Origin of the sequence: Limnohabitans sp. Bal53, assembly GCF_003063355.1 — a bacterium.
Taxonomy (GTDB): Bacteria; Pseudomonadota; Gammaproteobacteria; order Burkholderiales; family Burkholderiaceae_C; genus Limnohabitans_A.
Map to the genome: position 1 here is coordinate 573,883 of NZ_NESH01000001.1, position 56,276 is coordinate 630,158.

General features: G+C 60.8%; 55 protein-coding genes and 3 pseudogenes (2 of these 58 only partly in view). 12 read left to right on the forward strand and 46 right to left on the reverse strand.

Features of this window, described 5'->3' with window-relative positions; translation table 11 throughout:
* Together pntB and B9Z50_RS02675 are read right to left on the reverse strand one after the other, a co-directional pair.
* A protein-coding gene (pntB, locus tag B9Z50_RS02670) for a Re/Si-specific NAD(P)(+) transhydrogenase subunit beta (RefSeq protein ID WP_108362111.1) crosses the window boundary here: on the reverse strand, positions 1-200 show its 5' portion. 1,219 nt of this gene lie to the left of the window's left edge; 200 of the gene's 1,419 nt are visible here — the first part of the coding sequence; the start codon lies at positions 198-200; the stop codon falls past the left edge of the window.
* A 54-nt stretch (positions 201-254) separates the two neighbouring features.
* The gene (locus tag B9Z50_RS02675) at positions 255-1,856 is read right to left on the reverse strand and encodes a Re/Si-specific NAD(P)(+) transhydrogenase subunit alpha (protein ID WP_108362112.1); all 1,602 of its coding nucleotides are present in this window, start codon (positions 1,854-1,856) and stop codon (positions 255-257) included.
* A gap of 233 nt (positions 1,857-2,089) precedes the next feature.
* On the opposite strand from B9Z50_RS02675, the gene B9Z50_RS02680 reads away from it, so the two are divergent.
* Both B9Z50_RS02680 and B9Z50_RS02685 read left to right on the forward strand, forming a co-directional pair.
* Positions 2,090-2,587 (forward strand): NUDIX hydrolase, encoded by a 498-nt coding sequence (locus tag B9Z50_RS02680; RefSeq protein WP_108362113.1) that lies wholly within the window; start codon positions 2,090-2,092, stop codon positions 2,585-2,587.
* A complete protein-coding gene (locus B9Z50_RS02685; protein ID WP_108362114.1) occupies positions 2,584-3,354 on the forward strand; it encodes a sulfite exporter TauE/SafE family protein in 771 nt (256 codons plus the stop codon). The genes B9Z50_RS02680 and B9Z50_RS02685 overlap by 4 nt, the downstream gene beginning before the upstream one ends.
* Positions 3,355-3,405: 51 nt before the next feature.
* On the opposite strand, the gene B9Z50_RS02690 is transcribed toward B9Z50_RS02685, so the two are convergent.
* On the reverse strand, positions 3,406-4,134 hold the full coding sequence (locus tag B9Z50_RS02690) for a transglycosylase SLT domain-containing protein (protein ID WP_108362527.1): 729 nt from the start codon (positions 4,132-4,134) through the stop codon (positions 3,406-3,408).
* A gap of 74 nt (positions 4,135-4,208) precedes the next feature.
* Here B9Z50_RS02690 and mnmA point away from each other — a divergent pair, with 74 nt between their 5' ends.
* Positions 4,209-5,345, forward strand: a complete 1,137-nt coding sequence (mnmA, locus tag B9Z50_RS02695; RefSeq protein WP_108362115.1) for a tRNA 2-thiouridine(34) synthase MnmA — start codon at positions 4,209-4,211, stop codon at positions 5,343-5,345.
* A 42-nt stretch (positions 5,346-5,387) separates the two neighbouring features.
* Here mnmA and B9Z50_RS02700 read toward each other — a convergent pair whose 3' ends face one another.
* Together B9Z50_RS02700 and B9Z50_RS02705 are read right to left on the reverse strand one after the other, a co-directional pair.
* On the reverse strand, positions 5,388-6,014 hold the full coding sequence (locus B9Z50_RS02700) for an aromatic-ring-hydroxylating dioxygenase subunit beta (RefSeq protein WP_108362116.1): 627 nt from the start codon (positions 6,012-6,014) through the stop codon (positions 5,388-5,390).
* A gap of 16 nt (positions 6,015-6,030) precedes the next feature.
* Positions 6,031-7,353, reverse strand: a complete 1,323-nt coding sequence (locus tag B9Z50_RS02705) for a Rieske 2Fe-2S domain-containing protein (protein WP_146183146.1) — start codon at positions 7,351-7,353, stop codon at positions 6,031-6,033.
* A gap of 102 nt (positions 7,354-7,455) precedes the next feature.
* Between B9Z50_RS02705 and B9Z50_RS17385 the strand changes: the two genes are divergently transcribed.
* Positions 7,456-8,355 (forward strand): LysR family transcriptional regulator, encoded by a 900-nt coding sequence (locus tag B9Z50_RS17385; protein ID WP_158270617.1) that lies wholly within the window; start codon positions 7,456-7,458, stop codon positions 8,353-8,355.
* 29 nt (positions 8,356-8,384) lie between these two features.
* Here the strand turns inward: B9Z50_RS17385 and B9Z50_RS02720 are convergent, their stop codons facing one another.
* From B9Z50_RS02720 to B9Z50_RS02775, 12 genes and pseudogenes are all read right to left on the reverse strand, one after another.
* Positions 8,385-9,086: an ABC transporter ATP-binding protein gene (locus B9Z50_RS02720; protein ID WP_108362529.1), complete on the reverse strand. Its 702-nt coding sequence runs from the start codon at positions 9,084-9,086 to the stop codon at positions 8,385-8,387.
* Positions 9,087-9,088: 2 nt separating this feature from the next.
* Complete coding sequence (locus B9Z50_RS02725) at positions 9,089-9,844, reverse strand: ABC transporter ATP-binding protein (protein ID WP_108362118.1); 756 nt, start codon at positions 9,842-9,844, stop codon at positions 9,089-9,091.
* A complete protein-coding gene (locus B9Z50_RS02730) occupies positions 9,841-10,797 on the reverse strand; it encodes a branched-chain amino acid ABC transporter permease (protein ID WP_108362119.1) in 957 nt (318 codons plus the stop codon). Before B9Z50_RS02730 ends, B9Z50_RS02725 begins: the two co-directional genes overlap by 4 nt.
* 12 nt (positions 10,798-10,809) lie before the next feature.
* Positions 10,810-11,724: a branched-chain amino acid ABC transporter permease gene (locus B9Z50_RS02735; RefSeq protein ID WP_108362120.1), complete on the reverse strand. Its 915-nt coding sequence runs from the start codon at positions 11,722-11,724 to the stop codon at positions 10,810-10,812.
* Between the two features lie 19 nt (positions 11,725-11,743).
* A complete protein-coding gene (locus B9Z50_RS02740) occupies positions 11,744-12,928 on the reverse strand; it encodes an ABC transporter substrate-binding protein (protein ID WP_108362121.1) in 1,185 nt (394 codons plus the stop codon).
* A 110-nt stretch (positions 12,929-13,038) separates the two neighbouring features.
* Positions 13,039-13,254: a hypothetical protein gene (locus B9Z50_RS18130; RefSeq protein WP_108362122.1), complete on the reverse strand. Its 216-nt coding sequence runs from the start codon at positions 13,252-13,254 to the stop codon at positions 13,039-13,041.
* A 2-nt stretch (positions 13,255-13,256) separates the two neighbouring features.
* Positions 13,257-13,521 (reverse strand): annotated as a pseudogene (gene tcuB, locus B9Z50_RS18135) (tricarballylate utilization protein TcuB); the annotation flags it as partial.
* Positions 13,508-14,254, reverse strand: a pseudogene (gene tcuA, locus B9Z50_RS02755) (FAD-dependent tricarballylate dehydrogenase TcuA); the annotation flags it as partial. The pseudogenes tcuB and tcuA, both read right to left, overlap by 14 nt.
* A gap of 88 nt (positions 14,255-14,342) precedes the next feature.
* Positions 14,343-14,934 (reverse strand): annotated as a pseudogene (locus B9Z50_RS02760) (LysR family transcriptional regulator); the annotation flags it as partial.
* A 4-nt stretch (positions 14,935-14,938) separates the two neighbouring features.
* Positions 14,939-15,967 carry a C4-dicarboxylate ABC transporter gene (locus B9Z50_RS02765; RefSeq protein WP_108362123.1) on the reverse strand — a complete coding sequence of 343 codons (1,029 nt, stop codon included), beginning with the start codon at positions 15,965-15,967 and terminating at the stop codon, positions 14,939-14,941.
* A gap of 68 nt (positions 15,968-16,035) precedes the next feature.
* Positions 16,036-16,539 (reverse strand): single-stranded DNA-binding protein, encoded by a 504-nt coding sequence (gene ssb, locus B9Z50_RS02770; protein ID WP_108362124.1) that lies wholly within the window; start codon positions 16,537-16,539, stop codon positions 16,036-16,038.
* A gap of 78 nt (positions 16,540-16,617) precedes the next feature.
* On the reverse strand, positions 16,618-17,805 hold the full coding sequence (locus tag B9Z50_RS02775) for an MFS transporter (protein WP_108362530.1): 1,188 nt from the start codon (positions 17,803-17,805) through the stop codon (positions 16,618-16,620).
* A 168-nt stretch (positions 17,806-17,973) separates the two neighbouring features.
* On the opposite strand from B9Z50_RS02775, the gene uvrA reads away from it, so the two are divergent.
* The 3 genes from uvrA (at position 17,974) to B9Z50_RS02790 (ending at position 22,070) form a co-directional block, all read left to right on the forward strand.
* Positions 17,974-20,913, forward strand: a complete 2,940-nt coding sequence (gene uvrA, locus B9Z50_RS02780; protein ID WP_370463050.1) for an excinuclease ABC subunit UvrA — start codon at positions 17,974-17,976, stop codon at positions 20,911-20,913.
* 53 nt (positions 20,914-20,966) lie between these two features.
* Positions 20,967-21,356 carry a glutaredoxin domain-containing protein gene (locus B9Z50_RS02785; protein ID WP_108362125.1) on the forward strand — a complete coding sequence of 130 codons (390 nt, stop codon included), beginning with the start codon at positions 20,967-20,969 and terminating at the stop codon, positions 21,354-21,356.
* Between the two features lie 90 nt (positions 21,357-21,446).
* A complete protein-coding gene (locus B9Z50_RS02790; protein WP_108362126.1) occupies positions 21,447-22,070 on the forward strand; it encodes a CYTH domain-containing protein in 624 nt (207 codons plus the stop codon).
* A 7-nt stretch (positions 22,071-22,077) separates the two neighbouring features.
* Here the strand turns inward: B9Z50_RS02790 and B9Z50_RS02795 are convergent, their stop codons facing one another.
* From B9Z50_RS02795 to B9Z50_RS02810, 4 genes are all read right to left on the reverse strand, one after another.
* Positions 22,078-22,341, reverse strand: a complete 264-nt coding sequence (locus B9Z50_RS02795) for a Txe/YoeB family addiction module toxin (RefSeq protein WP_108362127.1) — start codon at positions 22,339-22,341, stop codon at positions 22,078-22,080.
* Positions 22,338-22,592 carry a type II toxin-antitoxin system Phd/YefM family antitoxin gene (locus B9Z50_RS02800; RefSeq protein ID WP_108362128.1) on the reverse strand — a complete coding sequence of 85 codons (255 nt, stop codon included), beginning with the start codon at positions 22,590-22,592 and terminating at the stop codon, positions 22,338-22,340. Before B9Z50_RS02800 ends, B9Z50_RS02795 begins: the two co-directional genes overlap by 4 nt.
* Before the next feature lie 93 nt (positions 22,593-22,685).
* A complete protein-coding gene (locus B9Z50_RS02805; protein WP_108362129.1) occupies positions 22,686-23,093 on the reverse strand; it encodes a PaaI family thioesterase in 408 nt (135 codons plus the stop codon).
* Positions 23,090-23,449 (reverse strand): MerR family transcriptional regulator, encoded by a 360-nt coding sequence (locus B9Z50_RS02810; protein ID WP_108362130.1) that lies wholly within the window; start codon positions 23,447-23,449, stop codon positions 23,090-23,092. Before B9Z50_RS02810 ends, B9Z50_RS02805 begins: the two co-directional genes overlap by 4 nt.
* A gap of 141 nt (positions 23,450-23,590) precedes the next feature.
* On the opposite strand from B9Z50_RS02810, the gene B9Z50_RS02815 reads away from it, so the two are divergent.
* Both B9Z50_RS02815 and B9Z50_RS02820 read left to right on the forward strand, forming a co-directional pair.
* The gene (locus tag B9Z50_RS02815) at positions 23,591-24,766 is read left to right on the forward strand and encodes a serine hydrolase (protein ID WP_108362131.1); all 1,176 of its coding nucleotides are present in this window, start codon (positions 23,591-23,593) and stop codon (positions 24,764-24,766) included.
* Positions 24,767-24,793: 27 nt separating this feature from the next.
* On the forward strand, positions 24,794-26,413 hold the full coding sequence (locus B9Z50_RS02820; protein WP_108362132.1) for a long-chain-fatty-acid--CoA ligase: 1,620 nt from the start codon (positions 24,794-24,796) through the stop codon (positions 26,411-26,413).
* Positions 26,414-26,461: 48 nt separating this feature from the next.
* Here the strand turns inward: B9Z50_RS02820 and B9Z50_RS02825 are convergent, their stop codons facing one another.
* Together B9Z50_RS02825 and B9Z50_RS02830 are read right to left on the reverse strand one after the other, a co-directional pair.
* Complete coding sequence (locus B9Z50_RS02825; protein ID WP_108362133.1) at positions 26,462-26,776, reverse strand: hypothetical protein; 315 nt, start codon at positions 26,774-26,776, stop codon at positions 26,462-26,464.
* Between the two features lie 221 nt (positions 26,777-26,997).
* The gene (locus tag B9Z50_RS02830; RefSeq protein WP_108362134.1) at positions 26,998-27,615 is read right to left on the reverse strand and encodes a glutathione S-transferase family protein; all 618 of its coding nucleotides are present in this window, start codon (positions 27,613-27,615) and stop codon (positions 26,998-27,000) included.
* Positions 27,616-27,835: 220 nt separating this feature from the next.
* Here B9Z50_RS02830 and B9Z50_RS02835 point away from each other — a divergent pair, with 220 nt between their 5' ends.
* Both B9Z50_RS02835 and B9Z50_RS02840 read left to right on the forward strand, forming a co-directional pair.
* The gene (locus tag B9Z50_RS02835) at positions 27,836-29,023 is read left to right on the forward strand and encodes an acyl-CoA dehydrogenase family protein (RefSeq protein WP_108362135.1); all 1,188 of its coding nucleotides are present in this window, start codon (positions 27,836-27,838) and stop codon (positions 29,021-29,023) included.
* Between the two features lie 42 nt (positions 29,024-29,065).
* Positions 29,066-30,115 carry a serine hydrolase gene (locus B9Z50_RS02840; RefSeq protein ID WP_108362532.1) on the forward strand — a complete coding sequence of 350 codons (1,050 nt, stop codon included), beginning with the start codon at positions 29,066-29,068 and terminating at the stop codon, positions 30,113-30,115.
* A 15-nt stretch (positions 30,116-30,130) separates the two neighbouring features.
* On the opposite strand, the gene B9Z50_RS02845 is transcribed toward B9Z50_RS02840, so the two are convergent.
* Together B9Z50_RS02845 and pyrF are read right to left on the reverse strand one after the other, a co-directional pair.
* Complete coding sequence (locus B9Z50_RS02845; protein ID WP_108362136.1) at positions 30,131-30,544, reverse strand: VOC family protein; 414 nt, start codon at positions 30,542-30,544, stop codon at positions 30,131-30,133.
* Positions 30,545-30,738: 194 nt separating this feature from the next.
* The gene (gene pyrF / locus B9Z50_RS02850) at positions 30,739-31,581 is read right to left on the reverse strand and encodes an orotidine-5'-phosphate decarboxylase (protein ID WP_199221651.1); all 843 of its coding nucleotides are present in this window, start codon (positions 31,579-31,581) and stop codon (positions 30,739-30,741) included.
* Positions 31,582-31,615: 34 nt separating this feature from the next.
* Between pyrF and B9Z50_RS02855 the strand changes: the two genes are divergently transcribed.
* Entirely contained in the window at positions 31,616-32,503 is an 888-nt protein-coding gene (locus B9Z50_RS02855) for a DMT family transporter (RefSeq protein WP_108362534.1), read from the forward strand.
* A 45-nt stretch (positions 32,504-32,548) separates the two neighbouring features.
* Here B9Z50_RS02855 and lpxC read toward each other — a convergent pair whose 3' ends face one another.
* The 21 genes from lpxC to dapF all read right to left on the reverse strand — a co-directional run.
* The gene (gene lpxC / locus B9Z50_RS02860; RefSeq protein WP_108362137.1) at positions 32,549-33,472 is read right to left on the reverse strand and encodes a UDP-3-O-acyl-N-acetylglucosamine deacetylase; all 924 of its coding nucleotides are present in this window, start codon (positions 33,470-33,472) and stop codon (positions 32,549-32,551) included.
* Between the two features lie 156 nt (positions 33,473-33,628).
* Positions 33,629-34,843 carry a cell division protein FtsZ gene (gene ftsZ / locus B9Z50_RS02865; RefSeq protein WP_108362138.1) on the reverse strand — a complete coding sequence of 405 codons (1,215 nt, stop codon included), beginning with the start codon at positions 34,841-34,843 and terminating at the stop codon, positions 33,629-33,631.
* 135 nt (positions 34,844-34,978) lie between these two features.
* The gene (ftsA, locus tag B9Z50_RS02870) at positions 34,979-36,208 is read right to left on the reverse strand and encodes a cell division protein FtsA (RefSeq protein WP_108362535.1); all 1,230 of its coding nucleotides are present in this window, start codon (positions 36,206-36,208) and stop codon (positions 34,979-34,981) included.
* 40 nt (positions 36,209-36,248) lie between these two features.
* Entirely contained in the window at positions 36,249-37,037 is a 789-nt protein-coding gene (locus tag B9Z50_RS02875; protein WP_108362139.1) for a cell division protein FtsQ/DivIB, read from the reverse strand.
* Positions 37,034-38,008, reverse strand: a complete 975-nt coding sequence (locus B9Z50_RS02880; protein WP_233249725.1) for a D-alanine--D-alanine ligase — start codon at positions 38,006-38,008, stop codon at positions 37,034-37,036. The genes B9Z50_RS02875 and B9Z50_RS02880 overlap by 4 nt, the downstream gene beginning before the upstream one ends.
* Positions 38,005-39,441 (reverse strand): UDP-N-acetylmuramate--L-alanine ligase, encoded by a 1,437-nt coding sequence (gene murC / locus B9Z50_RS02885; protein WP_108362140.1) that lies wholly within the window; start codon positions 39,439-39,441, stop codon positions 38,005-38,007. Before murC ends, B9Z50_RS02880 begins: the two co-directional genes overlap by 4 nt.
* Positions 39,438-40,508 (reverse strand): undecaprenyldiphospho-muramoylpentapeptide beta-N-acetylglucosaminyltransferase, encoded by a 1,071-nt coding sequence (murG, locus tag B9Z50_RS02890; protein WP_108362141.1) that lies wholly within the window; start codon positions 40,506-40,508, stop codon positions 39,438-39,440. The genes murC and murG overlap by 4 nt, the downstream gene beginning before the upstream one ends.
* A complete protein-coding gene (gene ftsW, locus B9Z50_RS02895) occupies positions 40,505-41,806 on the reverse strand; it encodes a putative lipid II flippase FtsW (protein WP_199221652.1) in 1,302 nt (433 codons plus the stop codon). Before ftsW ends, murG begins: the two co-directional genes overlap by 4 nt.
* Positions 41,803-43,557 carry a UDP-N-acetylmuramoyl-L-alanine--D-glutamate ligase gene (murD, locus tag B9Z50_RS02900; protein WP_108362142.1) on the reverse strand — a complete coding sequence of 585 codons (1,755 nt, stop codon included), beginning with the start codon at positions 43,555-43,557 and terminating at the stop codon, positions 41,803-41,805. Before murD ends, ftsW begins: the two co-directional genes overlap by 4 nt.
* A 3-nt stretch (positions 43,558-43,560) precedes the next feature.
* Positions 43,561-44,739, reverse strand: coding sequence for a phospho-N-acetylmuramoyl-pentapeptide-transferase (mraY, locus tag B9Z50_RS02905; protein ID WP_108362143.1), 1,179 nt, complete (start codon positions 44,737-44,739; stop codon positions 43,561-43,563).
* Entirely contained in the window at positions 44,729-46,177 is a 1,449-nt protein-coding gene (gene murF / locus B9Z50_RS02910) for a UDP-N-acetylmuramoyl-tripeptide--D-alanyl-D-alanine ligase (protein WP_108362144.1), read from the reverse strand. Before murF ends, mraY begins: the two co-directional genes overlap by 11 nt.
* A complete protein-coding gene (locus tag B9Z50_RS02915) occupies positions 46,174-47,706 on the reverse strand; it encodes a UDP-N-acetylmuramoyl-L-alanyl-D-glutamate--2,6-diaminopimelate ligase (RefSeq protein WP_108362145.1) in 1,533 nt (510 codons plus the stop codon). Before B9Z50_RS02915 ends, murF begins: the two co-directional genes overlap by 4 nt.
* Positions 47,706-49,445, reverse strand: a complete 1,740-nt coding sequence (locus tag B9Z50_RS02920; protein WP_108362146.1) for a penicillin-binding protein 2 — start codon at positions 49,443-49,445, stop codon at positions 47,706-47,708. Before B9Z50_RS02920 ends, B9Z50_RS02915 begins: the two co-directional genes overlap by 1 nt.
* Positions 49,442-49,753, reverse strand: coding sequence for a cell division protein FtsL (gene ftsL / locus B9Z50_RS02925; protein WP_108362147.1), 312 nt, complete (start codon positions 49,751-49,753; stop codon positions 49,442-49,444). The genes B9Z50_RS02920 and ftsL overlap by 4 nt, the downstream gene beginning before the upstream one ends.
* Positions 49,750-50,679 (reverse strand): 16S rRNA (cytosine(1402)-N(4))-methyltransferase RsmH, encoded by a 930-nt coding sequence (rsmH, locus tag B9Z50_RS02930; RefSeq protein ID WP_108362148.1) that lies wholly within the window; start codon positions 50,677-50,679, stop codon positions 49,750-49,752. Before rsmH ends, ftsL begins: the two co-directional genes overlap by 4 nt.
* Before the next feature lie 5 nt (positions 50,680-50,684).
* Positions 50,685-51,113 carry a division/cell wall cluster transcriptional repressor MraZ gene (mraZ, locus tag B9Z50_RS02935; protein ID WP_108362149.1) on the reverse strand — a complete coding sequence of 143 codons (429 nt, stop codon included), beginning with the start codon at positions 51,111-51,113 and terminating at the stop codon, positions 50,685-50,687.
* 342 nt (positions 51,114-51,455) lie between these two features.
* A complete protein-coding gene (gene dksA, locus B9Z50_RS02940; RefSeq protein WP_370463051.1) occupies positions 51,456-52,133 on the reverse strand; it encodes an RNA polymerase-binding protein DksA in 678 nt (225 codons plus the stop codon).
* Between the two features lie 602 nt (positions 52,134-52,735).
* Positions 52,736-53,827, reverse strand: coding sequence for a GTP-binding protein (locus tag B9Z50_RS02945; RefSeq protein ID WP_108362150.1), 1,092 nt, complete (start codon positions 53,825-53,827; stop codon positions 52,736-52,738).
* 118 nt (positions 53,828-53,945) lie between these two features.
* Positions 53,946-54,920, reverse strand: a complete 975-nt coding sequence (locus B9Z50_RS02950) for a tyrosine recombinase XerC (RefSeq protein ID WP_108362539.1) — start codon at positions 54,918-54,920, stop codon at positions 53,946-53,948.
* A gap of 18 nt (positions 54,921-54,938) precedes the next feature.
* Positions 54,939-55,625, reverse strand: coding sequence for a DUF484 family protein (locus B9Z50_RS02955; RefSeq protein WP_108362151.1), 687 nt, complete (start codon positions 55,623-55,625; stop codon positions 54,939-54,941).
* A gap of 25 nt (positions 55,626-55,650) precedes the next feature.
* Positions 55,651-56,276 carry the 3' portion of a diaminopimelate epimerase gene (gene dapF / locus B9Z50_RS02960; protein WP_108362152.1) on the reverse strand. 244 nt of this gene lie beyond the right edge of the window, so the window shows 626 of its 870 coding nt (coding positions 245-870); the start codon falls outside the window, past its right edge — the gene reads right to left on this strand; the stop codon is at positions 55,651-55,653.

A 56,276-nucleotide genomic window follows, 5' to 3' on the forward strand; every position in this document is an offset into this window, starting at 1 on the left:
AGCACCGAGCCCACGATCATGGGGATGCCCTCGGCCGTGACTTGCGGGCCAAAAATGGTGGCCAGCACGGCCAAGCTCATGCCGATCATGCCGTAGAGGTTGCCGCGCCGTGCGGTTTCCTGGTTGGACAAACCGCCCAGGCTGAGGATGAAAAGAATGGTCGCGCCGATGTAGGCGACCGTGGCCAGACTTGAGTTCATAAGTGTCTCTTTAATCAGTTGGGGACAGAGCTAAAGATCTGTCCCCAAAGTTATTTACTTTCGAAACATGGCCAGCATGCGCTGGGTGACGGCAAAGCCGCCAAACATGTTGATGGCCGTGAGCACCAAGGCCAAAGCGGCCAGGATGCCGATCAGGGTGTTGGGGCGTCCGGCAGCAGCCATGGGCGAGATCTGCACCAGCGCGCCGATGGCGATGATGGAGCTGATCGCATTGGTCACGCTCATAAGCGGGGTGTGCAGCGCGGGCTTGACGTTCCAGACCACCATGTAGCCCACAAAGCAGGCCAACACAAACACCGTGAAGTGCGACAGGAAGGCCGCTGGCGCATACGCACCCACCAGCACCAACAACACAGCAGCGACCGCCGACACGATGAGCAACTGGCCCACCGGCATGGGGCCCGAGGGCTCGCCGTGGCCGTGGCCTTTTTTGGCCACAGGGGCTGCGGCCGGCTTGGCAGCGGGTTTGGGCGCGGCAGCCAAAGGCGGCGCAGGCCAAGTGATTTCACCGTTTTTGATGACCGTCAGACCCCGGATCGCGTCGTCTTCCATGTTGACGTTGATCACGCCGTCTTTGGTCTTGCACAACTCTTCGGTCAAACGGAACAGGTTGGTGCCGTACAGCGTGGACGACTGGCGCGCCATGCGCGAAGCCAGGTCGGTGTAACCCACAATCGTCACACCGTGCTTGACCACGGCTTTACCGGGTTCGGTCAATTCGCAGTTGCCACCTTGCTCAGCGGCCATGTCCACAATGACGCTGCCGGGCTTCATGCTTTGCACCATCTCGGCGGTGATCAACTTGGGCGCGGGTTTGCCGGGAATGAGCGCGGTGGTGATGATGATGTCGCACTCTTTAGCCTGCTTGGCGTACATCTCGCGCTGCGCGGCTTGAAAGCCTTCGCTCATGACCTTGGCGTAACCGCCGCCGCCCGAGCCTTCTTCTTCGTAGTCGACTTTGACGAACTCACCGCCGAGCGACACGACCTGGTCGGCCACTTCGGCGCGGGTGTCGTTGGCGCGCACGATGGCGCCCAAGCTGGCGGCCGCGCCAATGGCGGCCAAACCGGCCACACCGGCACCGGCAATGAACACTTTGGCAGGAGGGACTTTGCCCGCGGCCGTGATCTGTCCATTAAAAAACCGACCAAACGCGTTGGCCGACTCGACCACAGCGCGGTAGCCGCTCACGCCAGCCATCGAGGTCAATGCGTCCATCTTTTGGGCGCGGCTCAATGTGCGAGGCAATGCATCAATCGACAGGGCCGTGACCTTTTTAGCCGCCAGCTGCTGCATCAAATCGGGGTTTTGGGCGGGCCACAAGAAGCCGATCAGCGTCTGGCCTTCGTGCATCAGCGCCACTTCGTCGGACGTGGGGGCGCGCACCTTGAAGACAATGTCGCTATCGCTCCACAGCGCCGCTGCGCTCGGCGCAATCGTGGCGCCCGCTTCCACATAGGCCGCATCCGACAAATCGGCGAGTTCACCCGCACCTTCTTCCACCACCACGGCAAAACCGAGTTTGACCAGCTTGGTCACCGCATCAGGGACCGTGGCCACTCGCTTTTCACCGGGGAAAATCTCTCGGGGTACGCCAATGCGCTGAGGCCTGGGGGCGTGATCGCCTGTTTGCATGAATGTCTCCTCACTCAATCCACAAAAAAAATACGGCTAATTCCAAAGCTTAACCGAAGTCAATCTATTCAAGCTCAGTGCAAGTGTTTCTTGAACGTGCTCAAGCCTTCAAAACCCAATAATATCAGTTAATACTGATATTAAGATCGAATTGGCTCCACCCAAGCACCTTGTTGGTGCCAAAGTGTTGCGGCAAGACAGTTTGGCTCGCTGGCACACCGATAATCTGGGTCATGGACACACGCTGGAAACCCAATGTCACCGTGGCCGCCATCATCGAGCGTGATGGCCGCTACCTGTTGATCGAAGAGCACACCCAAGAAGGTTTGCGACTGAACAACCCCGCTGGGCACCTGGACCCGGGCGAATCGCCCGCACAAGCTTGCGCGCGCGAAGCGCTGGAGGAGACTGCCCAGCCCTTCACGCCCAGCGCCTTGGTGGGCATTTACCTCTCGCGCTTTCAGCGGCCGGCAACCGGCGAAGACATCACCTATGTGCGCATGGCTTTTTGCGGCGACATCGGTGAACTGCAGCCCCATCTGAGCCTGGACGAAGGCATCGTGCGCACGCTTTGGATGACACCAGAAGAAGTGCGTGCCAGTGCCGAGCGCCACCGCAGCCCCTTGGTCTTGCGGTGCATCGAAGACCACCTGGCCGGTCAGCGCTTCCCGCTGGAGGTGATCCACACCGACCCGGCCGTGGCCGATTTGCCGCCCCTGTCTTCCACATGAGCCCCGATCTGCCCACACAAGCCCTGTGGCTGCTCACTGGAGCGGCCGCATTCGCTGCAGGCGTGCTCAACGCGATCGCGGGCGGCGGCAGTTTCCTCACCTTTCCCGCCTTGGTGTTTGCCGGTGTGCCCCCCTTGGCCGCCAATGCCACCAGCGCCATGGCCGTCAGCCCGGGTTACCTGGGCAGCGTGCTGGGGTTTCGCGCGGAACTGCAAACCCTGCCCCGCGCCCTGCTGCAACGCGAAGTGGCCATTGCCGCCACAGGCGGCTTGATCGGCGCAGGCTTGCTGTTGGTCACTCCGGCGCAGGTGTTCTCAGGTCTGGTGCCCTGGTTGCTGCTGCTGGCCACGGCGCTGTTTGCGGCCGGCCCCTGGCTGGCCCGTCGCAATGCAGGCTTGGGCCACCCCGCCTGGCGGCTGCCAGGCCTGATGGGCGTGGCCGTTTACGGCGGCTACTTCAACGGCGGTCTGGGCATTTTGCTGATGGCGCTGTACACATTGACGGGCGAGAGCCGTCTGAACACGGTCAACGCGCTGAAAAATCTCAACTCCTTTGTGCTGTCTTTGCTGTCTGTAGCCGCCTTTGCGGTGGCAGGTGCCATCGTCTGGCCGCAAGCGCTGTGGATGATGGCGCTGGCCACTGCTGGCGGCTGGGCCGGGGCTCGCCTGGCCAAGCGCCTGCCCGTGCGCTGGGTGCGATGGCTGGTGATCGGTACGGGCTTGGTGATGAGCGTGGTGTTTTTTGCGCGTGCAGGCTTCATGTCGTAAAGCGCTCACAACCCTGGTGAGCAGTTTGGATCCTCATTGACCGAAGCTGCCTCATTGCACTGGCACATTGACACCTGCAGCCACCTGATCCAGCAAGGCCTGCTCGGCCAAGACCTTGCCCACATAGCCGCCGTCTTCGGTCAGCTCATAGCCACCCAAGTAAAACTTGAGGCCGTCTTCGATGGAGCCACCGCGCAGCTTGATGGCATCGGCCAGGACGCCCGCGCCCACGCGTAAATTGGTAATGGGGTCAAAAGCGGCCAATTTGCCCCCGTAGGCTTCATAACGCTGGACATGGATGCCCGTCATGACCTGCATCAAACCCTGGGCTCCAGCCTGGCTTTGGACATAGGGATGAAAACTGGACTCGGTGGCCATCACGCCCAATATCAGGTGGGGTGACAACTTGTACTTTTTGCCCAACACATGGGCCTCGGCCACCAAGGCCGCCAAAGGCTCGGGCGCCACTTTGTATTTGCGCCCCAGCCAGACGGCCACGGCAGCCTGCGGTCGGGGCAGGTCTTGCAGATAGACCGCTGTGGCACGATCGGCCGCGTTCTCAGGCAACCAGGACAGCAACACTTGGCGCTCACGCAACCAGTCAAACAGCGCACCCTCTGCCTGGTGCAACCATTGGGGCTGCCACCAAAGCGCCAACACCAGGGCGGCCGCACCCAAGCCCACCATGGCCAAGCCACTGTGGGTCACGATGAACAGGCCTCGCGCCGTGTCGCGCAAGAAAGTTCGGATGGGGGTGCACCATGTGCAATGCAAGGTCATGAATGGAAACCAGTCATCCATTATAAATTTTCGCTATCCGCCGACCGGGGCGGTGTGCACGGGATAATTCGAACATGTCTCATCTTGCACGCGTAGTCGTCGGTTTGTCCGGCGGCGTCGATTCAGCCGTCACCGCCCATCTGCTCAAACAGCAGGGTCATGAGGTGGTTGGCATTTTCATGAAAAACTGGGAAGACGACGATGACAGCGAGTATTGCTCGTCCAACATCGACTTTGTCGATGCCGCTGCCGTGGCCGATGTGCTGGGCATCGAGATCGAGCATGTCAATTTTGCAGCGGATTACAAAGACCGGGTTTTTTCTGAGTTTGTGCGCGAATACCAAGCCGGACGCACCCCCAACCCGGACATCCTGTGCAATGCCGAGATCAAGTTCAAATCGTTTTTGGACCACGCCTTGCGCGTGGGGGCCGAAAAAATCGCTACAGGCCACTATGCCCGCGTGCGGCAAAACACGGTCTCGGGCTTGTTTGAACTGCTCAAGGGCCTGGACACGGGCAAAGACCAAAGCTATTTCCTGCACCGCCTGAACCAGGCACAGCTGTCCAAAACCCTGTTTCCGGTGGGCGAGTTGCACAAGACCGAAGTGCGCCGCATTGCCACAGAAATCGGTCTGCCCAACGCCAAAAAGAAAGACTCCACGGGCATCTGCTTCATTGGCGAGCGTCCTTTTCGCGAATTCCTGAACCGCTACATCTCCAAAGAGCCCGGCCCCATCAAGGACCCGTCGGGCCGCACGATTGGCCGGCATGTGGGGTTGAGCTTTTACACCTTGGGCCAGCGCCAAGGCTTGGGCATTGGCGGCATCAAAACCAAAGGCGCACAAAGAGGCGGCGGCGAACACACGCCTTGGTTTGTGGCCCGCAAGGACATCCCGAACAACACCTTATGGGTCGTGCAAGGCCACGACCACCCTTGGCTGTTGTCACCCCAGCTGCAAGCCACGGATGTGAGTTGGTGCGCAGGCCAGGCACCCGAGCCCGGAGCCTACGCTGCCAAGACACGCTACCGGCAAGCCGATGCGCCCTGCAGTTACCGCCCCTGGTCCACAGCCCAGGGACAAGCGGGCTTTGAGCTGGGCTTTTCAGAACAACAGTGGGCGGTGACCCCAGGACAAAGCGCCGTGTTGTACGACGGCGAGGTGTGTCTGGGCGGTGGCGTCATTGACAGCCGGGATACCGCCCAGACCTGAGTCGGCTGAACGTTTGTTCAGCTTTGACCCGCGCCTGTGGGTTTACACCCAAGCCTGAATCACATAGTCATAAGCAGCCTGCCCATTGGTCATGTCCACCCTCTGCAACTTGATCTTCCAGGCGCCGCCTTGCAGCACCAGGCTGTGGCGATAACTGCCACCAAAATGGCGAACCTGGTCACGGCGCATCTCCATCATCTGAAAGCGCGAATACACCTCCAGCGTGGTGGGTGTGGCCGCTTCGATCACGATGTTGCCCACCAAGTGGTTGGTGCCCCATTGCGCGGCTTGCGACCAAGCGTTGGGGTGCAACAAACGGCCCATGCGCACTTCCATCAGCAAACGGTCTTCCGCAAAGATGGAGGCTTCGCGCCGCCAGTCCGTTTGCAATGGGGTTGAGGGCATCCAGTACACCCCATCCTCACTGAACAACTCTGCCCATTCACCCCATGCCTTGTTGTCCAGCAATGCCGCTTGATGGAACAGCAATTCTTCAACCTGGCGGCGCAATGCCGCATCCACGGCAATGGCTTGGGGAATGTAGCCCTGGCTGGGCATGCGCCCGCGCCCCATGTGATCGGGCGCGATGGATTCGGCGCCCGACATGGACTGGATGGCTTCGATCACCACACCCGTGCCCAGGGCCTCTTTGACTTCTTTGGGTTGCATGAATCATGACTCCTTTTCAGGCCTTGGCCGTGGGTTGAATAGCGGCGCGGATGTACGACTCCCAAGCTTTGAACTGGTTGCGCATGACCACTTCGCTGGTGCCGTTGTTGGAATAGAGCACACCATCCTTTTCGGTGTCGCCCCCGTAATTGCGGTGAAAACTCACCCACTCGCCGCCATTGGACTCCAACCCCAGTTGGCCCTTGGTCCAGTTCTCCAGGTCGTCGGCGTTGATCATGGTGGCGGGTGAATTGACCAGATTGAAGTACCACAGCGAGCGCTCGTAGATCGCCTCGGGCACACCCTTGAGCCGGAAATGCCAGATCTCGGACAGCGTCTTGTTGGGCGCTATCGGGCGCAGGCAGCGCAGCTGCTGCAGCGGCGACTGCACCGACAAATAGGGGTAAATCAGCACATGGTGGATGCTGCGCGCCAGGTACTCCTCGCCCTTTTCTTCCCCATAGGCCTGCTTGATCAAGGCCTCGTATTCGACCGTGTCCGGGTCGGTGGGGCGCAGGCCCATGTAGGCCTTCAAAATGCCATGGCCATACTTGAAGTTGACCGTCTGAACCGAGTCCCACTGGTCAAAGCTGGAGGCAAAAGTCGACAGGTAGTGGAAAAACAAGGGGGCCGAGCCTTGGTCTTTCTTGAGGCGTTGCTCCACGCGACGGGCCGAAACCCCGGTGGACTGGTGCGTGACCGAGGGGTGCAACGCGTCGAGCTGGTTCTCCATGAAGAACTTCCAATTCGAATGCTGCACCACCCGGTGGCACACCGGCACAGCCTCGACCTCGCCCACCGGTGAACGGTCGCACATGTCGTCAAACGCTATTTTTGCTTCGCCCAGAAAGTCGATCAGGCTCGGGCCTTCTTTGGAAAGACTGGCAAACACAAAGCCGCGGTAACTGTCGACACGGGCCGCAGGCACCATGCTGCAATCGGCGTCGTCGGTGTGCATGCGTGTGCCGTCGTAGCCCTTGACCAAGGGGATGGCCTTGACTTTGCCATTGAGGTGAAAACTCCAGGCGTGGTATGAGCACACAAAGCCCTTGCCGGTGTTGCCACTTTGGTTCCCGCACAACTCCACGCCCCGGTGGGGGCAGCGGTTGTAGAGCACGCGCACACTCCCGTCAGTGTCACGCACCATGACCATGGGCTGACGCCCAATCTGCATGGTGAAGTAATCCCCGACTTCTTTCACCTGTGATTCGTGGCCACAGTAGACCCAAGCTTTCTCGAAGATATGCGCCATCTCCAGATCAAACAGCGCTTGATCTGTGTAGACACTTTTATGAACACGGTCCGGTTGAACCAAGTTCGCCAAATCGATCGGTTGCATGAAAACTCCTTGGCTGACTTCAGGGTGGATGACAAGCTCCAAGTTAACAAAGCCCAAGGCCTTGACCAACAACCCATCATGCTTTTTCCATTACCATTGGTTATGGATTACCGAAAAGTTCAACTCTTTTTGGCGGCTGCCCGCCTCGGCAACCTGACCGAAGCCGCCGCCTCGCTCGAAATATCTCAACCGGCCTTGTCCAAAAGCATCAAATCGCTGGAAAAGACCCTGGGTGTTCGTTTACTCGAGAGGGGACGTTTTGGCGTCAGCGTCACCCCCTTTGGCCAGGCCTTGATGCAGCACGGGCAGGTGATCGAAGCAGAAATGCGCAATGCCATCGGCGAAATTCAAGCCATGCGCGGAGCCCAGCGCGGCCATGTGCTGATGGGCTGCGGCCCCACCGAAGCCACCCGCTTGCTGCCCTTGGCCCTGCAAGCTTTGGCCCAAAAAAACCCTGACATCCAGGTGACTGTTTTGTACGGACTCAACGAGGCCCTGATGCCCTGGGTCAAACAAGGCGAGGTGGATTTCGCCCTGTCATCGGTGCCCGTGCGCGCCACCGACAGTGACCTGACCCACGAAGCCCTGCTGAGCGAAACGGCCACGGTTGTGGCCCGCGCTGGCCACCCCCTGACACAACATAAAGTGGTCACCCCCGACATGCTCACCCAATACCCTTGGGTGCTGCCTCGACAACGCGAACTCGAACGCTTGGCGTTTGACGATTACTTTGTGGCGCATGGGCTGGAGCCGCCTTCAGCGCAGGTCGAGACCACCTCCACCGTGCTGATGAAGTCCATGGTGATGCAAAGCGACGCCCTCACCTTCATCCCAACGGAGTTGATTTACTGGGAAGTCCGTGCAGGCCAGCTCCAGCCCCTGCAAGCCACAGGCAACCAATGGGCACGGCAAGTGGGCATCACGCGCAGGCGCAAGGGCTCCATGAGTCCGGCCAGTCAGCTGCTGCTGGCAGCGGTGAAGTCAGTGGCCAAGTCGTTCTGAGTTGCTCGCCCAGTGCCACCTGCTCTGTGTCACACGCCCAAGTAACGTGTCCACAGCTGGCGGTTGTCCTTGAGGGCTTGTGAGTCACCGGCCCAAGCCACCTGACCGCGCTCCACGATCACATGGTGGTCGGCTATGTCCACCAGTCGGTTGACGTATTTATCGACCACGATCAAGGTTTGGCCCTCCTCACGCAGCAAACGCAAACAACGCCAGATTTCCTCGCGGATCAAAGGGGCCAAACCTTCGGTGGCCTCATCCAGAATCATCAGCCGCGGGTTGGTAACCAGTGCCCGGCCGATGGCCAGCATTTGCTGCTCTCCGCCCGACAACTGCGAGCCCATGTTGGCCCGACGTTCGGCCAATCTGGGGAACAGTTCGTAGACACGCTCGGGCGTCCAGGGCGTGCGGCTCTGATGGCGGTTGCTGACAAAAGCCGTCAAGTGCTCGTCCACCGATAAATTGGGGAACACTTGGCGCCCCTCTGGCACCACCGCCAAGCCCAGGCGGGCGACCCGGTCGGCGGTCTGGTTGGTGATGTCGCGGCCATCGAACACCACCTGCCCAGACTGAACCGATTTGAGCCCCAAAATGCTGCGAATCAAAGTCGTCTTGCCCATGCCATTGCGGCCCAGCAAGCCCATGACCTCACCCGGCTGCAGGCTCAGATCCATGCCAAACAGGACCTGGCTTTCACCGTAAGCGGACTGAACATCGCGCACTTGCAACAAGCTCATGCGTGTTCCTCCCCCAGATAGGCCGCAATCACCTGCGGGTTGTGCCTGATCGCCTCTGGCGCTCCGGTGGCAATCAAAGCGCCGTTGACCAAAACCGAAATGCGGTCGGCCAGTCTGAACACCGCGTCCATGTCGTGCTCAATCAACAAAATCGCCACTTGGCTGCGCAGCTGCTGGATCAGCTCCACGATGCGTTCGGACTCCACCGGCCCGGCACCGGCCATGGGCTCGTCAAGCAACAACAACTTGGGCCGGGTGGCCACAGCCAAGCCCAACTCCAAAACCCGCTGCTCGCCGTGTGACAGTTCACTGGCTGGGGCATGCGCTCGGTCCTGTAAACCCAAATCCTGCAGCACGGCCATGGCCTGGTCCGTCAAAGCTTTTTCTGAACGCACTGGACGCCAGAAAGAAAAGCTGTGCCCGCTGCGGGCCTGCACGGACAAGGCCACGTTGTCCAGCACCGTGAAGGACTTGAACAAACGCGTGATCTGAAACGAGCGGGCCAAGCCGCGACGCACACGCTCGTGTGTGGGTAAGGCCGTGACGTCCTCGCCAGCAAAAACAATCTGTCCACTGTCACTGGGAAGATGACCTGACAACTGCGCCACCAGACTGGTCTTGCCTGCACCATTGGGGCCAATGAGCGCGTGAATTTCTCCCGGCTGCACGTCGAGGGTGACATGGTCAGTCGCCCGCAAGGCCCCAAACTGTTTGACCAAGTCATTGACCTGAAGCAAGGCACCGGCGCTCATGTGTGCCCTCCTTGGCTGGCGGCCTTGCGGCTGAGCAAACCAGCCAGACCCTTGGGGGCCAACAAAACCACAGCAAGCAGGAACCAGCCCACATAAAACTGCCAATGCACGGTGTACTCGGCCAGCACATCTTCCACAATCAGCAACACCAAAGCGCCCCAAAGCCCGCCCGTGAGCGTGCCCACACCGCCCAAAATGACCATGACCATCAAGATGCCCGATTGAGTCCAATGCATCAAATTTGGGCTGACGTAGTTTTGGTGGTTGACCATCAAGGCTCCAGCCAAGCCACCCAGAGTACCGGCAATGACAAACAACACCCACTTATAGCGGTAAGAGGCAAAGCCGATGGCATCAACGCGTACATCGTCATCGCGTATCGCCAAAATCACACGACCAAATCGCGAGGCCATGATGCGAGAAATGAGCACCAAGCTCAGCACCAGCACAAACAGGACCACGAAGTAAAAAGTCACATCGTTTTTCAGGTCCAGGCCCCAACCAAAGTCAGAGCGCTGCTTGATGTTCAAGCCCTCGTCTCCCCCATAGGCTTTGATGGAATTGACCAGGTAATAAATCATCTGGGCAAAAGCCAGGGTGATCATAATGAAATAAACACCCCGTGTGCGCAGCGAAATGGCACCGATGATGGCAGCCACCAACGCCGACAAACCCATGGCGATGGCGAAACCCACCCAGCCATTGGTGAAGCCTTCGGTGATCAAAATGCCCACCGTGTACGCCCCGATCCCCAAAAAGGCCGCATGCCCAAATGACACCAAGCCCCCGTAACCCAAAATCAGGTTCAGGCTGCACGCGGCAAGGCCGTAAATCATCATGCGGCTGAGCATGCTGACGTAAAAATCCATGTCCTGCGCATGCAGGACCAAAGGCAGAGCGATGGCCACCGCCAGCACAATCGCCCAAACCCAGACCGGTGTTTTGTGGTTCATGACAAGCCTGCTTCAACGACCGGAAAAAAGTCCCTGCGGACGGACAAACAGCACAACAGCCATCAGCAAATAGACCGCGATCGAGGCCACCGCAGGCCCAGCGGCGCTGGCAAACTGAGGCGAGAAAATTTCGCGAAAGAGCAACGGCAACAAAGTGCGGCCCAACGTGTCCACAAAGCCCACCAAAATGGCCCCCACAAATGCCCCCCAGACCGAGCCGATTCCCCCGATCACGATGACCACAAAAGCCAGGATCAGGATGTTCTCACCCATGCCCACCTGCACCGCCAACAGCGGCCCCAGCATGGCGCCCGCCACAGCGCACAAGGCAGCGCCAATGCCAAACACCCCGGTGAACAAATGACGGATGTTGATGCCCATGGCCATGGCCATCTCGCGATTCGATGCCCCGGCGCGGACCCAGGCGCCCATGCGTGTGCGAGTGACCAGCAAATACAAGAGCAAGGCAATGCCCAGCCCCACGGCAATGATGACCAAGCGGTAACTGGGATAAAGCAAACCAGGCACCAACTCGACCGGACCGGTCAGACCGGGTGGTGCCGACAAAGCCAGGTCAGAGCCCCAGATCATGCGCACAGATTCGTTGATGATCAAAATCAGGGCAAATGTGGCCAACACCTGTGAGAGGTGGTCGCGGGCGTAAAGCGTTCGCAGCAGCGTCGCCTCCAGAACCATGCCCACCACCGCCGTGAGCAGCACGGCCAAGAACACACCCAGCCAAAAGGACTGCGTCATCTGAACCAACCAGGCCGTGATAAACGCCCCCACCATATAAAGGGCGCCGTGGGCCAGGTTGATCATGTCCATGATGCCAAAAACCAGCGTCAGCCCGGAGGCCAGCAGGAACAACATCAAACCGAACTGCAGGCCATTCAAGGCCTGCTCCAACATCAAAATACCAGTCATGAAATAACGCGAACGTTCCTTACTTCATGGGGCAATCTTTGACATAGGCATCGCCATGGTTGGTCAAAATGGGTTGTCCAACAATGCGGTTCACCAATCGGCCTTGGCCATCCTTGACAATCTCACGCAGGTAATAGTTCTGGATCGGGTACTGGTTGGTGTTGAATCGGAAATCACCGCGCACCGAATTGAACTTGACCGTCTTGAGCGTTTTGATCATCGCCTCTTTGTCTTCGATCTTGCCGTTGGCCGCACGCACAGCGGCATCAATCAACAAAGCGGTGTCGTAGCCTTGGGCTGCGTACAAAGTCGGCAGGCGCTTGTATTCCTTCTCGAACTCGGCCACAAATTTCTTGTTGGCTTCGTTGGGCAAGTCCATGGCCCAGTGCGACGTGTCAAACACACCCAACATGTCGTTGCCCACAGCCCGGATCACGTCCTGGTCGGCGCCAAAACCGGGCTGAATCAAGCGGGTGTCCTTGTTCAGACCAGCGGCCATGAACTGCTTGATGAAATTGATGCCCATGCCCCCAGGCAGGAACGTATAGACCACTTCGGGCTTGGCGGCGCGGATCTCGGCCAATTCGGCCGAATAATCGAGTTGCCCCAGCTTGGTATAGACCTCGCCTGAGACACTGCCTTTGTAAAAACGTTTGAAACCCGCCAAGGAGTCCTTGCCAGCTTGATAGTTGGGTGCCAGCAGGTAAGCCGACTTGACCTTCAAGTTGGTGGCGTACTGACCAGCAGCCTCATGGTAGGCATCGTTGGGCCAAGACACCGCAAAGAAGTAGGGGGTGCACTGCGCACCCGCGATGGGCGAAGGTGCGGCATTGGGGCTGAGGTAAATGGTTTTACCGTTCACCGCCTCGGGCAAACCGGCCAACATGATGTTGGAAAACACCACACCCGTCAGAAAGTCCACCTTGTCGCGCTTGACGTAACGCTCAAACAGTTGCTTGCCCACATCGGGTTTAAATTGGTCATCCGAGATCGACACATCCGCTGGCAGGCCACCGAGTTTGCCGCCATTGAGTTTCACGGCCAGCATGAAGGCATCCCGAATGTCGACGCCCAAAGCGGCCGAAGGACCGGACAGGGTGCTGACAAAACCGATTTTGACTTTATCTGCAGCCCAGGCAGGGGTGCTGGCCAAGGCCGCCAAAACAGAGGCCGTCAACAAACTTTTGATCACCGGATAACGCATGAATGACTCCTGGCAAAACCATCAAAAAAAGAAAAAGTCCCCTAACCGAGGGCTTTCTTGATTCTGTGCCGGAATTCACCCCTACATAAATGGGGGTTTACCCTTTTGCTTCACTCCCCGCCCAGCTCCAAGCGGTTGGGTTGGCGTTTTTCGATGGCAAAGCGCAGCAAAGCCGCTGTGCGGAAAACACCGTGTGCAAACTTGCCGTAGGGCAAGGTCAAGAACAAAGCCATCAACGCACCCAAGTGCACCGCCAACATCAAAGGCATGGCCGCCGTTGCGCCCAGCAGCCACAGCAGCAAACCCGTCACGCTGACCAGGAACAACAGATGGCGAAATCGTGCGGCGGCGCGTATTGGCAGGCATGCAGGAAGGCAAGCGCCGCAGTTGTGACACAGATTGGCCATGTAGTGGATGTCGGCCTTACCAAACTCCAGCCGCCGCGTCATGACCGGGAACACCGCACAAAAACCCGCGCAGTAGCGGCAGCCGTTGCAGATTTGCATCTGCCGGGCCAATTCGGCATCGGGCGCGGTTATCTCACCGCGTGCGAGTGCACGGGCATCGCGCGTCAAGGCTTCAAGCGTTTGCATGAGGCGCTCCTTCCTTTTGGGCTTGAACGGCTTTGGTCGCCTGCTCACCTGCAATGCGGCCAAAGGCCGTGCCAATCGTCATGTTCACCCCGACGGTGTATCCCTTGCCCAGCACATTGACCGCCATCATTTCACCCGCCACAAACAGGTTGGGGCTGGGCTGGTTGTTGAAGCGCACAGCAGTGGTCTCATCGGTTTTTAATCCCAAATAGGTGAAAGTCACGCCAGGCCTGACGGCATAGGCGCAACAAGGCGCGGTGTCCAGCGGCCTGGCCCAGTGGTTTTTGACGGGTATGACCCCTTCGGTGTGGCAGTCGTCCAACGCCGTGTGGTCAAACGTGCCTTCGCGGCAAGCGGCGTTGTAATCGTTCAGGGTTTGCATGAAGGTCGCTTCATCCAAGCCAAGCTTGCGGGCCAGCTCGGGCAGACTCTTGGCCTGCGTGCCCTCAAACACTGGCGGCATGAAGCGGCCCACCGCCTTGGCATCGATGATGGAATACGCCACCTGCCCCGGCTGTTGCGCCACCAAACGGCCCCAGATCGCGTAGCGCTTGGGCCAGAAGTCTTTACCCTCGTCGTAAAAACGTCGCGCCTCGCGGTTGACCACCAAGCCCAAAGACATGCAGTCAATGCGGGTACAAATGCCGCCGTCGTACAAGGGCGCTCGAGCGTCAATCGCCACCATGTGCGCCTGCGTCGGATCGTCGATGCGATCAGCCCCCTGTTCCAGCAAGTGCGGGCGGTCATGCATTCGCGCCGCACACTGCCATCGGGCAGCTTGTGCATGACCGAAGCGGCCACAAAACGGTCCCCGTCCAATTCAGGGGCTGCTCTTTGAGTTGGGCCATGCGCAAAGCCGTCGGCACGCCAGGCTTGATGGCGTGCCGTGCACTGATCAGGAAAATATCCTCCTCAATCAGCGGCAGCACACTCCAGCGCCTAGCTGCCTGCAAGGATTGGCCACCCGCCATCGGCAAATCAAACAGCACCGCCAAATCCAGCTGCCGTGCATTGAGCATGGTCGACAAATGGCCCGACAAACTCTCGACCATGTGCAGGCGCACATCCGGATAGCGCTCTCGAATGGCCTGCATCAAGGGCAAACCTAAAACCGCCGCCGTGGTGGGGGCCAGGCCCACGCTCGCTGTGCCCGTCAAGCGAGCCTGCTGAGCAGCTCGTATGGCCTGCTCCGCATGGCGCAGCGTGAACTGCGCCTTTGTGAAAAAAGCCACGCCTGCCTCAGTGGGCGTCACGCCTTGGGCGGCGTTGCAAAAGGCGAGTGCACAACTCGCCTTCCAAACGGGTGATTTGCTGGCTCAAGGCAGACTGCACCAGGTTCAAATCCAACGCGGCGCGGCTGATACTGCCCAGCTCCACCACCCGCACAAAATAACGCAGTTGCCTCAGTTCCATGGTGTCAGCCGCCTGCGGTTTGAGTTGGGTCTGCACCCACATTGGGCAACGGTGCAGGCCCTTCGGGCTGCAACAGCCGCCCCTGAATCAAGCCGCGTAAGGTCGCCAGCAACAAAGTGCCAATGACCCCCGTAACGCACCAGAGCCAAACCCCGGCCAGCCAGTGCGCCAGGCCAGGCGCTGGCGTCAAGTGCAAGCCCAGCGCCGCCGAGGCCGCCAAGGGAAAAGACATCCCCCAAAAAGGCATGCCAAAAGGTTGCTGCAGGCAGCGCTTGAGCACTGTGAAAGACAGCGCCGTGAAAAACAAAGCCACGCCCGACAACATGTGCACCACCAAGTCAGGTGCACCCAAGGCATGTCCCGACAAGGCCAGCACCGAAGGCGGCGCGATCATGATGAAAGTGGTCGGCAACAGCCGCTGCGGCCACAAGCCCCACATGCCAATGCGCACCCAAACCAGCGCCAAGGCCACCGGCCAGAGTACCGCCGCCAGCCCGTATTGCGCAGCCGCCCACACCGGGTGCCCCAAGCTTGTTCCAGCCAGTGCGGGCAACACATTACCCACCACAGGAATGAACAAGGCGGGGGTGATCGCCGGCCAAAAATCCTGCCCTGTCAGACCCGGCTGCAGCCAACGCCCAACCACACCCAAAGTGGCCAGCAACAAACCCGTTGCGCCCAGCATCCACAACGCATCGGCCCACAGGCTGTAACCCTGGTGCACCACCCACACCGTGGGCAATAACACCAACGAGGACGGGAGTGCCGCCACAAACACATGCCTCAGAGGATGCCGCGCGTCCGCCAGCAAATCCGCCGGGTGCCGCACCAGCCGCCACACCTGGCCCAGCAACAACAGCAACAACACCCCCGCAGCCACAACGCCCAGCCCCTGCGACACCTGCAGCGCCACAGACCCCGAATGGGGCACGGCACGCGCCCAGGCCAGCGACAAACCGCACAGGCCCATGACCATGGCAAACCAGGCAAAACCCAGGTGCTGCACGGAGGATGCGGGCGCTTGTTCGGTCATAGGCAAATCGGGTCGTTAAAAAACCCGTGGGGTGAGCCACGGGTTGGGGCTTGGAACTGCGTCCGGATTTAGAAGGGGATGTCGTCGTCCATGTCGTCAAAGTTGCTGGCTGCTGGTTTGGGCGCAGCGGCCGGGCGCTGAGCGGGCGCAGCCGCTGGTCGCGCAGGAGCCTGGCGAGGCGCATACCCGCCACCGCCACCACCGCTGCCGCCATCTTCGGACGGTCCGCCCATACCTTGGCGGCTGCCCAGCATCTGCATGCTGTCGGCGCGGATGTCGGTGGCGTACTTTTCAACGCCGTTTTTGTCGGTGTACTTGCGGGTGCGCAAGCTGCCTTCCACATACACCTGGCTGCCTTTGCGCAGGTACTGGCCAGCAATCTCGGCGAGCTTGGCAAAAAAGCTGATGCTGTGCCACTCGGTGGCCTCGCGCATCTCGCCCGTGGCCTTGTCCTTGTAACGGTCGGTGGTGGCCACGCGGATGCTGGTGACCGCATCGCCCGAGGGCAGGTAGCGGGTTTCGGGGTCGGCACCCAAGTTGCCGACGATGATGACTTTGTTGACGGATGCCATGAAAACTCCTCGATAGATCCACCAATTATGGGGCCATTCCGGCTCGTTCAGGGCTGATGGCGAACCCTGCCCCGCCCCTCAGGCCGCCTGGCCAACGGGGGCAGCACGACCGGGCGTTTGCATGGGCCAGGCCACCCACAGCCACACCAGCAAGGCCAGGCCGCAACACAAAAACAGCACCGGGCTGCCCCAGGACTTGACCAGCCAGCCGCCCAAAAGCCCACCGGCAAAAAAACCCAGCGATTGCAGTGTGTTGTAGACCCCCATGGCCGTGCCGCGCATGGCCCGGGGCGCGATGCGCGAAGCCAGACTCGGCTGCGTCGCCTCCAGGGCATTGAAGCCGCAGAAAAACACCAGCAGCAGCAACGCCATCGCGCTCAGGCTGGTGGTGCCGGCCGACTGCACCAGCAAACCCGCCTCCACCAACGCCATCAAAGCAATCGATAAGAGAAAAACTTTCTTCAGGTGTCCACGGCGCTCCATAGCGAACACCACACCCAAAAACAAAAACGACAGCAACACCGCCGGCAGATACACCTGCCAGTGCTGCGCCGTCTGCAAACCCGCCTGCACCAGCAAGGCCGGCACCGACACCCACATGGCCAGCTGCACCGCGTGCAAGACAAACACACCCACATTCAGGCGCATCAGGTCGGCGTGGGCCAACACATCACGCAGTCGCCCGCGGCCCTGCCCCAGCATCGGCTCTGGCGCAGGGGGTGCCCCCCAAATGACCACCCCCACACCCAACAGGGCCAGCACACCCGTGAGCCAAAACAGGCCGGACAAACCAATCCAGGCCGTGAGCAAGGGCGACACCACCAAGGACAGCGCGAACATCAAACCGATGCTGCCACCCACCAAGGCCATGGCTTTGGTGCGTACCTCGTCCCGCGTCAGGTCGGCCAACAAGGCCGTCACCGCCGCAGACACCGCCCCCGCCCCCTGCAGGCTGCGCCCAATCAGCAAACCGGTCAAGTCGGTGGCCGCTGCCGCCCAAAAGCTGCCCAAGGCAAAGATGACCAAGCCCAGCACAATGACGCGCTTGCGCCCCAAGCGGTCCGAGGCCACGCCAAAGGGCAATTGCAGCAAGCCCTGCGTCAGGCCATAAATGCCCATGGCCAGGCCCAGCCACACCGGGTCTTCACCTCCAGGGTAGCGGCGCGCCTCCAGGGCAAAAACGGGTAAAACCAAAAACAAACCCAGCATGCGCAGCGAAAAAATGCTGGCCAGCGAGGCGCTGGCACGGCGCTCGATGGGCGTCATGCGCAAAGCGTCAGCAGCGGAATAAGTTGAAGTATCGGCCACAAAAGAACTCAAAAAGCCCCAAAACGGGTAAATGCAAAAGCCGAATTGTCCCTGATTGGCGGGCCCCAGCGCCCCGCAAGAGGTCAAAGGGGATAATCAAAGGTTTTGCTGATCTGGCTGCCCCACGTGAAATTTGCCGACCCTTCTCTCTTGCCCGACGAACCCGAATCCGCGCGGTATCTGGCCTCAGCGCTGAGGCAGACCCACATCAGCGTGCGCGGGGCGCGCACGCACAACCTCAAAAATATCGACCTCGACATCCCGCGCAACCAGCTGGTGGTGATCACTGGGCTGTCAGGCTCGGGCAAGTCGAGCCTGGCTTTTGACACGCTGTACGCCGAAGGCCAGCGCCGTTATGTAGAAAGCCTGTCGGCCTATGCCCGGCAGTTTTTGCAGCTGATGGACAAGCCCGATGTGGACCTGATCGAGGGCTTGTCGCCCGCGATTTCCATCGAACAAAAAGCCACCAGCCACAACCCGCGCTCCACCGTGGGCACCGTGACCGAGATCCACGACTACCTGCGCCTGCTGTACGCCCGCGCGGGCACGCCCTACTGCCCCGACCACAACCTGCCCCTGCAAGCGCAGACCGTGAGCCAAATGGTGGACACCGTGCTGGCCCTGCCCGATGACACCAAGCTGATGATCCTCGCGCCGATTGCGCGTGAGAAAAAAGGCGAGTTTGAAAAAGTCTTCGAGCAAATGCAGGCCCTGGGCTATGTGCGCTTTCGCATCAATGGCCAGACGGTGGAGGTGGAAGACCTGCCCACACTCAAGAAAACCGAGAAGCACAACATCGACGTGGTGGTGGACCGCATCAAGGTCCGATCTGAGGAGGACGCCAAAGCCAGAGACGCCCTGCGACAGCGCCTGGCCGAGAGCTTTGAAGCCGCGCTGCACTTGGCCGAATTTCGCGCTGTGGCACTCGAAATGGACACGGGCAAAGAACACCTGTTCAACGCCAAGTTCTCATGCCCGGTGTGCACTTATTCCATCAGCGAGCTGGAACCGCGCTTGTTCTCGTTCAATTCGCCCATGGGCGCGTGCCCGACTTGCGACGGCATTGGCAGCATGGCGTTTTTTGACCCGGAGCGGGTCGTCGCCTTCCCTTCGCTCAGTTTGGCCAGTGGCGCCATCAAGGGCTGGGACCGGCGCAACGGCTTTTACTTCAGCATGCTCGAAAGCCTGGCCAAGCATTACCAGTTCGACATCGAAACCCCGTTTGAGAAACTCACACCTAAGCACCAACAAGTTTTGCTGCACGGCTCGGGCGATGAAGAAATCAAGTTCAGCTACACCATGGAGTCCGGCGCCTCGCAGGGCAAGAAGGTCAGCAAGAAGCACCCGTTTGAAGGAATCATCCCCAACATGACGCGGCGCTACCGGGAGACCGACTCGGCCGTGGTGCGCGAAGACCTGGCGCGTTACCGCAACATACAAGCCTGCACCAGCTGCCACGGCACGCGCTTGCGGCGCGAGGCGCGACATGTGCGCATTGGCGAAGGCGATCAGGCCCGCGCCATTTACGAGATCAGCCACATCACCCTGGGCGAATCGCAGCAGTATTTTCAGGGCCTGAAAATGCACGGGGCCAAGGCCGAGATCGCCGACAAGGTGGTTCGCGAGATCGCGCTGCGCCTGAAGTTTTTGAACGATGTGGGCCTGAATTATTTGAGCCTGGACCGCAGCGCCGACACCCTGAGTGGCGGCGAATCGCAGCGCATCCGGCTGGCCAGCCAGATCGGATCAGGGCTGACTGGCGTGATGTATGTGCTGGACGAGCCCAGCATCGGATTGCACCAGCGCGACAACGACCGCCTGATCGGCACGCTGCAACACCTGCGCGACATTGGCAACAGTGTGCTGGTGGTCGAACACGACGAAGACATGATCCGCGTGGCCGACCACGTCATCGACATGGGACCGGGTGCTGGCGTGCACGGTGGGCGCGTGATGGCGCAAGGCACTTGCGCCGACATTTTGGCAGCGCCCGACTCGGTCACCGGCCAATACATGTCGGGTCGCAAAAAGATCGAGATCCCCAAACGCCACAAGGCGGGCAAGGACTGCATCGAGATCATTGGGGCCAGTGGCAACAACCTGAAAAACGTGAATGTGAAATTCCCCGTCGGTCTGCTGACCTGCGTGACGGGTGTATCCGGCTCAGGCAAATCCACCTTGGTCAACGACACGCTCTACACCGCCGCCGCACACCAGATCCACCGAGCGCACGACGAAGCAGCAGCCCACGAAGAGATCAAAGGGCTGGAGCATTTCGACAAGGTCATCAACGTCGACCAGTCGCCCATTGGCCGCACGCCCCGCAGCAACCCCGCCACCTACACGGGCCTGTTCACCCACATCCGCGAGCTGATGGCCGAGGTACCTGCTGCACGCGAACGCGGCTACGGCCCGGGGCGTTTCAGCTTCAACGTGAGTGCATCGTCGGGTGGTGGCCGCTGCGAAGCTTGCCAAGGCGACGGCATGGTGAAAGTGGAGATGCACTTTTTGCCCGATGTGTACGTGCCCTGCGACGTGTGCCACGGCATGCGCTACAACCGCGAAACGCTGGAAGTGCAATACAAAGGCCAGAACATCGCGCAGATCCTGAACATGACGGTGGAAGCTGCGCACCAGTTCTTCAGCGCCGTGCCCAACATCGCGCGCAAGTTGCAAACGCTGCTCGACGTGGGCTTGACTTACATTCGTCTCGGCCAAAGCGCCACAACACTCTCGGGCGGGGAAGCGCAACGCGTCAAGCTCGCGCTGGAGCTGTCCAAACGCGACACGGGCCGCACGCTGTACATCTTGGACGAACCCACCACTGGCCTGCACTTTGCCGACATCGATTTGCTCCTCAAGGTGCTGCACCAGCTGCGCAACGCGGGCAACACCATCGTCATCATCGAGCACAACCTCGACGTGATCAAAACCGCCGACTGGTTGATTGACATGGGCCCTGAAGGCGGCGCAGGCGGCGGCACCGTGCTGGGCGAAGGCACGCCCGAGCAACTGGCCAAAAACAAGGCCAGCTTCACGGGCCACTATTTGGCGCGATTGCTTTGATGGCGCCGCTTGCCCTTATTTTTTCTAACCACTTTTGATTTTTTGAGACCCCTATGAAAACCCTGATCCGTGCTTTTTTCCGAACCCTGCGCATCGTGCTCGGCCCCGTCATGCTGCTCAAAGAACGCCTGACGCGGCCCGCCGCCATTGAGCGAGTTCCTGCTGCACAAAGCGCCGTGGACTTGCAATGCCAAAGCCTGGTGCTTTACCAATTCAGCACTTGCCCTTTTTGCATCAAGGTACGCCAGGAAATGCACCGCTTGGCTTTGCCGATTGAGCTGCGCGACTCACAAAACAACAGCGCCCACCGCAGCGAACTGCAGCAAGGCAGCGGCGGCACCCAAGTGCCCTGCTTGAAAATCACCGACAGCAACGGCCAAACCCGCTGGCTCAAAGAATCGTCCGCCATCGTGGCTTATTTTCGCGAGCGCTTTGCGGCCTGATGCCTCTGCGATCTGATGGCCCAACCTGCGTGAAACCCTGTCATTTGCAAGTCGCCTTCAAGTCCGACATGCCAGATTGAAAAGCAGTCCATGGAAACCGAACTCAAACTCAGTCTGAACAAAACAGACCTGCCTCGCCTGTTGTCTCACCCTCTGCTGGCGGGAGCAGGCAGCACGCAGCGGCTGCTCAACACCTATTTCGACACGCCCGACCTGGCCCTGCAACAACGCCGCATGGCGGTGCGTGAGCGGCTGGCAGGCGATCAGTGGCTGCTCACCGTCAAGACCGCGGGGCAGAGCGAAAACGGTCTCTCGCGCAGGCAAGAGTGGGAAGAGTCGACCACGCCGGGTGCTCTGCAGTTCGATACGCTGGTAGATGACGCCACATTGGCGCAAAACCTGATGGCTTTGCGCCCCAACCTGCGGGCGCTGTTTTGCACCGATTTCCAACGCCAGCGCTGGGTCCTCACTCACGATGGCGCACAAATTGAAGTGGCGCTGGACCAAGGCCACATCCATGTGCCCGGCACCGATTTGAGTGAGCCACTGCTGGAGCTGGAACTTGAATTGCTCAGCGGGCCCGAATCCGCTTTGATGGCTTTGGCCTATGTGCTGCGCCAGGCACCACAAGGCCCCGTGGGCCTCACGCCCAGCGATGCGAGCAAGGCGCAAAGAGGCATGGCGTTGTGGGCAAAGACCGCCACCACGGCTTGAAAAACGATTACTGGTAATGCCCCCTGCAGGCAATCACCGTCAATTCCACATCGTCCACAGCGTAGACCAGTCGATGGACGTCATCAATGCGCCGCGACCAGTAGCCAGACAAATTGCCCAGCAGCGGCTCGGGCTTGCCGATGCCTTCAAAAGGATCACGCCGGGCAGCATCGATCAACAGGTTGATGCGTTTGAGCGTCTTTTTGTCCTGTCCTTGACAGTACAGGTAATCACGCCAGGCAGGCGACGTGAAGGCAATCCCTCGGCTCATGGGGCGATCAGTTCACGGCGTTTGGCTTTGCCGGCTTTGTGCTCAGCAATGGATGCAGCCAAGTGGGCGGCATTGGCGGGGCTGGAGAGCAAGTACAAGGTTTCGGCCATGCTCTGGTAGTGCGCCATGGACATGACCACCGCATCCCCGCCATCTCGGCGGGTGATGATGGTGATGTCAGCGTCGTCTTCCACACCGTCCAGCACGGACTTCAGTCCGTTGCGTGCTTCGGAATAACTGATGATTCGCATGATCGTGACTTGTTCAATATATTGGACAAGTATTGTAGCTTTTTAAACCCCTTGGTGGCGATGGACGCTCAAGGGCATTCGCGGCTGTATGGGTCACGCGGCAACCACCGTGAGCAAGGTCTGGCCGTTGGCCACCAGCTTCTCGCCTTCTGAATCCACCGCAAACAAATCACAGCTGGTGAACACCTGCGCTTTGCCCGGTTTGACCACCCGGGCCCGAGCAATGAATTTTTGCCCCACCGCAGGGCGCAGGCAGTTGACAGAAAAGTGGGCCGCCAACAAATTCGGCCCCGCCACGGTGCCGGCTGCAAAGCCGCACGCGGTGTCGATGAGTGTGCCGATCAGGCCCGCATGCAAATAGCCTGAATACTGCCCCACCTCTGCACGCCAAGGCATCTGGATTTCCACAAATCCGGGTTCGGCCACGGTCACCTCGATGCCGCACCAGCGGTTGAACTCGGCCATGGCGTTGATCTTTTTCAGCATCTCCAATGGGGTCATGGTTTTTTCCTGGCTTGGGTTTTGAACCACCCGATGTGGTCCATCAGCTTTTGGCGAAGCGCTTGTTGCTCGCTCATGAGTTGGTCGATTTCGGCCACACGCTGATGGATCGCCTCGATCATGTCTTGCGCTGACAGCTTTCCCGCTTTGAAGCGCGGCAAATACTCGGCAATGAAGGGCAGCGAGAAACCCATCTCACGAGACATGGCGATGAAGATGACGTACTTCACGGTTTTCTCGTCGTACTTGCGGTAACCATTGGGGAGCCGCTGGCTTTCAATGAGGCCGTCGGCCTCGTAGCGACGCAAGCGGTGCACCGACACCTGGGTCTTGGCAGAGAGTTCTGAAATGCGCATGAATTCAGTCTAGCAAGGCTCGCACAGCACGAGGGTTAAGGACTTTGACGCATCGGAGACAAGCCAAAGCGCCCGCTGCGCCGCAAGTGATACCCCAGACCACAAGACTGGTGTACAAAACACCTTCAACCGGAGCCCCCAATGACCATTCACACCGCTTTGCCCCACGCCCAACCCACCGATGTGGGCCTGTGCCCCGAGCGCACGCAGCGCCTGATGGACGTGCTGCGGCGCGAAGTGGACAGCGGCAGGTTGCCGGGAGCTGTGGCCATGGTGGCGCGGCGTGGACAGATCGCCTTGTTGGAAGCTGTGGGTCAGCAAGACCCGGCAACGGGCGCGCCCATGCAGACCGACAGTATTTTCCGCATCTATTCGATGACCAAGCCGGTGGTGTCGGTGGCGGTCATGATGCTGGTCGAGCGCGGAAAATTGCTGCTCTCCGACCCGGTCAGCCGCTGGTTGCCTGAATTTGCCCACCAACAAGTGGCCACCGCCCACGGGCTGGAGCCGGTGCGCAACCCTGCCACCGTGCAAGACCTGCTGCGCCACACGGCCGGGCTGACCTATGAATTTTTGGGCACATCGCCCGTGCAGCAGCAATACGGCCAAGTGAAGATTGCCTCACGCGAGCGCACCAATGCCGAGTTTTCGCAAACGCTGGCGGCGCTGCCTTTGCAATTTCAGCCCGGCAGCGTGTGGGCCTACAGCCGCGCCACCGATGTGCTGGGGCGATTGGTCGAGGTGGTCAGCGGTCAAGGCTTGGGGGCGTTCCTGCAAACCGAAATTTTTGGCCCGCTGGGCATGGTGGACACCGGCTTTGCCGTGCCGCCCGAACACCACCACCGCATCGCAGAACCCTTTGCGCACGACCCCGACGGCGGTGTGCCGATGAAGGTGTTGGAGCCGCGCCAAGCGCCTGCCATGGAAGGCGGCGGCGGCGGCCTCATGTCCACCGCCATCGACTACATCCGCTTTTTGCAGTGCTTGCGCAACCGGGGCGAGCTGAACGGCGTGCGCCTGCTGGGCCCGCACACGGTGGACTTCATGACCGCCGACCACTTAGGAAACATCCCGGCCGATGGCACGCTGCTGCCCCCGGGCCACGGCTTCGGTCTCGGGTTTGCAGTGCGCACGCACTTGGGCCTCTCGCCCGTGCCCGGCTCGGTGGGACTGTATTACTGGGGCGGCATCGCGGGCACCACTTTCTTTGTGGACCCTGCGCTCGACATGTATGCCATGCTGATGGTCCAGGCACCCAACCAACGAGATTACTATCGGCCCTTGTTCCGCGACTTGGTGTACGCGGCGCTGCTGTAAATCATTCAAAACACTGGAGACAAAACCATGCCTCAATCCGGCCTCATGATGAACCGCCCCCTGCTCATTTCGGGCATTCTTGAACACGGCGCTGCACAGTTTGGTGAACAGGAAGTCGTCTCACGCGAGACCCACGGCCCGCTGCACCGCAGCACCTATGTCGAGGTGGCTCGCCGCTCACGCCAACTGGCCAACGCCCTGGCCCACATGGGCCTGCAGGCGGGCAGCGCGGTCGGCTCGATCGCCTGGAACAACCACCGCCACTTGGAAGCCTATTACGCGGTCTCGGGCAGCGGCATGGTCATGCACACCTGCAACCCGCGCCTGCACCCGCAACAGCTGATCTATGTGATCAACCATGCCGAGGACGAAGTGGTGCTGTTTGACGCCACCTTTGCACCGCTGGTCAAAGGCATTGCGGCGCACTGTCCCCAGGTTCGCGCCTGGGTGTGCTTGGCCGATGCGGCCAACACGCCCGCCATCGAGGGCGTGAGCGTGCTCAACTACGAAGATCTGATCGCAGCGCATTCCACCACCTTTGCTTGGCCTGAGCTGGATGAGAACACGGGCGCAGCCCTGTGCTACACCTCGGGCACCACCGGCAGCCCCAAGGGCGTGCTGTACTCGCACCGCGCCATCGTGATGAACGCGACCACCGGCTGCATGCCCGATGTGCTGGGCCTGTCCACCCAAGAGACCATCTTGCCCGTGGTGCCCATGTTCCACATCAACGCCTGGTGCATCCCTTACGCCGCACTGATTGCAGGCGCCAAGCTGGTCTTGCCTGGCCCCAAACTCGACGGCCCCAGCTTGTACGAGCTGATGGATGCCGAGCAGGTCACCATCAGCGCGGGCGTGCCCACCATCTGGATGGGCCTGATCCAGCACGTCGAGCAAAACAACCTGCGCTTTGCCCACATGAAGCGCACCTGCGTGGGTGGCTCGGCCATGCCCATGGCGCTGATCGCCAAGTTCATGGACACCTATGGCGTAGAAGTGCGCCACGGCTGGGGCATGACCGAAACCACCGCCGTGGCCACCATGAGTTTGCTCACCCGCACCGACCGCCAAAAACCTGCGGCCGATCAACACGCCATCGTGGCCAAGCAAGGCCGCGCGGTTTCGGGCATCGAGATCAAAATCGTGGATGAAAACGGCGCCACCCTGCCCCGCGACGGCTCATCTCAGGGTGAGCTCATGGTGCGCGGCCAGTGGATCGTGGAGCGGTACTTCAAGGCCGAAAAAACCGCGCTGGTGGACGGCTGGTTCCCCACGGGCGACATCGCCACCATCGATGCACAAGGCACCATGCAAATCCGCGACCGCACCAAGGACGTGATCAAGACTGGGGGCGAGTGGATCAGCTCGATCGACCTGGAAAACGCCGCCGTCGGTCACCCGGCTGTGGCCATGGCCGCCGTCATTGGCGTCAAGCACCCGAAATGGGACGAGCGCCCGCTGCTGTTCATCGTGCGCAAGCCGGGCCAAAAGGTTGAGAAGCAAGAGATCCTGGACTTTTTGGCCACCAAGGTCGCCAAGTGGTGGGTGCCCGACGACGTGGTCTTCCTCGAATCCCTGCCCGTGGGCGGCACGGGCAAGGTGCAAAAGAACGACCTGCGCAAGGATTACGGCGGCGTGTTCAGCTGATGCCCCAGCCCAGATTGCCGCGCTTCGCTCGCAATGACGATAGGACGCTTATCGCCATTGACCCTGGGCCGTCATCGTCATCGCCATTGACGATTGGCCCCTCATCTTCATTGACCTTGGGCTGTCATCCTCATTGACCTTTGAGCCGTCATCGCGAGGTACGAAGCGATCCATGGATTGCCGCGCTTCGCTCGCAATGACGGGTAAAAACGACACCGTGCCCTCTCCCGTCATCGCGAGGTACGAAGCGATCCAGGGATTGACGTGCTTCGCTCGCAATGACGGTGGGAAGCTTATCGCGATTGACGGTTGGCCGTCATCGTCATCGTCATTGACGATTGGCCCCTCATCGTCATTGACCATGGGCTGTCATCCCCATTGACCTTTGAGCCGTCATCGCGAGGTACGAAGCGATCCATGGATTGCCGCGCTTCGCTCGCAATGACGATAGGACTCTTATCGCCGTTGACCTTGGGCCGTCATCCCCATTGACCTTTGAGCCGTCATCGCGAGGCACGAAGCGATCCATGGATTGCCGTGCTTCGCTCGCAATGACAGGTTGCGGGGAGGCAATGCACGGATCCTCAAACCCTGGCGCTGGGACGCTCACTCATGCGGTCGCGCCAAGCTTGCAGGGCGCTCATGCCCTCGTCGCCGGGCACGAACTTCATCAAGCCCCGCGCAAACTCCAATGCACAAAACGCGGTGATGTCGGCGATGGTGAAACGATCACCTGCGATGAAAGGCTGGGTTTGCAGGCGCTGGTCAAAACCGCGTGCCACCTCGCGCACCTTCTCGGCCTGAGAGCGGCCGAACTCGGGGAACTGCGGTTTTTCTAAAACCGCGAGCCCCGGGTGGCTGTGGCGGATCGCGTTCGCTATGCCACCCAGCAAATACAACTCCACCTGCCGGTCGGCCATCTCAATGAAACCGCGCTCGTCGCCCACGCCCATCAGGTTGGGTTCGGGGTAGCGGCCCTCCAGCAAGGTGCAGATCGCCCGCGTCTCAGTGATCACGCGGCCATCGTCCAGCTCCAGCGCAGGCACCTTGGCCAGCGGGCTTTTGGCCAGGTATTCGGGTGTGCGGTGCTCACCACCGTTCAGGTCCATGTTGACCATCTCGATGCCGGTGATGTTTTTCTCGACCAAGAACATCAAGACTCGGCGAGGGCTGGGGGCGCGGTGGGCGGTATAGAGCTTCATGGTTTTCCGTTTCGGGCTGGGGCATGTTCACGTTGCATGCCCATGCCCGGAAGACTAGCACCCGCCTGATCTGGCGCATGCCACGCAGATGACAGGCCCCACCAAGGCCAGGGCGCAGACACACGGGCGACACCCAGTCACAGGCCGGACAGAGTCTGACCGACGCAGGCTTTCCAATCGTCCCTGGAAACATGGATCAACCCTTTGAGAAAACCCGAGCATGAACTTCGACATTCCACCCGACATGGTTGCCCTGCGCGAGCGCACGCGTCAGTTCATTGCCGAACAGGTGATCCCTTTGGAAGGCGACCCGCGCCACGGCCCGCACGGCCCGTCCGAAGACCTGCGCCAGGAATTGATCGGCCGCGCACGCGCTGCGGGCCTGCTCACCCCGCACGCCTCTGTTGAAATGGGCGGCCTTGGCCTAAGCCACATCGCCAAAGCGGTGGTGTTTGAAGAAGCCGGTTACTCCAACCTGGGGCCTACCGCGCTCAACATCCACGCTCCCGACGAAGGCAACATCCATTTGATGGAAGCCGTCGCGACCCCGTCGAAAAAAGAGCGCTGGCTGCGCCCGCAGGTGGCGGGCCTCACGCGCTCGTGCTTTGCCATGACCGAGCCAGACCCCGGTGCGGGCGCCGACCCGTCGATGCTCAAAACCACCGCTGTGCGCGATGGCGACGACTACCTGATCAATGGCCGTAAATGGTTCATCACAGGCGCCGACGGGGCGGATTACGTCATCGTGATGGCGCGCATGGAAGACGGCACGGCCACCATGTTTTTGGCCGACATGGACCAGCCCGGCATCCACCACGAGCGCAGCATGGACACCTTGGACAACTGCTTCACAGGCGGCCACGGCGTGCTGCGCTTTGACAACCTGCGTGTGCCCGCCACCGACGTGCTGGGCGAAGTGGGCCAGGGCTTTCGCTACGCGCAGATTCGGCTGGCACCGGCACGCCTGACGCACTGCATGCGCTGGCTGGGGCAGGCGCGGCGCGCACACGACATCGCCCTCGACTACGCCAGCCGCCGCCACGCCTTTGGCAAGCCGCTGGCCGAACACGAGGGTGTGGGCTTCATGCTGGCCGACAATGACATCGACCTGCACACCGCCCGCCTGCACATCTGGCACACCGCCTGGCTGCTCGACCAAGGCCAAAAAGGTGGCTTTGAATCGAGCCGCGCCAAAGTGGCCTGCTCCGAAGCCGAGTGGCGCGTGGTGGACCGCTGCGTGCAGATTCTGGGTGGACAGGGCGTGACGGCCGAGACGCCCGTCATGCGCATTTTCATGGACATGCGCGCCTTCAGGATTTACGACGGCCCGAGCGAAGTGCACCGCTGGAGCATAGCGCGCAAACTGGTTTACAAATCACAGCAGGCCGCCAAAGCCGCGTTGGGCTAAGCGTCAGGACCCCTCCCCCCCTTTCTTGAAACGAGCATGCCCATGACCCCCTCACTTGAATCGGCCCTGGCATTCATCCAATCGTGCGAAACACCCTGGTCGCGTGACACGTCGCCGCCTTGGGGCATCCACGACGTGGACCCACCCCCCTACAACCGCTTGTATGGCCCAGTCCATGGCCGGGGGCCGGTGTCGGGTGTTTTGTTTCACCGGCACCAGCTGCTGGCCCAATGGGGTGAGCCCCACAAGGCGGACCTCACCTTCAGTGTGGCCAAAACCTACCTGGCCTTGCTGGCTGGTCTCGCCTTTGACCAAGGGCTGATCCAAGACGTCCACACCCCCGTGGTTCAGCAATGCCCCGGCATTGGCTTCGAGGGCGATCGTTTGTCGCGCATCACTTGGCACCATTTGTTGCAGCAAACCAGCGAATGGGAAGGCACCTGTCTGGGCATACCTGAACAAGTCGACCGCTACCGTTGGCTGACCTACCAAACCGGCCAAGCCGACGGCCAAAAAGGCGATGCCAGGCCACTGGGCGAGCCCGGTTCGCGGTATGAATACAACGACGTGCGCATCAACCAACTGTCATTGGCCTTGCTGCACCTGTTCAAGCGCCCGCTGCCCGAGGTGTTTGAAGAATTTTTCCGACAGCCCCTGGGTTGCGCTGACCCATTTCAATGGGTGGGCTACGAGCAAGGCTGGACCGAGGTCAACGGCCAACGGATGATGTCGGTGCCAGGCGGCAGTCACTGGGGGGGCGGCGTGTCCATCTCGGCCATGGACCAAGCGCTCATTGGCCTGATGCTCATGGGGCAAGGCCAGTTCAAGGGCCAACAAATCTTGTCGAAGCAATGGCTGCAGAGGATGCAGCAGCCCTGCGACGTCGCGCCCTACTACGGCTACCTGATTTGGCTCAACCAAGATGGCGTACTCTTCAAAGATGCGCCCCGCACCTCCTGGTTTGCCATTGGCGCGGGCTCTTCCATCACCTGGGTCGATCCAGAGCTGCAATTGGTCTGCATCATGCGCTGGATTGATGCCGGCAAAACCAACGACTGCATCGCCCAGGTGATGCATTCGTTGCAGCCCTGAAACAGGTGCTGAAGCTTACTTGGCGAAGAGGCTCTCGGGGTTGGCAAAGGCCTTGAACTCCACCGCGTTGCCGCAGGGGTCCAGAAAGAACATGGTGGCCTGTTCGCCCACCTGACCCTTGAAGCGGATATGGGGCTCAATGACAAATTGGGTGCCCGCTTTTTTGAGCTTGTCGGCCATGGCTTCCCACTGGCCCATCTCCATCACCAGCCCAAAGTGGCGCACAGGCACGTTGTCACCGTCGACCGCGCTGGTGTTGTGGTGACCGGCCTCTGAGGGGCTCAGGTGCGCCACGATTTGGTGGCCGTAAAAATTGAAGTCAATCCAGTGCTCACTGGAGCGGCCTTCGGGACAGCCCAACAAATCACCATAAAACGCCCTGGCCTTGGCCAAAGACGTGACGGGGAATGCCAAATGGAAAGGTTGCATGGTGCGCTCCGCCTGAAATCAAAAACCCATTCTGCACCGAACACCGTGCGGCGGGGGGGCATGTTGGTGACAGCAGGAGAGCAGATGGGCACGCAGCAGGGCCAACACCCCAGCCCGCTGCGATGGGTTTTTCAGTCACGCACGAGCGCCATTCAGCGTCAATGCATGTCAGATCACCCGGGCTCGCCCTGAATTCAGCCTTTGGCCGCTTCCAGCATGTCCCGCGTCTGCAGTGCCACTTGGCGAGCGGCTTGCTCAAAATCGTCACCGCTCGATGCATACAGCACCGCACGCGACGAGTTGACGATGATGGCCCCTGCGCTGGAGCCATCGGCATTCGCACGCCAGCCCGCCTTGACGGTGGCGACTGCGTCGCCGCCTTGTGCGCCCACACCGGGGATCAAGAAGGGCACGGTGGGGGCGAGTTCGCGCACGCGCTCGATCTCAGCCGGGTAAGTGGCACCCACCACCAAGCCCAGCTGTCCGTTCAAGTTCCAGGGGCCTTGGGCCAGTTGGGCGATGTGTTCGTACAAACGTGGCTGGCCATCCACCGAGGCCAGGCGCTGGTTTTGCAAATCATCACCGCCAGGGTTGGAGGTGCGGCACAACAAAAACGCGCCTTTGCCGTGGTACTTGAGATAAGGGGCCACCGAGTCCCAGCCCATGAAGGGCGACAGGGTCACGGCGTCGGCCCCATAGCGTTCAAAGGCTTCTTTGGCGTACTGCTCGGCCGTGGAGCCAATGTCGCCGCGCTTGGCGTCCAGGATGATGGGCACATGGGGGGCCACACGGCGCATGTGCTCCATCAGGCGTTCGAGCTGGCCTTCGGCACGGTGCGCCGCAAAGTAGGCGATTTGCGGCTTGAAGCTGCTGACCAGATCGGCTGTGGCGTCGACGATGCGGGCGCAAAAGTCGTAGATCTTGTTGGCGTCGCCCTTGTAGGCGGCGGGGAACTTGGTGGGTTCGGGGTCCAGGCCCACGCAGAGCATGGAGCCGTTTTGGCGCTCAGCGGCGCGCAGCATGTCGAGGAAGGTCATGTATCGATTTTAAAGCCCGTCTAAGATGCTGCCCATGCACAAGCTCTCACCGCGTCAATGGACCCTTCTGGTTTTGCTCACCTTAGTTTGGGGGGTCAATTGGCCCGTCATGAAGCTGGGGGTCACGGGTTTCCCACCACTGACCTTCCGCATGATGTGCTTGTGGCTGGGCGTGCCCATTTTGGGCATGGCGCTGGTGATCATGAAGGTGCCTTTTCGAATTCCGCGCGCCCACTGGCGGGAGCTGTTGGTGCTGGCGGTGTTCAACATGTTCATTTGGCAAGCGCTGATCATCGTGGCGGTGCAATCGCTCTCCAGCGGACGGGCGGCAATTTTGGGTTACACCATGCCCATGTTTTCGGCCCTATTGGGGGCCTGGGTGTTTGGCGATCAGCTGGCCAAGCGGTCGTGGGCTGGGGTGGCTGCGGCCAGCTTGGGGGTGGTTTTGCTGCTCTGGCATGAATTGTCCAACCTCAGCGGCCGCCCAGCGGGCGTGTTACTGGCCTTGGCCGCTGCCAGCAGTTGGGCATTGGGCACGCAATTGCTGCGGCGCACCCGCATACCTGTGCCAACTTTGGCCATCTCGTTTTGGATGACGCTGATGACGGCCGTGGTCATCAGCTTGCTGGCCGTGGGGCTGGAGCGTGAGCGTTGGATCAGTCCATCGCCCAGCAACTGGTTTGCCATCGTGTTCAATGCGGTGCTGGTCTTTGGCTTTGCGCATGCCGCCTGGTTTTATCTGGCCCGCAGTTTGCCGCCCGTGGCCTCCACGCTGAGTGTGATGTTGATTCCGGTGTTGGGCGTGTTCAGTGGGGCGCTTTGGCTGAACGAAATTTTGCACTGGCAAGACTGGGCGGCGGTGGGCTTGATGACCGCCTCCATTGCTTTTGTGCTGTGGCCCGCCAAAAAACAATCGGTCTGATCTGATGTCTCTAGGCCGATCGCGGCGCAGCAAGCGCCAAACCGTTCACCAAGCCGGTTGCAGTGCAGCAAAACCTTTGGGGGCCAAGCTGGACTTGTCAAAGGTCACGATCTCGTAGGCATCGGGTTGGGCCAGCATCGCGCGCAACAATTGGTTGTTCATGGCGTGGCCCGAGCGGAAGGCGCTGTAGGCGGCCAGCAGGGGTTTTCCCACGATGTACAGGTCGCCCATGGCGTCGAGGATTTTGTGCTTGACGAATTCGTCGTCGTAGCGCAAACCGTCTGAATTCAGCACTTTGTAGTCGTCCATGACGATGGCGTTGTCCAAACCACCGCCCAAGGCCAAGCCGTTGGCGCGCATCATTTCCACGTCTTTGGTGAATCCAAAGGTGCGGGCACGCGCGATGTCTCGCGAGTAAACGCCCTCAGACATGTCGAACACCACCTGCTGGCCGGTCGAGTCGACGGCGGGGTGTCTGAAGTCGATCTCAAAGCTGAGTTTGTAGCCATGAAAGGGCTCGAGTTTGGCCCATTTGATGTTGTTGCCCTCGCCTTCGCTGACCTGCACGGGCTTGAGCACACGCAAAAAGCGCTTGGGCGCGTTCTGCTCCACGATGCCCGCGCTTTGCAACAAGAAGACAAACGACGAGGCCGAACCGTCCAAAATTGGCACTTCCTCGGCGGTGATGTCCACATACAGGTTGTCAATGCCCAGACCAGCGCATGCCGACATCAGGTGTTCCACCGTGAAGACTTTGGCCTGGCCCACCGAGATGGTCGAGGCCAGCCGTGTGTCGGTGACCGATTCAGCCCGAACGGGGATGTCCACCGGCTCGGGCAAGTCCACCCGCCGAAAGACGATGCCGGTGTCGGGCGCAGCCGGACGCAGGGTCAATTCGACCCGCTGGCCACTGTGCAAACCCACGCCAACGGCCTGGGTCAGGGTTTTGAGGGTACGTTGAGCGAGCATTGGGGCATTTTAATTCGGACGATCTTGTCGTGTGCGGACAAGGTATTCAAGAAATCTTGGGACTTGTCCATTCAGGCGGCCATCAGCCGAAAAAAAAAGCCAGACCAGCAGGTCGCTGGTCTGGCCCGGGTCCACATCGCCCGCCGGGCGAATGGATCAGTCTGCTTGCTTGCGCAAGAAAGCCGGGATTTCGATGTCATCCATGCCGGCATTGGCCATGCCGTCCACACGCGCGGCGGCATGGGTGCGGTTGCTGCGCCAGATGGCCGGGGTGTTCATGCCTGCAGCGCCCAAGGCAGCAGTTACGCCCATTGGCGAGGCCACCGCCTCTTGCCCACCCATCATGAAGGGGGCGTTGTCGGTGCCGGTGCGCAGCACTTGCAAAGGAGGCGCTGTGCGACGCGCACCGGCCTTGGCCAAGCCTGTGGCCACCACGGTCACGCGGATCTGGTCGCCCAGGCTTTCGTCGTAAGCGGTGCCATAAATGACATGCGCATCTTCCGAGGCACAGTCGCGGATGGTGTTCATGGCTTGCTTGGATTCAGACAGCTTCAAGGAACCCTTGGCGGCGCTGATCAAAACCAGCACGCCACGGGCGCCCTTGAGGTCGACGCCTTCGAGCAACGGGCAAGCCACGGCTTGCTCGGCCGCGATGCGTGCGCGGTCAGGGCCGCTGGCGGCTGCGGTGCCCATCATGGCTTTGCCCGGCTCACCCATGACGGTGCGCACGTCTTCAAAGTCGACGTTCACATGGCCGGGCACGTTGATGATTTCGGCAATGCCGCCCACGGCGTTTTTCAACACATCGTTGGCGTGCGAGAAGGCCTCGTCTTGGGTCATGTCTTCACCACCGGGCAATTCCAGCAGCTTTTCATTGAGCACCACGATCAGCGAGTCCACGCTGGCTTCGAGTTCCTTCATGCCTTCGTCGGCATTGTCCATGCGGCGCTTGCCTTCAAAGTCGAAAGGCTTGGTGACCACGCCGACAGTCAAAATGCCCATCTCTTTGGCGATCTTGGCAATGACAGGCGCTGCGCCGGTGCCGGTGCCGCCGCCCATGCCAGCCGTGATGAACAACATGTGCGCACCTTCAATGGCCGAGCGGATGTCGGCTTCAGCGGCTTGCGCGGCTTCACGGCCTTTGTCAGGCTTGCTGCCTGCGCCCAGACCGGTTTGGCCCAGTTGCACAAAACGGTGTGCGGCGCTGCGTGCCAGGGCTTGTGCGTCGGTGTTCGCGCAAATGAATTCCACGCCTTGAACCTGGCGCTCGATCATGTGCTCCACGGCATTGCCGCCGCCGCCGCCCACCCCGATCACTTTGATCTGGGTGCCTTGGTTGAATTCCTCTGTTTGGATCATTTCGATGGTCATGTTACTTCTCCTAAATGGTTTGCAGTTGCCTGAAAATTTTCTAAATTCGTTTTGTTGTTGGGGTGTGTTATCAACATCGCAGCGGCCTGGTCAGAGGTGGGCTGCTTCTGGCCTGAAAAATCTGTGTCCAGTTCATCAGAAGTTCCCCACGATAAAGTCTTTGAATCGGCCAAAAGCGTTGTTCACCGAACTCTTCTTTTGGGTCACCTTGTAGCCGCGCAGGCGGGCCAAGCGAGCCTCTTCGAGCAGCCCCATCACAGTCGCTGCGCGCGGCTGGCTGACCATGTCGGCCAAACCGCCTGAATACTTGGGCAAGCCCCGGCGCACCGGCTTGAGGAAAATGTCCTCGCCCAATTCGATCATGCCCGGCATGACCGCGCTGCCGCCCGTGAGCACAATGCCCGAAGACAGCACTTCTTCGTAGCCCGACTCGCGGATGACCTGGTGCACCAGCGAGAAAATTTCTTCGATGCGCGGCTCGATCACGCCAGCCAAGGCCTGGCGGCTGAGCATGCGTGGTCCCCGATCACCCAAGCCCGGCACTTCCACCTGGGCGTCCGGGTCGGCCAGCAATTGCTTGGCGTAACCGCTTTCGACCTTGATGTCTTCGGCATCCTTCGTTGGCGTGCGCAAGGCCATGGCAATGTCGCTGGTGATCAAGTCACCGGCAATCGGGATGACGGCCGTGTGGCGGATGGAGCCGTTGGCAAAAATCGCCACGTCGGTCGTGCCCGCGCCGATGTCCACACACACCACACCCAGCTCGCGCTCGTCTTCGGACAACACGGCCAGGCTCGACGACTGGGGATTGAGCAGCAGCTGGTCCACTTCGAGGCCGCAGCGGCGCACACACTTGATGATGTTTTCGGCAGCGCTTTGGGCGCCGGTGACGATGTGCACCTTGGCTTCCAGGCGCATGCCGCTCATGCCGATGGGCTCTTTGACCTCTTGGCTGTCGATGACGAACTCTTGGGGGGCCACCAACAGCAGTCGCTGGTCGCTGGAGATGTTGATGGCCCGTGCCGTCTCCATCACGCGGGCCAGATCGGCCTGGGTGACTTCCTTGTCCTTGATGGCCACCATGCCACTGGAGTTGATGCCCCGAATGTGGCTGCCCGTGATCCCCACATTCACACGGGTGATCTTGCAGTCGGCCATCAACTCGGCTTCTTTGAGCGCTTGCTGGATGCTTTGCACCGTCGCATCGATGTTGACCACCACACCACGCTTGAGACCATTGCCCGGGGCGATGCCCAGCCCGGCAATCTTGAGCTGACCGTCGGCCATGACCTCGGCCACAACGGCCATGACCTTGGACGTTCCGATGTCCAGGCCCACGACCAGATCTTTGTACTCTTTTGCCATTTCAACCACCGTTTCCGTTTATTTCCTGTGCCTTGATCACTCAAGGCTTTTTCTTGTTGTCTGCATCCACCGTGCTCACGCCGTGCAAACGCAAGGCATAACCATCCTTGTGGCGCAAATCCGCACTCGCCAAAGCAGATGACCCGCGCCCATAGCGTGCCGTGACCTGTTTGAGCGTTGTCAAAAACACATCCAGTCTTTGCAAAATTTCAGCGCTGCCGCCTCGGCCCAGCTCAATCTGAGCGCCGTGTTGTGTTTGCACCCGCCAACTTCCCCGGGGGGTCAGCTCCAAGATCTCGATTTGCATGTCCATCGCCTGAAAACGCGGGCTCAAAGCCAAGTACATTCCAGCCACGGTGTGCGACTCGGCCTCAGGTCCCCTCATGCGCGGCAGACGCTCCGCGTCGGCATCGTCCAAACTGGCCTCAAACACTTGGCCTTGCTCGTTGATCAAGGTGCCTGCATCTTCATCGCCCCACAAGGCCATGGGTCGGTGCTCCAGCAAGACCGCCCGCAAACGGTTCGGAAATTCGCGGTGCACCACCGCCACACGCACCCAAGGTACCGCCTCAAAAGCTTGGCGGGTCTTCGCCAGATCGATGGTGAAAAAATTACCTTCCAACTTGGGCAAAACATTCGTGCGGAACGCAAACGCATTGTTTCGACTCACCTCACCTTGAACCGTGATCGTTTGCAAAGCAAAGCTGGGGTGACGGATCAGCCACCATGCCCCGCTGCCCAAAGCCAACAGCACAAACACAGTCACCAGCAAAGCGGTGGCCATGTTCATGAGCCGGACATCGGCAGGCAAGGGCATGGGTTTGTTCACGCAGCAGCCCCCGCGTAATCCAGCGCAGCATCGGCCAGCAAATGGCGGCACAGCGCTTCGTAAGGCATGCCGTTGGCCGCTGCCGACATGGGCACCAGCGAATGTCCCGTCATGCCGGGCGAAGTGTTAATTTCCAGCAAATAGGGCTGGCGGGTGCGGCCATCGATCATCACGTCGATGCGGCCCCAGCCCCTGCACCCCAGCGCTTGGTAAGCCTTGACCACGAGGGCCTGAATGGCCGCTTCTTCCTGAGCGGGCAAGCCACAGGGCACCAGGTACTGCGTGTCGTCGGTGAAGTACTTGTTTTGGTAGTCGTAATTGCCCTCGGGGGCCACGATGCGGATCACGGGCAAAGCGCGGGCTTCATCGCCTGCGCCCAGCACTGGGCAAGTGACCTCGTCGCCCACAATGCACTGCTCGCACAGGATGTCGTGATCGCAAGCGGCTGCAGCGCGCAAAGCGGCGTGCAGCTCTTCGGCCCGCACCACCTTGCTCACACCAATGGACGAGCCTTCTCGAGCGGGCTTGACGATCAGGGGCAAGCCCAAGGTTTCGATCAGGTCTTCGGCCGACAAGTTGTCGATTTGCGTGGGGTGAACCAGCACATGGCGTGGCACCGGCAAACCCTCGGCCTGCCAAACACGCTTGGTCATGACCTTGTCCATGGCGATGCTTGACGCCATCACACCGGAGCCCGTGTAGGGAATGCCCATCAACTCCAGCGCGCCCTGCACTGTGCCGTCTTCACCAAAGCGGCCATGCAGCGCAATGAAGCAGCGCTTGAAGCCATCCTTTTTGAGTTCGCTCAGTTCTCGCTCGGCCGGGTCGAAGGCGTGGGCGTCAACCCCCGCAGAGCGCAAAGCCTGGAGCACGCCCTGGCCCGACATGAGGGAAACTTCGCGCTCCGCAGAGCGCCCGCCCATCAGCACGGCCACTTTGCCCCAGTTCATCAGCATGGCGTTGTGTGTCATGCGATCACCTCTTTGGCCGCATCTTTGACGGCACCGCCCAAGGCCACCACCTGCGCAGGCGTGCCACCAATGGAGCCCGCGCCCATGCAAATGAGCACATCGCCATGGCGTGCGTTGTTCATCACAGCTTGCGGCATATCGGCAATCGCGTCCACAAAGACGGGCTCGACCTTGCCTGCAACGCGCAGCGCCCGGGCCAGCGAACGCCCGTCGGCGGCGACGATGGGCGCTTCGCCTGCGGCATAGACCTCGGACAGCAGCACGCTGTCGCAGCCCTGGCCGATGACTTTCACAAAGTCTTCAAAACAATCTCGCGTGCGGCTGTAGCGGTGTGGCTGAAAAGCCAGTACCAAACGGCGGCCCGGAAAAGCGCCTCTGGCTGCGGCCAGTGTGGCCGCCATCTCGACCGGGTGGTGACCATAATCGTCGATGACCGTGAAGCGGCCTTGACCATCGGCCGTAGCCACTTCGCCATACCGCTGGAAACGGCGTCCCACGCCCTTGAATTGGGCCAGAGCGCGTTGCACAGCCTCATCCTCCACACCCAACTCAACAGCCACGGAAATCGCTGCCAGGGCATTGAGCACGTTGTGCTCACCGGGCAAGTTCAGCACGATGGGCAAGTCGGGCATGGTCACGCCGTTGCGTCTTTGCACCGTGAAGTGCATTTGTCCGTTTTGAGCCCGCACGTCCACTGCGCGCACTTGGGCGCCTTCGTTCAGGCCATAGGTGGTCACGGGGCGGGCGATGTTGTCCACGATGGACTGAACACCGGGGTCGTCCGAGCACACAATGGCTGTGCCGTAAAACGGCATGCGGTGCAGGAATTCGACAAAGGCGGCCTTGAGCTTGGCCAAGTCGTGGCCATAGGTTTCCATGTGGTCGGCGTCGATGTTGGTCACCACCGCCATCACGGGCAACAGGTTCAAAAACGAAGCATCCGACTCGTCGGCTTCCACCACGATGTAGTCACCCGTGCCCAGCTTGGCATTGGCGCCTGCGCTGTTCAAGCGGCCACCAATCACAAAGGTCGGGTCCAGCCCGGCCTCGGCCAACACACTGGCCACCAAACTGGTGGTGGTGGTTTTGCCATGTGTACCTGCAATGGCGATGCCTTGCTTCATGCGCATGAGCTCGGCGAGCATCACGGCGCGCGGCACGATGGGGATGTGGCGCGCCCGTGCGGCCAGAACCTCGGGGTTGTCGGCTTTCACAGCGGTCGATGTGACCACGGCATCGGCGTCTTGGACGTTGCCCGCGCTGTGGCCCACATGGGTGGCAATGCCCAAAGCCGACAGGCGCTGCAGCGTGGCGCTGTCGGACAAATCGGAGCCGGAAATTTGGTAACCCAGATTGAGCAACACTTCGGCAATGCCGCTCATGCCGGAGCCGCCCACACCGATGAAATGAATTTTTCGGATGGCGTGTTTCATGCCGCCAACTCCTCACAAGCCATCACAACCTCCCTGGTCGCATTTGTTTTTTTCTGTGCGTGGGCTTTTTGTGCCACGTCTTGCAATGTGTCGCGGCTCAAGGCCGTCAGGCGCTCGGCCAGGTTTTGCGCGGTCAACTCGGCTTGAGGCACCAACCAGCCGCCACCTGATGCCACCAAAAACTGCGCATTGGTGGTCTGATGGTCATCGACCGCGAACGGAAACGGCACATACAAGGCGGCCACACCCACTGCCGCCAACTCGGTCACGGTGCTGGCCCCTGCGCGGCAGATCACCAGATCAGCCTGGGCAAACGCTGTGGCCGTGTCGTCGATGAACGGGGTCAATTCGGCCTGCACCCCTGCAGCCGCGTAGTTGGCCCGCAGCGCGTCAATTTGTTTGGCCCCGCTTTGGTGAATGACCTGTGGGCGTGAGGCCTCTGGCATCAAGGCCAGGGCCTGCGGCACGATGTCGTTCAGGGCTTTGGCCCCCAAGCTGCCGCCCACCACCAACACACGCAAGGCGCCGCTGCGTCCGGCAAAGCGCTCGGCGGGTGTGGCCTGCTGCGTGAAAGCACGGCGCAAGGGGTTGCCGACCCATTGCCCGGTTTTGAAGACGCCAGGGAAGGCGGTGAACACGCGATCGGCCAATTGGGCCAGCACCTTGTTGGCCAAGCCCGCCACCGAGTTCTGTTCGTGCAGCACCAAAGGCTTGCTCCACAAGCTGGCCATCATGCCGCCTGGAAAAGTGATGTAGCCGCCCAGACCCAGCACCACATCGGGCTTGACCCGGCGCACCACCTGCAAGCTTTGCCAGAATGCACGCAACAGCCGCAGCGGCAACAAGGCCAGCGTTTGCAGACCTTTGCCTCGCACGCCGCCAAAAGCGACCGGCTCGAAGGCAAAGCCACGCGCGGGCACCAAGGCTTGCTCCATGCTGCCCGGCGCTCCCAACCAATGCACTTGCCAGCCCGCGTCGCGCAGAGCTTCGGCCACGGCCAAACCCGGGAAAATGTGGCCGCCTGTGCCGCCCGCCATGACCAATGCCGTTTTGACCTTGTTTGTCATGGCCGGCCTCCACGCATCATTTGTTTGTTCTCGGCGTCGATGCGCAGTACGATCGCAATCGCGATCAGGTTCAGCATGATGGCCGAGCCGCCATAGCTCATCAACGGCAAGGTCAGGCCCTTGGTGGGCAAGGCCCCCAAGTTCACGCCCATGTTGATGAAGGCCTGAAAACCGATCCAGATGCCCACGCCTTGCGCAACCAGGCCAGAAAACACTTTTTCCAACGCAATGGCTTGGCGCCCAATCACCATGATGCGTCGGCTGAGCCACAGGAACAAGCCAATCACCAGCGTCAAGCCCACCAGGCCAAACTCTTCTCCGATCACGGCCAACAAAAAGTCGGTGTGCGCCTCAGGCAACCAGTGCAGCTTTTCCACGCTTCCGCCCAAGCCCACGCCCCAGACTTCACCTCGTCCAATGGCGATCAAAGAGTGTGTCAACTGGTAGCCCTTGCCCAAGGCGTGCTCAGCACTGAAGGGGTCGAGGTAGGCAAAAATCCTCTCCCGCCGCCAAGGCGACTCAGCGATCATGATCACGAAGGCCAGGATCAGAATGCCCAAGATCAGGAAGAACATCCGGGCGTTCACGCCGCCCAGGAACAAAATGCCCATGGCGATGGTGGCGATCACCATGAACGCGCCCATGTCCGGCTCGGCCAGCAAGAACACGCCCGCCAGGCCCACCGCAGCGCCCATCGGCAGCACGGCTTTGAAGAATTTTTCCTTCACGTCCATCTTGCGCACCATGTAATCGGCGGCATAAATGATGGTGGCCAGCTTGGCCAACTCAGATGGCTGGAAGTTCATGACGCCAAAGGAAATCCAGCGGCGTGCGCCGTTGACACCTTTGCCGATAAAGGGAATCAGCACCAACGCCAGCAAGATGAGCGACAACACAAACAAGGGCCGAGCGACTTTTTCCCAAGTCTCCATCCGCACCTGAAAGGCCAGCAAGGCCATGATGCAGCCCACCGTCATGGAGATCACATGGCGGGTGAGGAAATGGGTGTGGCTGTAACGCGAAAAACGTGGGTTGTCTGGCATCGCGATCGAGGCCGAGTACACCATGACCATGCCCCACAGCAACAAGGCCACCACCACCCAGACCAAGGCCTGATCCACGCTTTGTATGCGGGCTGGACGACCATTGGCGCGGCCACCCGCGCCATAGTCCCCCAGGTTGACCGGCAAACCTTGCGCGCCCGACCATGCCCCGCCGAGGAACCCGCCTGTGACGCGCTGGAGCAGGCCAGCCGCCGACTGCTGCAGGCGTTGCGGGAATGTGATGGCTTCGCTCACAGCCCCCCCTCCATGGCCACACCTGCCGCTTCGGCCAAGTTGGAAACGGCCTGGACAAACACCTCGGCACGGTGGCCGTAGTTGTCAAACATGTCAAAGCTCGCGCAAGCGGGCGACATCAAGACCGCATCGCCGCTGCGGGCCATGGCCGCAGCTTGCGTGACAGCGGCGTGCATGTCGGCGGCGTCGTGCAACGGCACGTCCGTGCCTTGCAATGCTTCGCGGATGAGGTGAGCGTCACGTCCAATCAAGACCACGCCCCGGGCAAAGCGTTTGACGGGCTCGGCCAAGGGCGAGAAGTCTTGGCCCTTGCCGTCCCCACCCAAAATGACCACCACGCGACGGTCTGCGCCCAATCCCTGCAAGGCGGCCACGGTGGCGCCCACGTTGGTGCCCTTGCTGTCGTCAAAAAATTCCACTTCACTGATGATGGCCACCGGCTCGACACGGTGCGGCTCACCCCGGTATTCGCGCAAGCCATAGAGCATGGGACCCAAGGCGCAACCCGCGCTGCTGGCCAAGGCCAAAGCGGCAAGCGCATTGACCGCGTTGTGGCGGCCGCGGATGCGCAAGGCGTCAGCGGGCATCAGGCGCTGGATGTGAAGCTCTTCGGCTACATCTTTGCGGCGGCGGCGTGTTTCATCGGCCTCGAGGGCGCGTACCAGCCAGGTCATGCCGTGCGTGACTTCGATGCCGAAGTCACCCGGACGCTGGGGCATGTCACCACCAAACAGCACTGCAGCGCGCTCAACAGGCTTTTGCAACTTCACGCGCACAGGCTCGGGCCGCATGGCCATGACCTGTGGGTCTTCGCGGTTGAGCACCATCAGGGCCTGTGCGCCAAAAATGCGGGCTTTGGCAGCGGCATAGGCGTCTATGCTGCCGTGCCAGTCCAGGTGGTCCTGCGAGATGTTCAGCACCGTGGCGGCGGTCGGCTCAAAACCTTCGCTGCTGTCGAGCTGGAAGCTCGACAGCTCCAACACCCACACCTGGGGCAGCGCGCGGGCCATGGGGTCTTGCACGACCGCAGGTACAGGCAGCGGCTGCTCTGCCTCGGTCTCGCCGTCGAGGCTGTCCAGCGTCTCGCCTGCATCGGCCGTCTCGCTTGTGGACGCATCCTGAGGTGATACGGGGCTGACCGATTGCTGGGCAATGGTCACCGATGGCGGCTCACTGAGCAGATCTTGGTTTTCAAGTTCAGCGGCAGCGCGCTCAGCTGCTTCTTGCTCGACTTGAACTTGCGCTTGCGCCATCGCTTCGGTCAAGGTGTCGAGCAGCGTGGGGCCAATGTTGCCCGCCACTTTCACGGTTTTACCCGCACGCGCGACCAGTTGCCCCGTCAAAGACGTGACCGTGGTCTTGCCGTTGGTGCCGGTGATGGCCAGAACCTGTGGGGCATAGCCAAAACGGGCCTTCAAATCGTGCAAACCCGCGGCGAACAAGCTCAGCTCGCCGCCTTGCCACAAGCCCATGCTGCGGGCTGCATCCACCACGGGGGCCACCACCTCAGGGGCCAGGCCCGGGCTGCGGAACACCGCACGCACCGATGTGCCTTCGACCAGGCTGGCCTCAAAGGTGCCCGGCACAAAACGCACCGCAGGCCACTCAGCTTGCAAAGCGGCCAACTGTGGCGGCGTCTCACGCGTATCGGCCACGGTCACGTCAGCCCCGTCGTGCGCGCACCAACGGGCCATCGCCAGGCCCGAAGCACCCAAACCGAGAATCAGAACGTGTTGACCTTGGAGCTGCATGGCTTACCTCAGCTTCAGGGTCGACAAGCCGACCAGACACAGCAGCATGGTGATGATCCAGAAACGCACGACGACTTGCGTTTCCTTCCAGCCGCTCTTTTCAAAATGGTGGTGCAAGGGCGCCATCTTCAGGATGCGGCGGCCTTCACCGTATTTTTTCTTGGTGTATTTGAAGTAAGTCACCTGCGCCATCACCGACAGGGCTTCGACCACAAAGATGCCGCCCATGATGGCCAGCACGATTTCGGCCCGAACAATGACCGCAATGGTGCCCAGTGCTGCGCCCAGCGCCAGCGCACCCACATCACCCATGAAGACCTGGGCCGGGTGGGTGTTGAACCACAAAAACGCCAAACCCGCACCCGCCATGGCAGCGCAAAAAATCAGCAACTCGCCCGAACCCGGAATGTAAGGAAAGAACAAGTACTTGGAATACACGGCGCTGCCCGTGACGTAGGCAAACACACCCAGCGCCGAGCCCACCATGACCACCGGCATGATGGCCAAGCCGTCCAAACCGTCCGTGAGGTTGACCGCATTGCTGGACCCCACGATGACCAGATAGGTCAGAACCACAAAGCCCAGCACGCCCAGCGGGTAGGTGATCTCTTTGAAGAAGGGCACCTGCAAGCCGGCCTTCAGGGGCAAGCTCACTTCAAAGCCCGACATGACCCACTGAACAAACAAGTCCAACACCCGCGCATTGGAGTTTTCGGAAATGCTGAACACCAAACACAATGCGGCCATCAGGCCAATGACCGATTGCCAGAAGTACTTCTCGCGTGAGCGCATGCCTTCGGGATCTTTGTTGACCACCTTGCGCCAATCGTCGACCCAGCCAATGGCACCAAAGCCCAGGGTCACAATCAATACGATCCAGACAAATCGGTTGGACAGGTCAAACCACAACAAAGTGGAGATGGCGATCGACAACAAGATGAGCACACCACCCATGGTGGGTGTGCCGCTTTTGGACAGGTGCGATTCCATGCCGTAGCCGCGGATGGGTTGGCCGATCTTGAGCGAAGTCAAGCGGCGTATAACCCAAGGGCCTGCGGCCAGGCCGATCAAGAGCGCCGTCATGGCGGCCATCACCGCGCGGAAGGTGATGTATTGAAAAACACGCAAAAAGCCCCACTCGGGGGACAAACTTTGCAACCATTGGGCCAAGCTAAGCAGCATGGAACCCCCCTTTTTTATTGTTTTGACTGTTCTTGTCTTCGCCCCGTGACAGCAGGGCTTGCACCACGCGTTCCATCTTCATGAAACGCGAACCTTTGACGAGCACGCTCTGAAAACCATCCACTTGCGCCGTGACAAAAGACAGCAAACTGTCCATGTCCTCGAAGTGCCGTGCTGCACCAAATGCCTGCGCGCTGTGCACACACAAGTCACCCAGGGTGAACAACGCTTCGATGCCGCGCTCGGCCGCATAGGCCCCCACCTCGGCATGGAATTCGGGGCCTTGGTTACCCACTTCGCCCATGTCGCCCAGCACCAGCAAACGCGGTGCAGGCAACTCGGCCAAAACGTCAATGGCGGCGCGCACCGAGTCGGGGTTGGCGTTGTAGGTGTCGTCGACCAAGGTGATTTCGTTTGCAGCCGATGGCAGGACCAACGCCCGCGAGCGGCCTTTGACCGGCTCAAACGCCACCAGACCCTGGGCCACGGCGGCCAGGGGCAGCCCTGCGGCCAAGGCGCAAGCCGTAGCGGCCAAGGCATTTTTGACGTTGTGGCGCCCGGCGATGTGCAGGTGCACGGGCGCAGTGCCCTCAGCGGTTTTGAGGGTGAACTGCCATGCACCCGACTGCCAGACCACCACAGCGGCCCGCACATCGGCGTCAGAGGCTGAGGCCATGGCAAAGCAGCGCTGCGCCCGCTGACCTGACAGCGCGCGCCACACAGGGGTGAATGCTTCGTCGGCTGGAAACACCGCCACCCCCTCAGGTGGCAAGGCTTGCAAGACGGCACCGTTTTCATGCGCCACCGCCTCCACCGTGCCCATGAACTCCTGGTGCTCGCGCTGCGCGTTGTTGACCAAGGCCACAGTGGGCTGGGCCAATTTGGCCAAGTAGGCGATTTCGCCTGGGTGGTTCATGCCCAGCTCGACCACGGCGATGCGGTGGTGGGCGCGCAAATTGAACAAGGTCAAGGGCACACCAATGTCGTTGTTCAAGTTGCCCTGGGTCGACAAAGCGTCGTCCCCTGCATGGGCGCGCAAGATGGCTGCGATCATTTGCGTCACGGTGGTTTTGCCGTTACTGCCGGTCACAGCGATCAGCGGCAAACTGAACTGCGCACGCCAACCCGCGGCCAACTCACCCAAAGCGATGCGCGCATCGGGCACCACCAGCGCGGGCAAGCCGTGCGCCGCAGCTTGCGCCTCGCCAGAGGCTTCGCACACCACGGCCACTGCGCCTTGCGCCTTGGCTTGAGCCATGAACGCATTGCCATCAAATCGCTCACCGCGCAAGGCCACAAACAGGTCGCCCGCTTGCAGGCTGCGGCTGTCGGTGTGCACCCGGTCGGCCACCACTGCCTGCACATTCACGCCGCGCGCCTGACTCAGCCAACTCAGGGCGAGCGTCAAACTCAGCTTCATGGACACAACGGCGTTCATGCGCTCACCTCCTGGCCCTGAGCAGCGCGTTGCTGCAAAGCGGCGCGGGCTTGCGCTACATCCGAAAACGGGTGGCGCACGCCCATGATCTCTTGCTCGCTCTCGTGGCCTTTGCCTGCCACCAGCACCACGTCTTGCGCGGCAGCCTGGGCCACCGCTTCGGCAATGGCCTGTGCACGGTCGAGTTGAATACGGGCCGATGGTGGGCGGCTCAAACCTTGGACCATCGCGGCCACAATCGCCTCGGGCGATTCGGTGCGGGGGTTGTCGCTGGTCAACACCACTTGGTCGGCACCCGCTTCGGCGGCTGCAGCCATCAAGGCCCGCTTGCTGGCATCGCGGTCACCACCACAGCCCAGCACACACCACAGTCGACCACCCCGCAGCGCGGCATGTGAACGCAATGCAGCCAGCGCCTGGGTGATGGCGTCGGGCGTGTGCGCATAGTCCACGACCACCAGCGGGCTTGTCACGTCCAGTCGATCCTCCGACAGATCCAAGGCCACGCGCTCCATGCGGCCAGGCACTGCCGTCAGCTGCGCACAGGCCTGCACCGCTTGCGCCAAATCAAAACCCAGAGCGCGCAAGCTGCCGATCACGCCCAGCAGGTTGTCCATGTTGTAGTCGCCCATCAAACCCGTGTGCAGGGTCTGAATGGTCTGACCTTCGATCACCTCAAAAGCCAAACCCTGTCCACTGGACAAGGCGCGCGCTTGCAAACGGGCAGGGCCGCGCCGTGAGCAAGTCCAGACGTCGAGCGGTCCGCCTTGCAACTGCTGGGCCAACAAAGCGCCTTGGGCATCGTCGATGTTGATGACGGCCGACTGCAAACCGGGCCAAGCAAACAAAGCCGCCTTGGCCGACCAATAGCTGGTCATGTCGCCGTGGTAGTCCAGATGGTCCTGGGTGAAGTTGGTGAACACCGCCACGCGAATACGGGTGCCATCCAGACGGTGCTCGGCCAATCCGATGGAAGAAGCCTCTATCGCGCAGTGCGTCACGCCGTCCTGCGCGAACTGCCAGAACTGACGCTGCAGCAGCACAGGGTCGGGCGTGGTCATGCCGGTGCTGACCAGATCAGGCAGGCGCCCCACGCCCAAGGTGCCCACCAGCCCGCAGGCTTGTTGCAACACGGGTGAAGACAGCGCCTGCGCCAGCCACCAGGCCGTCGATGTTTTGCCGTTGGTGCCTGTGACCGCCAACACCTGCAAAGCGTGGCTGGGGTGTTCGTAGTAGGCATCGGCCACCCAAGCGGTTTGAGGCTTGAGGCTGGGCATACAAGCCATGGCCTCTGGGTCGGGACTCTGCAACGCATTGAGCCAAGGCGCGTGTCCAGCCTCTTCCATCAGGCAGGCGCTGGCGCCTTGCGCCAAGGCCTGCGCCAGGTACCGCCGCCCATCGCTGGCCGCTCCTGGCCAGGCAATGAAACCGTCACCCGGCTGCACCAAGCGGCTGTCGGTGCGCAGCTCGCCCGTCACGCGGGTGCGCAACCAGCGGGCTGCTTCCTGAGCGCTGTGCAGGGTGCGCATCAGAACGACTCCTCGACCGCTTGGGCCACGATCTGGGGCTTGACCGCCATATCGGGCTGCACGCCCATCAGGCGCAGGGTTTGCTGCACCGTCTGGCTGAACACGGGCGCAGCCACGGCACCGCCGAAGTAAACGCCGTTCGAAGGTTCATCGATCATCACGGCCACCACAATTCGAGGCTGCTCTACTGGAGCGATGCCCACGAAAAAGCCACGGTATTTCTTACTGGCGTAGCCCTTGCCCTCTTGCTTGCGGGCCGTACCCGATTTGCCCCCCACCGAATAACCCATGGTCTGGGCTTTTTGTCCGGTGCCGCCAGGCCCTGCTGCCATCTGCAGCATCTTTCGCATGGCTTTGGCATTGGCAGCGCTGATCACGCGCGTGCCCTGCACCTGTTGCTCGGCTTTCATCATGGTGGCTGGCACGATTTCGCCGTCACGCGCAAACACGGTATAGGCGCGCGCCACTTGAAACAAACTACTCGACACGCCGTAGCCGTAGCTCATGGTCGCCTGTTCTACAGGGCGCCACGATTTGTAGGGCCGCAAACGGCCACTGACCACGCCGGGAAAGGGCAAGGCCGGTTTTTGCCCAAAACCCAACTCGGTGAACATCTCCCACATCTCGCGGGACTCCATTTGCATGGCGATCTTCACGGTGCCGACGTTGCTGGACTTCTGGATCACCTCGTTGACGCTCAGCATGCCGTAGGGGTGCACATCACTGATGGTCGAGCCGGTGATGTTGATGCGCCCCGGGGCGGTCTGGATCATCGTCTCGGGCTTGACCAAGCCCTGCTCCAGGGCCAGGGCCACAGTGAAGGGCTTCATGGTCGAGCCTGGCTCGAAGCTGTCGGTCAAGGCACGGTTGCGCAATTGCTCACCGCTGAGGTTGACGCGCCGCGATGGCGAATAGCTGGGGTAATTGGCCAGCGCCAGAATTTCGCCGGTCTGCGCATCCAGCACCACCACACTGCCCGCCTTGGCCTTGTGCTCCTTGACCGCATCGCGCAGGGTCTGGTAGGCATAAAACTGCACCTTGCTGTCAATGCTCAGCTGCAGGTCCTGCCCGTCGACTGGGTGCACGGTTTCTCCCACAGCTTCCACCACGCGGCCCAGTCGGTCCTTGATCACACGGCGCGAACCGGCCTGGCCCGCCAGCTGCTTTTGAAAAATCAGCTCCACACCCTCTTGGCCCTTGTCTTCCACATTGGTGAAGCCCACGATGTGTGCAGCCGCCTCCCCCTCGGGGTACAAGCGTTTGTATTCCTTGATGTCGTAGACACCCTTGATGCCCAGCGCCCGAATGTCCTTGACCACAGGCTCATCCATCTGACGGCGCAGCCAGACAAAGGTTTTTTCCTCGTCCTTGAGCTTGTATTCCAGCTCGGCGGGTGTCATCTCCAACAACCGGGCCAATTGCCGCAGCTTGACCGGGTCGCGCTCCACATCTTCTGGATTGGCCCAAATGCTCGGCGCCGGCACGCTGGAGGCCAGCAAGACCCCGTTGCGGTCAAGGACGCGGCCGCGGTTGGCGGGCAACTCCAAAGTGCGTGCAAAGCGCACCTCGCCTTGGCGAATAAAAAAGTCGTTGTCAATCACCTGCACATGGGCCGCACGACCCACCAGGCCCAGAAAACCCAGCGCCATGGCGGCCACGATCAGTTTGCTGCGCCAGACAGGGGTCTTACTGGCCAGCAAAGGGCTGGACGTCAATTGGACGCTGCGGCTGCGACTCACTGGGCAACTCCCGCAGCAGGCGTGGGCACTGCGCCAACGGAGGCACCCTGCGCATTGACGTACTGGGTAATGGCAGGAGATGCCGTGCGCATGTTCAATTGCTGACGGGCAATTTTCTCCACCCGCAAAGGCGTGGCTTGTGCGCGACGCTCCACTTCCAGGCGATCAAGGTCCACCTCGATGCGTTTGGTCTCTTTGCGGGCCGTCTCCAACCCCATGAACAAGCGGCGCGATTCGTAGTGGCTGTGCACCAGCCACAAGGCACTTGCCACGGTGGCCACCAGCAAGAGCAGGCTAACGCGGGTCATGCGGGGACCTCGGTGCGCTCGGCCATGCGCATGATGGCGCTGCGCGAGCGGGGGTTGCCGCGCACCTCTGTCTCGCTGGGTCGCACACGGCCGTGGGTCTTCAGGCGCATCTTGACCGGCTCAGCAAATGGCACGCGCCGATCCACCACCTCTTTGGAGTGCTTGGCCATGAACTGTTTGACGATGCGGTCTTCGAGCGAGTGGAAGCTGATGACCACCAATCGACCACCTGGCGCCAACACCCGCAAGCTGCCCTCTAGCGCCTGTTCGAGCTCTTCAAGTTCGGCATTGATGAAAATCCGAAAAGCCTGAAATGTCCGCGTTGCAGGGTTCTGGCCCGGCTCGCGGGTTTTGACCGTGTCAGCCACGAGCTGGGCCAAATCGGAGGTGCTTGAAATTGGGCCCCGTTCCTGTCGGCGAGCCACAAGCGCCTTTGCAATCTGAAAAGCAAACCGTTCTTCGCCATAGTCACGTATCACCTCCGTGATTTGATCCACCTCTGCGGTGGCCAGCCAGTCGGCCACACTCTGTCCGCGCGTGGTGTCCATGCGCATGTCTAGAGGGCCTTCAAAACGAAAAGAAAAACCCCTTTCGGGGCTGTCGATTTGGGGAGAGCTGATGCCCAAGTCCATCAAAACACCATCGACACTGCCTGCAGGCAGTTCACCGAGGTGCGAAAAGCCCTCGTGTCGGATAGCAAAACGGGTGTCCTCGATGCGCGCGGCCTCTGCAATCGCCTCAAGGTCCTTGTCAAAGGCCAGCAGTCGGCCCTGCGCCGACAAACGGGAAAGAATCAGGCGCGAATGGCCGCCTCGGCCAAATGTGGCGTCCACATAAGCACCGTCGGCTCCAGCCGAAGCCTCGAGCAGCTCGTCTACGGCTTCGTTCAAAAGCACGGTGGTGTGGGTCAGCGCGTTGTCGGTCATGGTGCTCAGAAAGAAAAGTCTTTGAACACATCAGGCATTTCGCCTTGCATGGCCTGTGCCTCTTGCGCGTCATAGGTGGCTTTGTCCCACAACTCAAAGTGGTTGCCCATGCCAAGCAGCATGGTGTCTTTGGCAATACCGGCGGCCTGGCGCAACTCAGGCGAGATCAGCACACGGCCTGTGCCATCCATCTCCACGTCCATCGCATTGCCCAAAAAGATGCGCTTCCACCACTGGGCAGACATGGGCAACTCGGCGATACGCTCACGGAACTTTTCCCACTCGGGGCGGGGGAACACCATCAGGCAGCCATGCGGGTGTTTGGTGATCGTCAGCTGGCCCAGCGCCGTGGCGCTCAAGACGTCACGGTGCCGGGTCGGCACAGACAGCCGCCCCTTGGCATCCAGACTCAGCGATGAAGCCCCTTGAAACACGACGAAGACCCTTTGGTGATGAAAAAGCACGTCAGTGGCACCAAATCCCACTTAATTGCACTTTTTTGCACTGTATCAGGAATTAGGGGCGTGATCATGGGTCTAGATCGATTTTTTTCAATGAAATCAAAGGCTTAGCACGCATTTTAAATCTCGAAAGAACTTGATTTTCGTTCTAAATTAAACACTTACGCGTCACACTGCAAGTAACATCTCAGGTAACAATAAAGGCAGAAAATTTAAAATCATTAAAGTCGAAACAACAACCGTGCCCGGTCAAACACCCATAAAAAAACCCCTTTGCAGGGGTTTTTTTATGGGTTGGCATCGGTACCGCTGTACTCAGTCGCCGAACATCTTTTGTTTGAGTTCACGCCGCTGCTGGGCTTCCAGCGACAAAGTGGCTGTGGGGCGTGCCAACAAGCGGCCCACACCAATGGCCTCCCCGGTTTCGTCGCAGAACCCATAATCGCCCGCATCGATGCGTTGGATGGATTGCTCGATCTTCTTGAGCAGCTTGCGTTCGCGGTCGCGGGTGCGCAACTCCAGTGCATGCTCTTCTTCGATGGTGGCGCGGTCTGCTGGATCGGGCACCACCACGGTGTCTTCGCGCAGGTGCTCGGTCGTCTGGCCGGCACTGGCCAAAATGTCTTGTTTGAGGTGGGTCAGCTTCAGGCGGAAATACGCCATTTGCTTGTCGTTCATGTACTCATCGTCAGACATGGCGAGGATCTCGGCGTCCGACAGCTCTTCGACTTTTTTGGTCTTCCAGTTGTTGGCCAGCTTGGGGTCCTTCTTGATCGGCGCAAAAGGCACCGAGACAGGTGCAGGTGCGGCACTGGGCAAGAAACTGGACTTGGCTGCCGTGGACGCCACGGCGGGCGGCAAGGAAGGCACGGTGATCTGGGCCAAGCGGGCCGAAGGCCGTGTGGCGCGAACCAGCTGCTCGGGAGCAGGTGTGGTGCTGGCGGGGTTCGATTCGACGGGAGATGGGACTGATTCCACTTTGGTAACGCTCATGTTTTTCGCTGGGGGTGTCTGGGCTGGCGGGGCAGCCGTTGCAGCCTTGGGTGCAGCAGACGTTCGGGAAGGGCTGGCTTTGGGAGCCGGTTTGGATGCAGCCGCAGACACCGCGGCAGTTTTGGCTGGCACTGCCTTGGCAGGCGCAGCCGGTTTGGATGCAGCCGCAGACACCGCGGCAGTTTTGGCTGGCACTGCCTTGGCAGGCGCAGCCGGTTTCGAAATGGGCTTGGTCTTGGCAACAGGTTTGACGGCCGCTTTGACGGTCGAAACTTTGGCCTTGGCAGCTGGCGCAGTGGTTTTAGGGGCCACTGCAGATTTGCCAAGGGGCTTTGTTTTGTTCGGGGTCTTCACGTCTTGTCTCCTAGCCGTGTCAAAGGGCAGACTCCTGACCGTCTGTCCCTGCGCAGCCGACCCGAAACCTGTTCATGTGCTTTTCAAACCCTTGTTATAGACCTTGTGGGGTTCGCCAGCTTCGCCCAAAAGGCGTTGCTGTCGGCGGGCGATTGTAGCGACTAGAACGGTCAAAATTTGCCCGGAGGTGGATTAAAAGCCAGAACATCCCCAAAGCATCGCCCCGCTGCGGCCCCGTGTGTGCGCCCTCACACCAGGGATTGCTCCAAGCCTTGCAACAGAATGTCTTTGGGCAAATCAATGCCAATGAAAACCATCTTGCTCATTTTGGTCTCGCCATCGGCCCACATGGGGCCCAAATCGCTGCCCATGAGCTGGTGCACGCCCTGAAAAATTACCTTGCGTTCGGTGCCACGCATGTTCAAGACGCCTTTGTAGCGCAGCATGCGGGGGCCATAAATGTTGACGATGGCACCCAGAAAGTCTTCCAGCTTGGCGGGGTCAAAGGCTTTTTCCGATCGAAAAACGAAGCTTTTGACATCGTCATCGTGGTGGTGATGGTGGCCTTGCTCTTTGGCATGCGAAGGATGGTCACAGTGCTCACCATGTTCATGGTCATGCGCATGCTCATGTTGGTGCGACGGATGATCGCAATGCTCACCGTGCACGTGGCCGTGGTCGTCGTCTTTCAGAAAGTCCGGATCGATGTCCAGTTTGGCGTTCAGGTTGAAGCCCTTGAGGTCAAACACCTCGGACAAGGCCACCTCGCCAAAGTGCACCACTTTTTGCGGTGCACGGGGGTTCATGTGTTTGAGGCGGTGCTGCAGGGCATCGAGCTCTTGGGGGGAGACCAAGTCGGCCTTGCTGATGAAGATCTGGTCGGCAAAGCCCACCTGACGGCGCGCTTCTTGGCGGTCGTTGAGTTGCTGGGCCGCGTGCTTGGCGTCGACCAAGGTCAAGATGGAATCGAGCAAAAAGGTCTCGGCGATCTCGTCGTCCATGAAAAAGGTCTGCGCCACCGGACCAGGGTCGGCCAAGCCGGTGGTCTCGATCACGATGCGGTCAAAACTGAGCAAGCCCTTGCGGCGCTTGGCCGCCAGCAGTTGCAGGGTCACGCGCAGGTCTTCACGGATGGTGCAGCAGATGCAGCCGTTGCTCATCTGAATGATCTGCTCATCGGTGTCCGAGACCAAGATGTCGTTGTCGATGTTTTCTTCGCCAAACTCGTTCTCGATCACGGCAATCTTTTGGCCGTGGGCCTCGGTCAGCACGCGCTTGAGCAGTGTGGTTTTGCCCGAGCCCAAAAAGCCGGTCAGGATGGTGGTGGGGATCAGGGACATGGCGCGGTTCCAGTTCAGGACAAGACAACAAGATGGGGGAGTTTAGCGACGAATTCAAGCACTGAGCCAGCACACCGGGCATGGCCCCAAACCGCCGTCGCTTGGCCCGCACGGGGCTTCATTTGCGTTTGGCGCGGGGGTGGGCTGCGTCGTAGGTTTTGGCCAGGTGCTGGAAATCCAGCCGCGTATAGACCTGGGTGGTGCTGATGTTGGCGTGGCCCAGCAACTCTTGCACCGCCCGCAAGTCGCCGCTGGACTGCAACACATGGCTGGCAAAGGAATGGCGCAGCATGTGGGGGTGCACCGGGGTGGCCAAGCCCGCCAGCAGACTGCGGCGCTTGAGGCGCTGCGCCACGCCGCGTGGCGTCAGGCGCGTGCCGTGGCGGCCGGGAAACAGCGCCAGCGCCAAAGGGGATGCGCCAGGGACAGGGTGTGTCAGCATGCCGGTCAACTGCGGCCGCACGGCCAGCCAATGTGTCAGCGCCTCGATGGCCGCACGCCCCAAAGGCACGCTGCGGCGCTTGCTGCCTTTGCCCTGCACCTGCACCTCGGTGTTTTGTAAATCAATCCAGCCGCGCCCGGCACGCGCCGCTTCGGTGCTGGCCACCACGTCCAGCCCGGTCAACTCGGCAATGCGCAGGCCACAGCCGTACAGCAGCTCCACCATGGCCGCGTCGCGGGCTTCCAGCCAAGGGTCGTCGTTGTCTTCTTCGTGCTCGGCCAGTTGCACCGCTTCGTCCACACCCAGTGCCTTGGGCAAGGGCTTGGCCACACGCGGGGCCCGCACATCGGCCACCGGGTTGAGCGGGATCAGGCCCTCGCGCCCCAGCCAGGTGTAAAACCCGCGCCAGCCCGACAAGATGAGCGCAATGCCGCGCCCGCTGCGCCCGGCACTGTGCATCTGTGCCACCCAACGGCGCACATGGCCACTTTGCACCTGCAGCAAGGGCACTTGGGACGCCGCCGCCATCTCGGTCAAACGGCTCAAATCCAACTGGTACAAGGTGCAGGTGCGTTCGGCCAAGCGCTTTTCAAAGCGCACATGGTCCAGGTAACGGGTCACCAGCGGGTCGGTAGCCGCCGCGTCCGCCATGGCCGCGTCCGCCACGGTTCAAGCCTGCTTTTGCAAGACCGACAAAGCAGCACCCGCCAACTCGGCCAGGCGCTCGAGCAAGTCGGTGCCCATCTGGCTGTTGAAGCGCTGGGCGTCTGGAGAGGCCAGTACCAGCAAGCCAAAAGCCGGCTGGCCCGGTGCCGCACGCAAAGCGAGCAGCGCCAAAGAAGCCGCTTGGGTCGGCTCGTCCAGCCACTGCACGGCTTCGTAGCCCGTGTTCGGCCCCAGATAAGGCCGGTCCAGCGAGGTGGCCAGCACCTGCATGGCCTCGGTCACGCCCTGGGCATATGCCGCCTGGGCGTGAACGCCCTGCAGGGACCACAAACGCAAAGCCACCTGTGGCACCTGAAACAGTTCGCGGATGTTGTCCGCCGCCGAAGCGACCAGCTGGTCTTGGGGCGTCACCAGCAACTCACACGACCAGCGGTGCAGCTTGTCGGTGAGGATCATGTTCTCGTTGCCGTGCCGGATCATGTCCATGATGCGATGCTCCAAGGCCTTGATCTTGTCGCGCAGCATTTGCGCCTGCCGCTCTTGCAGGCCCACGGCGCGGTGGCTTTGCGGGTGCGTCAACTGCACCGTGGCCAAGAGCGAAGCGTGGCGCTCAAAGAAGTCCGGCGTGTTGACCAAATAGTCGGCAATGTCGTCTTCGGTGATCGGGCTCATGGGTTCGGGCGTGGTCATGGGAAGGCTCCAGAAATTCAAAAGTTCAAAGTGAGTCAGGCACGTCGATGCTGCCCTCAAAAACAGAGGTGGCCGGGCCGGTCATCAGCACCGGGCTGTCGGCCTGGCCGGCCCACTCGATGGTGAGCACACCGCCGTGGGTCTGCACATCGACACGGCTGTCCAGCCAACCTTGGCGAATGCCCGCGACCACGGCCGCGCAAGCGCCCGTGCCACAGGCCAGGGTCTCGCCCGCGCCGCGCTCAAACACCCGCAGCTTGATTTGGCTGCGTGAGACGATCTGCATGAAGCCCGCGTTCACCCGGTTGGGGAAAGCGGGGTGTTTTTCAATCAGCGGCCCTTGGGCCAGCACCGCAAAGGTGTCCACGTCGTCCACGCGCTGCACCGCATGCGGGTTGCCCATCGACACCACGCCAACACGGGCCGTACCCAACTCGCCCAGCACCAAATCGAATACCGGCCAGCCATTGACCTGGTCGCTGATGAGGCCCACGGGCACGAAAGGCACACGCTCCCAGTCGAACACTGGCGCCCCCATGTCCACCGTGACGCGGCCATCGGGGTTCATGCGCAGCTCAATCTCGCCTTGCTGCACCTTCACGCGCACGTTGCTTTTGTCGGTCAGGCCCTTGTCACGCACGTAGCGCACAA

Coding starts and splice junctions, on each gene's coding strand:
- B9Z50_RS02675 (WP_108362112.1), bottom strand. CDS start 1,856: ATGCAAACAGGCGATCACGCCCCCAGGCCTCAGCGCATTGGCGTACCC.
- B9Z50_RS02680 (WP_108362113.1), top strand. CDS start 2,090: ATGGACACACGCTGGAAACCCAATGTCACCGTGGCCGCCATCATCGAG.
- B9Z50_RS02685 (WP_108362114.1), top strand. CDS start 2,584: ATGAGCCCCGATCTGCCCACACAAGCCCTGTGGCTGCTCACTGGAGCG.
- B9Z50_RS02690 (WP_108362527.1), bottom strand. CDS start 4,134: ATGACCTTGCATTGCACATGGTGCACCCCCATCCGAACTTTCTTGCGC.
- mnmA (WP_108362115.1), top strand. CDS start 4,209: ATGTCTCATCTTGCACGCGTAGTCGTCGGTTTGTCCGGCGGCGTCGAT.
- B9Z50_RS02700 (WP_108362116.1), bottom strand. CDS start 6,014: ATGCAACCCAAAGAAGTCAAAGAGGCCCTGGGCACGGGTGTGGTGATC.
- B9Z50_RS02705 (WP_146183146.1), bottom strand. CDS start 7,353: ATGCAACCGATCGATTTGGCGAACTTGGTTCAACCGGACCGTGTTCAT.
- B9Z50_RS17385 (WP_158270617.1), top strand. CDS start 7,456: ATGGATTACCGAAAAGTTCAACTCTTTTTGGCGGCTGCCCGCCTCGGC.
- B9Z50_RS02725 (WP_108362118.1), bottom strand. CDS start 9,844: ATGAGCGCCGGTGCCTTGCTTCAGGTCAATGACTTGGTCAAACAGTTT.
- B9Z50_RS02730 (WP_108362119.1), bottom strand. CDS start 10,797: ATGAACCACAAAACACCGGTCTGGGTTTGGGCGATTGTGCTGGCGGTG.
- B9Z50_RS02735 (WP_108362120.1), bottom strand. CDS start 11,724: ATGACTGGTATTTTGATGTTGGAGCAGGCCTTGAATGGCCTGCAGTTC.
- B9Z50_RS02740 (WP_108362121.1), bottom strand. CDS start 12,928: ATGCGTTATCCGGTGATCAAAAGTTTGTTGACGGCCTCTGTTTTGGCG.
- B9Z50_RS02765 (WP_108362123.1), bottom strand. CDS start 15,967: ATGACCGAACAAGCGCCCGCATCCTCCGTGCAGCACCTGGGTTTTGCC.
- ssb (WP_108362124.1), bottom strand. CDS start 16,539: ATGGCATCCGTCAACAAAGTCATCATCGTCGGCAACTTGGGTGCCGAC.
- B9Z50_RS02775 (WP_108362530.1), bottom strand. CDS start 17,805: ATGACGCCCATCGAGCGCCGTGCCAGCGCCTCGCTGGCCAGCATTTTT.
- B9Z50_RS02785 (WP_108362125.1), top strand. CDS start 20,967: ATGAAAACCCTGATCCGTGCTTTTTTCCGAACCCTGCGCATCGTGCTC.
- B9Z50_RS02790 (WP_108362126.1), top strand. CDS start 21,447: ATGGAAACCGAACTCAAACTCAGTCTGAACAAAACAGACCTGCCTCGC.
- B9Z50_RS02795 (WP_108362127.1), bottom strand. CDS start 22,341: ATGAGCCGAGGGATTGCCTTCACGTCGCCTGCCTGGCGTGATTACCTG.
- B9Z50_RS02800 (WP_108362128.1), bottom strand. CDS start 22,592: ATGCGAATCATCAGTTATTCCGAAGCACGCAACGGACTGAAGTCCGTG.
- B9Z50_RS02805 (WP_108362129.1), bottom strand. CDS start 23,093: ATGACCCCATTGGAGATGCTGAAAAAGATCAACGCCATGGCCGAGTTC.
- B9Z50_RS02810 (WP_108362130.1), bottom strand. CDS start 23,449: ATGCGCATTTCAGAACTCTCTGCCAAGACCCAGGTGTCGGTGCACCGC.
- B9Z50_RS02815 (WP_108362131.1), top strand. CDS start 23,591: ATGACCATTCACACCGCTTTGCCCCACGCCCAACCCACCGATGTGGGC.
- B9Z50_RS02820 (WP_108362132.1), top strand. CDS start 24,794: ATGCCTCAATCCGGCCTCATGATGAACCGCCCCCTGCTCATTTCGGGC.
- B9Z50_RS02825 (WP_108362133.1), bottom strand. CDS start 26,776: ATGGTCAATGACGATGAGGGGCCAATCGTCAATGACGATGACGATGAC.
- B9Z50_RS02830 (WP_108362134.1), bottom strand. CDS start 27,615: ATGAAGCTCTATACCGCCCACCGCGCCCCCAGCCCTCGCCGAGTCTTG.
- B9Z50_RS02835 (WP_108362135.1), top strand. CDS start 27,836: ATGAACTTCGACATTCCACCCGACATGGTTGCCCTGCGCGAGCGCACG.
- B9Z50_RS02840 (WP_108362532.1), top strand. CDS start 29,066: ATGACCCCCTCACTTGAATCGGCCCTGGCATTCATCCAATCGTGCGAA.
- B9Z50_RS02845 (WP_108362136.1), bottom strand. CDS start 30,544: ATGCAACCTTTCCATTTGGCATTCCCCGTCACGTCTTTGGCCAAGGCC.
- pyrF (WP_199221651.1), bottom strand. CDS start 31,581: ATGACCTTCCTCGACATGCTGCGCGCCGCTGAGCGCCAAAACGGCTCC.
- B9Z50_RS02855 (WP_108362534.1), top strand. CDS start 31,616: ATGCACAAGCTCTCACCGCGTCAATGGACCCTTCTGGTTTTGCTCACC.
- lpxC (WP_108362137.1), bottom strand. CDS start 33,472: ATGCTCGCTCAACGTACCCTCAAAACCCTGACCCAGGCCGTTGGCGTG.
- ftsZ (WP_108362138.1), bottom strand. CDS start 34,843: ATGACCATCGAAATGATCCAAACAGAGGAATTCAACCAAGGCACCCAG.
- ftsA (WP_108362535.1), bottom strand. CDS start 36,208: ATGGCAAAAGAGTACAAAGATCTGGTCGTGGGCCTGGACATCGGAACG.
- B9Z50_RS02880 (WP_233249725.1), bottom strand. CDS start 38,008: ATGACACACAACGCCATGCTGATGAACTGGGGCAAAGTGGCCGTGCTG.
- murC (WP_108362140.1), bottom strand. CDS start 39,441: ATGAAACACGCCATCCGAAAAATTCATTTCATCGGTGTGGGCGGCTCC.
- murG (WP_108362141.1), bottom strand. CDS start 40,508: ATGACAAACAAGGTCAAAACGGCATTGGTCATGGCGGGCGGCACAGGC.
- murD (WP_108362142.1), bottom strand. CDS start 43,557: ATGCAGCTCCAAGGTCAACACGTTCTGATTCTCGGTTTGGGTGCTTCG.
- mraY (WP_108362143.1), bottom strand. CDS start 44,739: ATGCTGCTTAGCTTGGCCCAATGGTTGCAAAGTTTGTCCCCCGAGTGG.
- murF (WP_108362144.1), bottom strand. CDS start 46,177: ATGAACGCCGTTGTGTCCATGAAGCTGAGTTTGACGCTCGCCCTGAGT.
- B9Z50_RS02915 (WP_108362145.1), bottom strand. CDS start 47,706: ATGCGCACCCTGCACAGCGCTCAGGAAGCAGCCCGCTGGTTGCGCACC.
- ftsL (WP_108362147.1), bottom strand. CDS start 49,753: ATGACCCGCGTTAGCCTGCTCTTGCTGGTGGCCACCGTGGCAAGTGCC.
- rsmH (WP_108362148.1), bottom strand. CDS start 50,679: ATGACCGACAACGCGCTGACCCACACCACCGTGCTTTTGAACGAAGCC.
- dksA (WP_370463051.1), bottom strand. CDS start 52,133: ATGAGCGTTACCAAAGTGGAATCAGTCCCATCTCCCGTCGAATCGAAC.
- B9Z50_RS02945 (WP_108362150.1), bottom strand. CDS start 53,827: ATGTCCCTGATCCCCACCACCATCCTGACCGGCTTTTTGGGCTCGGGC.
- B9Z50_RS02950 (WP_108362539.1), bottom strand. CDS start 54,920: ATGGCGGACGCGGCGGCTACCGACCCGCTGGTGACCCGTTACCTGGAC.
- B9Z50_RS02955 (WP_108362151.1), bottom strand. CDS start 55,625: ATGACCACGCCCGAACCCATGAGCCCGATCACCGAAGACGACATTGCC.